Origin of the sequence: uncultured Algibacter sp. (assembly GCF_963976535.1) — a bacterium.
Taxonomy (GTDB): Bacteria; Bacteroidota; Bacteroidia; order Flavobacteriales; family Flavobacteriaceae; genus Algibacter_B.
Map to the genome: position 1 here is coordinate 1 of NZ_CAXBLF010000004.1, position 57671 is coordinate 57671.

Below are 57671 nucleotides of genomic sequence, written 5' to 3' on the forward strand. Positions count from 1 at the left end.
AATCCGATTTAAATTATTTAAATACAAGATCTGAAGCTGAAAATAGTAAGTTAGTGCATGCTACTAAAACACCTTATGACGCTTTAAAAGATGCGCATGCCGTAGCTATTATGACGGAATGGGATGAATTTAAAACGTATGATTGGAAAAAAATATATACAGAAATGAAAAAGCCTGCATTTATTTTTGATGGTAGAAACATACTTGATAAATCAGAAATGGAAAAAATAGGTTTTGAATATTCTTCAATTGGTCAATAAAATTTAGTTATGAATAAAGATAAAATAGCAATTATAGGATTGGGGTATGTAGGTTTACCACTAGCCCGCTTATTCGCTACAAAATATTCAGTTGTAGGTTTCGATATCAATGAAAAGCGAATTTCTGAACTGCAACAAGGAAAAGACGTTACTTTAGAAATTGAAGATGACGTTTTAAAAGCAGTACTTAAAGATAGTCCAGATTCTATTAACGGTTTATATTGTTCAACGAATATCGATGATATAAAAGATTGCAACTATTATGTGGTAACCGTTCCAACACCGATTGACAAAAACAACAGACCAGATTTAACCCCTTTATATAAATCTAGTGAAACGGTTGGAAAAGTACTTAAAAAAGGTGATATCGTCATTTATGAATCAACGGTATATCCAGGTGCAACTGAAGATGAGTGTGTGCCTGTTTTAGAAAAAATAAGTGGCCTTAAATTCAACAAAGACTTTTTTGCTGGATATTCACCAGAACGAATAAATCCAGGCGACAAAGAGCATACAGTAGATAAAATTTTAAAAGTTACTGCTGGCTCTACTCCAGCGATTGGCAAAAAAGTAAATGACTTATACGCTAGTGTTATCACTGCTGGAACTCATCTTGCTCCTTCTATTAAAGTTGCAGAAGCAGCCAAGGTTATTGAGAACTCGCAAAGAGACATTAACATCGCTTTTGTTAATGAGTTAGCAAAAATTTTCAATCTTTTGGACATCGATACGCATGCTGTTTTAGAAGCAGCAGGCACCAAATGGAATTTCCTTCCGTTTAAACCAGGATTGGTTGGTGGGCATTGCATTGGTGTTGACCCCTATTATTTAGCTCAAAAAGCGCAAGAAGTTGGGTATCATCCTGAAATCATACTAGCTGGAAGACGTGTTAATGATAGTATGGGACAATATGTTGCCAGTGAAGTGGTTAAAATGATGTTAAAAAATGATATTAAAGTTAATGGCGCAAAAATCCTGATGCTTGGGATCACATTTAAAGAAAACTGTCCAGATATAAGAAACACCAAAATAGTTGATGTTATAAAGCATTTAAAAGAATACGGATTGGATATTACTATTTATGATCCATGGGTAAATTCAGAAGAAGTTAAACATGAATATAATTTAGAAGCTACTAATTCTTTGCCTAAAGGTAATTTTGACACCATTGTACTTGGTGTTGCGCATTCAGAATTCCTTAATATGACCTTTGATAATTTATTAGTTAAAAATGGGCTGATTTACGATGTAAAAAGCATTATTAAAAAAAATGTGTCTGGCAGATTATAAGATAATTATTTAAATTAGAAAGATAAAAATATGCTTTTCAATTCCTTTGAGTTTGTAATTTTCTTCTCTATTGTATTTTTTATTTATTATAAATCTTATGATAATTTAAAGTTTCAAAATATACTCTTATTAGTTTCTAGTTATATTTTTTATGGCTGGTGGGATTGGAGGTTTCTTTCTTTAATCTTTATTAGTTCAATAAGTGACTATATTATAGGAAAAGCACTTGATGAAAACAAAAATAAAAAACAAAGAAAAAGACTTCTTATTTTAAGTTTAGTTGTGAATTTAGGCATACTCGGATTTTTTAAGTATTATAACTTCTTTACCGAGTCATTTACAGATTTTATGTCCTTATTTGGTTTTGAAGCCAATCCTTTTTTATTAAATATAGTTTTACCAGTAGGAATTAGTTTTTATACATTCCAAACCATGAGTTATACGATAGATATCTACAGGAATAAAATGAAAGCGAATAAAAACTTATTAGAGTTCATGACTTTTGTTTCTTTCTTTCCTCAATTAGTTGCTGGACCAATTGAAAGAGCATCTCACTTATTACCTCAGTTTAGCAAAAAAAGAAAATTTGATGCTTATGAATTTAAAGAAGGTATTAAGCAATCTTTTTGGGGACTATTTAAAAAAATAGTAATTGCAGATAATTGCGCGTTTTACGCGAATCAAATTTTCGAAAATTCTGACAGTTATCCTGGTAGTGTTTTAATTATTGGCGTCGTATTATTTGCATTTCAGATTTATGGGGATTTTTCAGGATATTCGGATATTGCAATTGGTCTTTCTAGAATGATGGGCATTGATCTAATGCAAAATTTTAAATCGCCTTATTTAGCTGAAAATATTCAAGATTTCTGGAGACGTTGGCACATATCATTATCTACTTGGTTTAGAGATTATTTATATATTCCTTTAGGAGGTAGTCAAGTCGATTCAAATTTTAGAAGATCATTGAATATCATAATTACTTTTACTGTTAGTGGTTTTTGGCATGGTGCAAACTGGACGTTTATTATTTGGGGTGCTCTACACGCGCTATTTTATTTTATTCAAACTTATTACAGTAAACATTTAAAGTCTGTTAAAATTTTACCAGCTAACATTGTTAAAATATTCAATATTGCAATTACATTTATAGCGGTTACATTTGCTTGGATATTTTTTAGAGCTGAATCTTTTTCTCATGCTATAAATTACATATCTGAAATTGGGTCTAGCAAGATACTGATTAACCCTATTAGTCATTTTAAAAGTATGGGGGCTGCTGTCCAGCCTTTCGTAATCATAATTAGTTTAATATATTTAAGTGTCTTTGAAATCTCAAATAGAAATGCGTCTTATTCATTTCAAGTTGGTAATTATAAAGCTCCAGCTAGAACTCTAATATATTGCTCTTTATTATTATTAATAATATTTTTTAGAGCCACGAATGGTTCTGTTGATTTTATTTATTTCCAATTTTAAAGCTTACTATTATGAGAAAGATTTTAATAAAATTAACCCCTTATTTAGTAGCTTTTATAGTGATTAACTTTATTTTTTATAAAACTAGCGGTTTTTATAAACAAGAAAGAAAATATATTGAAAGAATAGAATCTGCAATTAATGCAAAGTCTGAGGTGGTTTTTCTTGGAGATTCTCATGTTGAAACAATTAAACGTTTAGATTTATCTGAAAACATTGGTAATCTAGCATTTGGTGCTGATGGTATAAATGAAATGTATGTAAAAGCACTAACAATGCTTAAGTACAATGAAAATTTAAAATATGTTTTCATTGCCACTGAACCTCAAATTTTCAATAGCTCATTATCATCAAACAGCACTTTTTTAAATAAATATTTATTAAAAATTAATGATAGTTTAAATGTTTATAATAAATCAAAATTAAATTTAATTACTGAAAGAATTCCATTATCCAATGATAGTTATTTAAAGTTTGTGCTAAATAAAATTTACTTAAATTTCAAGTTGGATATGGGTAGTGACGATAGAGAATGGGCTAAACTTACAGATTCTGAAAGAATAGAAATTGCTTCTAAAACAGGGAAGTTAGATCACAGTGCCATAATGAAAAATAAAGATTACCTAGAAACTTTTAAAACATTAGTCCGCATTTGTAAATCTAATAATATTACTGTTATTGGAGTTAGATTTCCTGTAAGTAAAGATTATATAGAACAGTGTAAAAGGGAAGATATTATTAAAGTTGATAACTTTATTAAAGATTTAAACCTTGATATGCATTTAGATTATTCTAATAGAATAATTGATCCAGAATATTTTGATGATGAAGATCATTTAAATAAAGAAGGTATGGAAAAATTGTCAGACATAATTTTTAAGGAAACAAACATTAAAATCACTAATTAATCCTTGTTATTTGTTTTAATAGCTAAGGAATACGTATTATACAATGGCTAATTTAATATCAGTTATAGTACCAGTTTACAACGCAGAAAAATATTTAGTGCGCTGCATTAATAGTATATGTAATCAAACTTATAAAAAATTAGAAATTATTTTGGTTAACGATGGCTCTTCTGACAATAGTAAGTCTATTTGTGAAGCATTTCAAAAAAACGACCCTCGTTTAGTACTTATAAATCAAAAAAATGGCGGGTCTAGTATTGCAAGAAATACTGGTTTAGAAAATGCTACTGGTGATATTATTTCTTTCATAGATAGTGATGATTATATTGAAGAAGTAATGCTAGAAAAGATGTTTCAATTGATGACTAAAAACAATCTTGATGTTATTGAAATAGAAAGAAATGCAGTATATGATAAAAAAGTATTTGATAACAGTTTTACAATAGAAGATCCAATTACTTCAACTGAAAGAATATTAAGAACAACCGCTTTTCAGGTATGGAAAAGAATATATAAAAGACATGTTGTTGAGAATATGAGATTTATACCTAACATTATACATCAAGACGTGTTTTTCACCATTGATGTAATTAATAAAGTACCTAACATAGGTTATTTGAATAATCCATTATATATATATAACAGAGAAAGTATCGGAATTATAAGAAGCAAATATTCTGAAATGAAAAGAGACATTGCTATTAGAGCTACAGAATATATAGCTGCAAATATACCAAAGGATGTTAGGTTAGAAAAAGTGATGAATGAATACATTGTTAGTTATTATACTGATCATTACTTTCTATTAAGCAGAAATAATTCTTTTGATATTGAAAGAAAATATCGCAAGAAATTGAAAAAGGAAATAATCAAAGCCTACGACTTATCAAAAATCAGGCTTCGTTCATTTTTGGTTATAGCAATGCCAACTAAATTTATGGAATTTATTTCGACTTCATATCAATCAATTAAATCAAAGTAAATAATTAAGTGTCATACAAATGTCAAGATTAGCATTAACAATAAAGAACGCTTGGATTGCTTTAGTCTTCCACATTGTATATGTGATTATTCAATTTTATTCAAGAAATATTTTTTTGGATAATTTAGGGGATGAATTTATGGGAGTTGTAGGTACATTAAAAAGTATTTTGCAATTTTTAAATTTATCAGAACTCGGCATTGGTGCAGCTGTTGGGTTTTCGCTTTACAAACCAATTTTTGAAAAAAATCAAGAAAAAATTAATGAAATTATTGGCTACTTAGGTTTCCTTTATAAGAGAATAGGTTTATTTGTAATAGTAACCTCTTCCGTTTTAATGCTGTTTTTTCCCTATATATTTCAGAATACTGAAATTAATCTTGGAATAATATTATTCTTATTTGTTGCATTATTAACTAGTAATCTATTAAGTTATTTTTTTGCTTACCATGTATTTCTAATGGAAGCAGATCAAAAAGGTTATGTAAACATCTCAATTAACCAGTCTGTATTTGTTTTAAGACTCATTCTTCAATGTATAGTTTTAATCTATTTTGAAAGCATAATACTTTGGATTCTTCTTGAACTGATTACACCTTTAATCTATATTTATATTTTAAGAAAAAAAATAAAAAAAACTTATCCTTGGTTAATTTTTAAATTTAAAACAACGAAAGAAATTAGAAATAGAAATCAGGCATTACTCAAAAAAATTAAGCAGTTAAGTTTTCATAAAATTGGAGGTTTTGTATCAAATGGTACAGATAACATCTTGATATTTTCGTTAATAAGTCCTGCTACCGTTGCTTTTGTAGGCAACTATCAGTTAGTGATGAATAATATTAACACATTGGTTAGCCAAGTTTTTAAAGGCACTAACGCAAGTGTAGGTAATTTAGTAGCAGAAAATGATATTAACAATATGACTAAGGTTTTCTGGGAAATGATGGCTTTACGTTTTTTCTTTGCTGGTTGTGCTTCCTTGATGATTTATATAGGCTTTGATGATTTAATAACGATATGGTTAGGAGATAAATATTTGATGTCACATAATATTCTTTTAGCCTTAATAATTATCTTTTTCATACTTCAAGTAAGGCAGCCTGTAGATAGTTTTAAACAAGCCTATGGTTTATATGCAGATATATGGGCTCCTTTAGTACAGAGTGTTTTAAACCTTGGCTTATCAATAATTTTTATCATAAAACTTGGAGTAATTGGAGTTTTTATTGGTACCATTTTAAGTCAAATTACTGTTATTTTAATCTGGAGACCTTACTATTTGTTTTCTCAAGGATTTAAAATTAGCACATTCACTTATTGGAAAGGGTTTGTCTCTCATCTTTTTTATCTAGCAATATCATTTGGTATTTTTTATTATATATCTACCTTTTTAGAATTTGAAACAAGTACCAATTTGTTATCTTTGATGTTAAGACTTTTTGTTTTTGGGGGTATTTATTCCATAACTTATTTTTTAGTTTTAATAGCTTTTAGCAAAGGCTTTAAAAATCTCGTTTATAGATTTAAGTTTTATCTAATAAAATAATTTATTATTACTTATTAAAAGAAAAAAAACAGAATGAAATATTTTATTGGAGGACTTATAGTTTTATTTGCTTCTTACACTGATATCTTTTTGTTTAGATCTAATATAATACCAGTTCCACCTTCTTCTTTTTTAATCCCTCTTTTTATGGGATTATGCTTAATCAATTATTCTATAAAAGATTTAATTGATATTTTTAAATACCATAGTTTTAGAATACTATTTATAGTACTTTTGTTTTCTTTAATATATGCCGGTTTCTCTAAAGCGAAGAGCTCTATTATAACAGAGAAAATTGTACTAAATATCATTACTTTATTACTTTATACTTTTATTCTACATTTCTTTAGAACAGAAAGTAAAAAAACTGTTATAACTGTTTTAATATCATCTTTTGCTGTCCTTGTAGGGAGTTTTTTTTACGACTTTTTTATTGGCCTGCCTAATTACGGTCAAAAGTTTGCTGAAAGTGTTAGAAAAGGAGGATTTGGAGAGAACCCCAATCAAGCAGCATCAGGAATAAAATTTTTAGCTTTAGCAATATTAGTATTAATAAATAAAGATAAAAAACTAAGATATATTATAATAACCCTAATGGTTGCAGCTGTATTTCTTACTCTTTCCCGAAGTGGAATGGCTTCTGTAATTTTTATATTGATTTTTGGTACTATGAATAATTGGAGTGAAGACACAAATCTTAATCCAAAGATAGTCATAACAAGTGTTTTTAAACTTGTTATGATATTTGCTGTTTTATATATATCCCTTTTATCTTTTGCTGAAATAATTAAAGAAAATTTTCCTGCTTTCACAAGAGGTGCTGCAGGTCAACGAATGGATATGCTTCTCGGAAAAAGTGAGGTGAAAATTGATGAAGGAGGTGATAGCGGTGGACGATCCGATTTACTAGTTATGTTCTTTTACGACTTCTTAGATAATCCTTGGGGAAGAGGTACTGGCTATAGCTCTGATAAAAACTTCAACCGATTGAATTCTCATAATTATTTTTTATACTTAGGTATCAATTTTGGGATATTGGCATTATTATTTTATTTATTCTACACAGCTTATAGTTTAAATATAGCTATCAAATATGATCAATTTTATTATTTAATATTTACCGTTTTAATCATTTTCGAGTGCTTTGTCTCACATAACATTTGGTATACAAGAACTCTTATAGTATGTCTAGCATTTTTTGATAGCCGTGTTTACAAAAATATAAACCAAAAAAGAGTGAATTATTTAGCATGAATATAAATATTATTGTTATAAATGAATAAAAAAAAGAAAATTGTGTTCGTACTTCCAGAAATAACGGCAGGTGGCGCTGAAAGAGTTATGTCTTTTGTAGCACAAAATTTATCTAAAAAGGATTTTGATGTTTCTCTGTGGGCCGCAGGATTTGAAAAAAACACAAAATATGATGTTGACGGTCTTAATGTGGAATATTTTAATAAGCCAAGAGTTTTGACAGCTATTCCTGGCTTTTTCTTTGCTTTAATAAAAACAAGTCCTAATATTGTTATAAGTTCGATATCACATTTAAATATTGCAATGGGTTTGTTGTCTGTTTTCTTTCCTAAAACAAAATTTATTGGTAGAGAAGCTAATGTTTTAAGTATAAAAAAACAATTTGGTAAAAAAAAGAAAAGCATCATTGGTGAAATTTCATCTTCTAAAATAGGATATCGTTGTTTAGATATTATTCTTTGCCAATCGAAAGATATGTTTAACGACATGAAGTTAAATTATAATATCCCATCAGATAAGATGCGAATTATAAATAATCCCATTACTGATGCTTTTAGTTTTAAAGTAAAAGAAAACAAAAAAGATGATGTTGTAAAATTCATAACTGTTGCTAGGTTAAAGAAACAAAAAGGGCATGAACGTATTATTCGTGCAATAGCAACATTAAATTTCCCATATAAATATACAATAGTTGGAGATGGTCCCGAAAAGGAGAATCTGTTTAATTTAATTAATGAATTAGGAATAAGAGATAATATAGTTCATATCCCTTATACAAATGATGTATCTAAGTATCTTGCAATGAACGATTTTTTCCTTCAAGGCTCATTTGTTGAAGGCTTTCCCAATTGTTTAATAGAAAGCTGCTCTGTTGGAACTCCTATTATAGCTTATAGAGCTCCTGGAGGGTTAAATGAAATAATAGAAGAAGGTGTTAATGGATTTATAGCTGACAATGATGAAGAATTTGTTAAAAATATAATTAAGTCAACTTCAATGAGTCAATGGAATTCAAAACGTGTTAGTGATTCAGTAGTAAAAAAGTTTAATAAAGCATTAATAATTGAGAAATATGAGAAATTATTTCATGAACTATCTGCTAACTAATTTGAAAAGCTAATGAATCTTGGTATTTTAATTTATTCATTATCTGGTGGTGGAGCAGAAAGAGCTGTTTCTCACCTCCTAGCCTATTGTATTGATAATAAAATTAAAGTGCATCTTATTTTGATGAGCACAACTATTAAATATGAAATACCTAGTGAAATTGAAATACATTACATTGAGAAATCTAATCCTAATGAACATGGTATTATCAAAACATTAAAAATTCCTTTTTTAGCATGCAAATATTCTAGACTTTTAAAGCAATTAGAAATTACTCATAGTTTAAGCTTTTTAACTAGACCATCTTTTATAAATATTATTTCAAGTAAGCTAACAAGTTATCGTTTTAAAGTAATCACTAATGAACGAGCATTTCCCAGTCTTCAATATAGTTATCCAAGTTTTCAATCTTCTTTCAATAAAAGAATGATTCGTTTACTTTATAAAAAATCAGATCTTATTATATCGAATTCTCATGGAAACGCTAATGATTTGATAGAGAATTTTAGCGTGCCTAATGATAAAATGAGGGTGATTCATAATCCTATTGATTTAGAAAAAATAGATACAATAGAAGGATTAAATGATTTTTTTGATAACAAAAAACTCAATCTAGTAACCCTTGGTCGTTTGGATATTGGTAAAAACCATAGCATGCTTATAAATGCAATAAGCAAATTAAACAACCCAATATTAAGATTATATATATTTGGAGTTGGAAATATGAAAAAGGAGTTAGAATCTCAAATCAAAGAACTAAAGTTAGAAGAACAGGTTATATTAGCAGGATTTGATCCTAACCCTTACAAATATTTAAAAAAGGCTGACTTATTTATATTTGGCTCTAATCATGAAGGATTCCCTAATGTTTTACTTGAAGCTATGTCTTGCGGCTTACCCATTTTAACAACAAACTGTCAATCTGGTCCAAGCGAAATTATGAAATTAAAAACCGTTGTAAATGATATAATGATAACAGATTATGGAATATTAGTACCTATAAAGAATGCTGAATTAATGGCGAAAGGAATTAACTATTTCATTTCTAACAAGTCTTATCTAAATAGTTGTAAACCTCATGTTTTAAGGCGTGCAGAAGATTTTAGAAAAAATAAAATATTAAAAAAATATATAGATGTAATTAGTTCTACTAACTAATTATGTGAAATAAAAAGTAAACCCATGTGTGGAATTAACGGAATAATAAATAAAACCAGTTGTAGTAAAAATGAAATAACTACAGCGCTAACTAAAATGAATAATTTAATTATTCATAGAGGCCCTGATGAAGATGGTTTTATAGCTACCAAACAGGATGATTTTTCTTTAGGAATGGCTATGAGAAGGTTATCTATTATTGATTTATCTACAGGAAGACAACCTATATATTCTGATGACAAAAAAATAGTCATCGTATTTAATGGTGAAATTTATAATTATAGAGCCCTTAAATCAAAATTAGAAGCGTCCGGAACTACCTTTAAAACAAACAGTGATACTGAGGTTATTTTAAAATTATATGAAAAACATGGTACAGAGTCATTTAAATGGTTAGATGGTATGTACGGTTTCAGTATTTACGATCAACATAAAAATAAGGTATTTATAGCTAGAGATTTTTTTGGAGAAAAGCCACTTTACTATACTAATACAAACAAACAGTTTATTTGGGCTTCAGAATTAAAATCAATAGTTAATGTATTAGATTTTAAACCAGAAATATCAAAAAAGGGCTTAAATCTTTTTTTAAGACTAACTTATATTCCTGCGCCCTATTCGATATATGATAATGTTTTTAAATTGGAAGCAAATCATTTTATCGAATATGATTTAAAAACAAATTCATATGAAATAAACAAGATTAGCCAAGAAACACTACCAAAAACAGAAAAAATAAGTTTTGAAGACGCAAAAAAAAATGTTAGAGACTTAGTTTATGAAAGTGTAGAAAGTAGATCTATTGCAGATGTTCCATTAGGCACATTTTTATCTGGTGGTGTTGATTCGTCAATTGTTTCGCTGTGTCTATCGCAATCCGCAAACAAAAAAATTGAAACATTTTCAATAGGTTTTAAAGAGGCTAAATCTGATGAAACAGATAAATCACAACTTGTTGCAAAAATGATTGGTAGTAATCATCATGAATTTAAGATTGGTGAAGATGATTTAAAGGATAATATTCATGAAATATTATTAAACTTCGATGAACCTTTTTCTGATACTGCAGCACTCCCCACCTATTTCGTTTCTAAAAAAACTAAAGATTTTGTAAAAGTAGCATTAACTGGTGATGGTGGTGATGAAGTTTTTGGAGGTTACAATAAATACTATGTAGGTAAAATGAATACACGGTATACTAATATTGTTCCCAAACCTATTCATAACATATTATTAAATTCATCAAAGTATTTATTAGCAACAAAAAGTGATAATAGAGGAAAACGCTTTAAAATAAAAAAAATGCTGAAAGCGGTTAGTTATGAAGGTGATCAATATTGGGATATTATTTCATTGGCTAATAGTGAGTTAGAATTATCACAAATTTTAAACCCCTCCCATTATATAGATGATTTATTCGGTGAATATAAAGATAGGTTATATAGTGATAAGGCTGAATCACTTACTGAGTTTAGACACATAGATAAAATATTAAGTTTGGAGGGAGGCATGCTTGCCAAAGTAGATAGAACAAGTATGCAAAATTCTTTAGAATGTAGAGCGCCTTTTTTGAATAAAAAATTATGGGACTATACAAATACACTTCCCGAAAGCTATTTAATGAAAGGTTGGAATAAAAAACATATATTAAAAGAGGCTTTTAAAGATCAATTTCCTGATGAGTTTTTAGAAAAAAGTAAACAAGGCTTTGGTTCTCCAACAGGAAATTGGTTAAGGCAAAGTTTACGGAAAGAGCTTGAAAGCTATATTGAACCAAAAATGCTAGAACAACAAGGTATTTTTAACACAAATATTATTACAAAATTAGTTAAAGATCATTTAGAAAGTAAACGAGACAATACATTTAGAGTGTGGTCTTTTTTCTGTTTTCAAAAATGGTATAGTTTTAATTACTTAAACAATTAACATTTTTATTAAATGGAAAACAAAAGAATATTAATTGTTGGGTCTACTTCAGCATCATTAATAAATTTTAGAGGCGATTTTATTAAAAGTTTAGTAAAAAATGGGTTTGAAGTATTCGCAGCTGCTCCAGAATTTGATAAAAAAACATATGATCAGCTTATTGATTATGGGGCTACGCCTATTGAATTCAAACTTCAAAGGACAGGGATGAACCCTATTAAGGATGCAAAAACAATTTTAGAGTTAAAAAAAATCATAAGCAATAATAGCATCGATTTAGTATTTCCTTACACCGTAAAACCAGTTATCTATGGTTCCATTGCAGCAAAATTATGTAAAGTGTCTGTGATTTCATTAATTACAGGATTAGGTTTTGCTTTTACGGGTTTAACCTTAAAAGCAAGAGTATTACAACGACTTAATGAGTTTTTATATAAAATATCTATTCGTAAAAATAAAGTCATTGTATTTCAGAATTCTGATGATTATAACTTGTTTTTAAAAAGAAGGATAATAAAGAAAAAAAATAAAGTTGAATTTGTAAACGGATCTGGTGTTAATTTAGATAAATATAGATATCGTATTAATAATAATATGAGTGATAATATAAGCTTTCTTTTTATAGCTCGTTTAATTCAAGAAAAAGGAATAGGTCTTTACATTGATGCCGCAGAAGTTTTGAAAAAAAAATACCCAAATGCAATATTTCACGTTATTGGTTATGTTGATGAATCACCTTCAGCAATAAAATTAGAAAAATTGAATGCCTTACATACAGAGGGAATTATAATATACCACGGCCCTCAAAAAAACATAGCAGATCATCTTTATAAAAGAGATGTTTTTGTACTACCAACTTATTACAGAGAAGGTGTTCCAAGATCTATATTAGAAGCTTTATCAGTTGGTCTTCCTATTATCACAACTAATACCCCTGGTTGCAAAGAAACTGTAAAAAAAGACAAGAATGGTTTTTTAATTAAGCCACAAAACTTGGAAGAATTAATAACAGCTATGGAATATTTTATAACAAATAAAGCTAAGATAAAAGAAATGGGAATTCATAGTAGAAAATATGCTGAAGAAAAATTTGACGTAGATATAATAAATAATAAACTTATCAGTATTGTTAAATCGGCTTTAAGGCATTAACCTTCTATATACAAATAATTTGAGCTGCTTAAAATGAAAAATTTATATAAATATATCAATATAAGTGCAATATTACTGGTAATTACACTAATTGTTGGGGTTTTAAGTTCTTATATTAATCTTGGGGTTTTTAGCGTGTTTTTTAGTGTGTTTTTACCTCTTCTTTTTATTATAAATATTTTTTTTATCGTCTATGGAATACGTAAAAAAAAATATTTTTATTTTACCGGTATCTTTTTATTTATAATTTGTTTTGAGTTTTTTTTTCAATTTTCAATAAAAAAAGCAGTGCAACCTTCACCAGAAGCTATAAGTTTATTGTCTTATAATGTTAGAGAGTTTAATGCAGATAATGATATAAATGAAGAAGGAATTGCTAATAAAATTTTAAATTTTGTTGAGAGTGTAAACCCCGATATTCTTGTCTTACAAGAATCTGAAATTAAAGCAAGCCAAAAAATAAAAAACTATCCCCATAAGTTTATAGGTTATAGAAAAGGCAAAAGCAAAACGCTTCTTGCTATGTATTCCAAATATCCAATTATAAAAAGAGGTTATATAGATTTTCCTAACACATTAAATAATGCCATGTACGCTGATATTAAAATACTCCAAGATACTATTAGAGTCTTTAATATGCACTTACAATCTTTTGGAGTTGAATTGAATTCTGCAAAAGAAAATAATAACAGATTCTCAAGTTTTTTTAGCAAAATTAATGGCAGTATTTCTAAACAAATTCAACAAGCTAAGTTGGTTAAAGCAGAAATAAACCAATCCTCAAAAAAAGTTATTGTTTGTGGGGATTTTAATTCTACACAATTTTCATTACCATATAGGGTTTTAAAAAAAGGATTAGCGGACTCGTTTATCAGTAAAGGCAGTGGTTTAGGAGCTACTTTTTCTTTATCATATTATCCGCTTAGACTTGATTTTTTCTTACTAGACAAAAGATTAAAGATCGTTAATCACAATAATTTTAATTTAAATTTGTCAGATCATGAACCCATATTACTTAATTTTACTCTTTAAAACACTAAACACTAAACACTAAATAATGAAAAAAAATAAAAGGGTTAGAATATATGGTTCTGGCGGTCACTCTCAAGTTATAAAGGACGTCTTAGAATTAAACGATTATAATGTTACAGAAGTCTTTGATGATAAACCTGAAGGCGTGCATCATGCAAGTACCCACGTGGTGAACGGCGCTAGGAAAAACATTAACGAATTCCCTCATGAAGGCCCCTCGGTGATTATTGCTGTTGGTATTAATGCTGAAAGAGCTGAAATTTCCAATTTTCTTAATTGTACTTATGAACGAGCTATCCATCAGTCTGCTATTATTTCTGATAAGTCAACAATTGGAGAAGGAACTGTTGTTTTTGCAGGCGCGATAATTCAGCCAAATACTGCAATTGGCAAGCATGTAATAATAAATACTGGCGCAAGTGTGGACCACGATAATATAATTGGAGATTTTGCTCATATCTCTCCAAAAGCAGCCCTTTGTGGTCATGTAGAAGTTGGTGAAGGCACACATATTGGTGTTGGAGCAGTAGTTATTCCTAAAGTAAAAATTGGTAAATGGTGTACCATTGGAGCCGGAACCATTGTACTTAAGGATATCCCTGATTATTCTACAGTTGTTGGAAACCCTGGGAAAATTATTAAAACTAAATCGCTTTAATTAATAAACATACCATCTGAAGCAATTATTTTATATTTATAAAAGTTGACAAGTCATAAATCGATTTACTTATAACTAGTTGTCTAATTTAATTGTATCTAATCGTTTTTTTAATTTTTTAATCCATTGAAAAATTACCTTTGAATATGTATCAGGCTTTCGTTAAAAGATTTTTTGATTTTTCTTTATCATTAACTGGATTAATAATACTATCGCCTATTATTATTATAATTTTGTTAGTATTAGTATGCTACAATAATGGTAGTCCATTTTTTTTACAAACTAGACCAGGTAAAAAAGGAAGGCCATTTAAAATAATAAAGTTCAAGACTATGCGTGATTCAATAAAGGGCTTAAAGGATGAAGAACATAGTATAGCTAGAGTTACTAAGTTAGGAGCATTTCTTCGAAAATATTCTTTAGATGAAATCCTTCAATTAGTTAATGTTCTAAAAGGTAACATGAGTATTATTGGACCTAGACCCCTTTTGATGCAGTACATGCCTTTATATGATGAAAATCAAGCAAAAAGACATTTAGTGCGCCCTGGAATTACTGGTTGGGCTCAAGTTAATGGAAGAAATGCTATAAACTGGAACGAAAAATTTAATTATGATATCTGGTATGTGGACAATATGTCCTTTAAACTTGACTTGAAAATATTTATTTTAACAATATATAAAGTGATGAAAAAAGAGGGCGTTAATAAGAAGGAAGGGGCTATAATGCATGAATGGAATGGAAATAATTAGTATAAAATATATTCAACTAAGTTATATAATTAATAGCATAAATTTTAACTGTTTTATGAATAAAAAATTATAAGATTATGACAAAATCAAACAACAATAGTGTTGACATCACATTTATTGGAGCAGGAATTTCAACTGCCTACACGCTTATTAGCTTTATAGAGAAATTAAGTAACCTTAATAATAACTCTAAGATTGTAAAAATTAATGTTATTGATAAGTACCCCGAATTTTTTTACGGTATCCCTTATGGCGAAAGATCTGGTAATACAGTATTATTAATTAATTCTTTAAGAAATTTTTTACCCGAGAAAGAAAGAAAAATCTTTATTAATTGGTTAAAAAAAAACAAAGATATTTTAATCAATGAATTTTTGGCATTAGGAGGAAAACAATCAAATCGTTGGTATGAAAATAATCAAAAGGATATAAACCAAGGTCAATGGGAAGAACTTTTTATTCCTCGGTATTTTTTTGGAAAATATATAGTTGAAAAAGTAAAACAATCTATAGCAGATGCTATAAAAGAAGCTTTTATTGAAATTAATTTCATTACAGCTGAAGTAATAGACTTAACAAAAGAAGATGGTAAGTTTAACTTAAAGTTAGGGAATAATACTACTTTGTGTTCTAATAAAGTTGTCTTGAGTGTAGGATCCATGCCTACTAAAAAAGTTTTTACTGAAAAACTAAACTTTGAAGACACAAATTTTCTAATGATTAATGATATTTATAATAAAACATTGGATATCAACTTTAAAAAAATTGAAAACTTTATTAAAAAAAGAAAATCTCAAGTCACAAATGTTTTAATAATAGGGGCTAATGCAAGTGCATTAGAATCTATATATAAAATAAACAATCAAGAAGACTTAAATAATTCTGTTACTAAATACTATGTGCTTTCTACTCATGGGCTAATGCCGGATTCAGAAATTAATCATCAATTAAATAATACTTATATCCCAAAAAATCTTGAAAACCTTAAAAGTAGTAGCTCTTTAACGGCAAAACAAATTGCTGATGCTGTTTATTTAGATTTAGACATCGCTGAAGATCTCAATCTTGGAGCGGCTTCAACGGTTGATATAATTTCTAATGCTTTTGGGAACTTACTTAATAAGTTAAATGAAGAAGAATTAGAAATTTTTGCTTGTAAGTATGGAAATGAAATTGGTAGAAGACAGCGTTGTGCTGGAATACATTATACAAGTGTAGTAGATAATCTTCGAAATGAAAATAAAATTATTCATAAGGCTGGAAGGTTTTTAAATATTTCAAAAGAAAATGATTCTACCTACAAAGTTAGTTATACAGATACTAAAACCAAAGAGCTACGCTTCTTTACTAATATTCATTTAGTAATTAATTGTATTGGAAGTATTAATTTAGAAAGTGATAAAGTTCCAAAGGTTATTAAAAGTTTAATCGAAAATGGTATTTGTATTCCAAATGATTCGAAAATTGGTTTTAAAGTTAACAAACGCTTTGAAACTAAGGAGAATTTTCATGTTGCTGGCCCATTACTTGCTGGTAATGTTATTAACGAGAGACCTTTATGGCACTTAGAACATTGTGCGAGAATAATTTGGTCATCAAACCTTTTAGGTGAATGTTTAATTTAAGTAAAAAAAATTGAAAATAGAAATTCTTACAAAAAAAAATGAATGGGATGAATTTTTAAAAAGTGTTAATGACTATGATTTTTATCATACTTATGATTATCATCAAATTTCAAAGTCAGAATCAGATGATGCCGTATTAATTAAATATACAAATTCAAGATACGATAAAGATATATTCATTGGGTTGCCATTATTGATAAGAAAGATAGAAGGCACTGAATATTATGATGCCATATCGGTTTATGGTTACTCAGGACCAATAGGCAGTAAAACTCCATTAAATTTCAGTACCTCAAATTATGAAAAAACTTTGCTTGATTTTTTTAATAAAGAAAAAATTATCAGTGTTTTTATGAGGCTAAATCCCTATTTAAAATTTCAGAATATTTTTTTTTCAAATTTAGGAGAGTCATCCAATTTTGGGGAGCTATCCTATTTAGGAAAAATAGTTAATATCAATTTATCTTTACCATTAGAAGACCAAAGAAGAAATTATCAAAGGAGATTAAAAACCCATATTAATAAAGCTAATAGACTTTTAACATTAAAAGTTGCAGAAACTAAAGAAGATTTTCAACAATTTAAAGTTTTATATTACGAGAATATGAAGCGCATAAAAGCTAAAGACCATTATTTTTTTTGTGATGACTATTTTGAAAAGTTTAATATATCAAAGGATTTTAAAACAGAGGTCTTACTTGCTATTGATAATGAAACTGAAAAGGTAGTAGCAGGCTGTATGTTTATAAAAACAAACACTATGATACAATATCATTTATCTGGGTCTGACGAAAAATTTCTACATTTAAATGGAACAAAATTTCTTATAGATCAAATGAGATTAAAAGCAACCGAAGAAGGCTATAGAAACTTTAACCTTGGCGGTGGTTTAGGCGCAAATGAAAATGATTCTTTATTTCGATTCAAATCCTCTTTCTCAGATGAATACCATCCGTTTTTTGTATGGAAACTTATTACCAACCAAAAAATCTATAAAGAGATTTGTAAAAAAAATAATATTAATTACAAAAGTTCCACTTTTTTTCCTTTATATCGATTGAATGAAAACTTATAGTTTATTTTAATTTAGGTTAAATGATAATTGCAATTTAAAACTAATGTCAAAACAAAATAAAGATCTTTTTTCGAATCAATTGTTTCAGGAATGGTCGAAAAAAGAAGACCTATTGCCAATAGAAAAATATTTTTTAGAAAAATATCTAGCAAATAAAAAAGGAAAAGTAGTTGAAGCAGGGACTGGTGGAGGTAGAATAATTTTTGAAATAGAAAAACTTGGTTTTACAAATTTAGAAGCATTTGATTATGTTGAAAGTATGATAAGTTTTTGCAATGTGAAAAAGAGACATTTAAATTCTTCAATAAACTTCAAAAATGCAGATGCAACAAAACTTATTCCCGATTATAGTGAAAAGGAATTTGATTATTTAATTTATTTGCAACAAGTGCTATGTTTTCTTGATAAAGACTTACTTCCTAAAGCCTTAAATGAAGCTTATAGAGTTGGAAAACAAGACAGTATTTATATTTATTCATTTCTTAATTGGAACTCTAAATTTTATAATCCAATTTTGAGTATAATGGTAAACTTTTTTAGAATTTTAAGAGGTGAAAAAACAAATAAGTACGAATTGCCTTGGTTAATTTTAAATGAAAAAATTAATTGGAAATTTCTAAATAAAAATCAACCACAAAATATTTGGTTTAGAAAAAACCGTATACTAGATATTCTTAAAAAGAATGGGTTTTCCATAATTGAGGTTAAAAGTCAAGTAGATACTGCTGATAAAATGGGGCACTTACATATTGCCTGCAAAAAAACCAATTAAATACAAATACAATCATTTAAATGTTTAATGAAAACAAAAAACAGTCCTTTTTCTGCTAATATTTTTCAAATAATTTGGATAAAACACTTTATTTCAAACAAATCTGTAAATACATTTAAATTTATTGATGGTGTGAATTTTTATAAGAGTCGTTTTTCTCTTTTTGTGAATGTTGGGAAAAATTTGACCAAAGGAAATACTTATAAAATTAATAATTATAACGATTACAAAAACAACACCTTTATAATTTATGATGTTTTACCTCATTTACGAAAAGAGCCAAATAATCTGCCAGAAAACATTGGTGTTTTAAAATCAATACAATACCCAGGTTATTTAATACACTTAGATAAATTTAAAAATATTGATGATTACTTATTAAATACTTTTAGTAAGAATACCAGAATGAAAATGCGCAAGTTTACAAAGCGTTTAGATGAATGTTTTGAGATCTCTACAAAGATGTTTTTTGGAAATATAGATAAAACCGAATATGATAGAATATTTGAAAATTTCATGACTTTATTACAAAAAAGGTATTCTGAAAAGGCGATATCATATAATAATATGCATCCGTCAGAATGGAACTTTTATAAAGAAGTAGCCTACCCTTTAATATTAGAAAAAAAAGCTTCTCTATTTGTAGTCTACGATAAAAATAAACCTATTGCGATTACTTATAATTACCACACAGAAGATTCACTAATAGATGCGATTACTGTTTTTGATATAGATTATTCTAAGTTCAATATTGGTTACGTAAATAATTTAAAAATTTTGAATTGGTGCTTCGATAATCATTTAAAAATACTAGATTTTTCTAAAGGGTATTTTGATTATAAGAAAAGAATGTGCACCCTAGAATATGATTTTGAATATCACATCATTTTCGACAAAAAGTCAGTTATATCAAAACTGATAGCCCAAGCTTATTATAATTTTCTTGAATTTAAAACGCATTTAAGGAATAAGAATATAGATGTGAAATTTCATGAATTTACTTATCGTCTTAAAAATAAGATACAATCAACAACAAAAGAACAAATTGAAATAACAAAACTTGAGAAGTTACCAGATTCTAAAGATTTAATAAAAATAAATATCGAAAAAGACTTAAATTATTCATTTTTAAATAAATATGTATACGATTTTCTATATCTTGTTGTAAAATCTTATAATGAAATTGAATTGTGTAAGGTTAACAATGACAATGACGATGAAACATTTATAATGTCATGCGATTCTCTGATACAGCAAATAAAATTCATAAACTAACCCAATGAAAAAGTTATTTGTAAAAAGCACTTTATATCTATTTCTAATAATAATTGCATTAGAAGTTTTTGTTAGAGCTTTTCATTTATACACTGAAACTCCTGTAAGATATATTGATGAGTTTAATGTTGAAAAGAGTTTATCAAATCAAACAGGACATGCAGTAACGGGAAATAGAAAACAAAACTACTCTGAGTACAGAATCAATGGTTTTGGATTTAATTCTTTTAGAGAGTTTACCCCTACTGAAGAAAAAATTGAAGTTGCTTTAATTGGTGATTCTTTTATTGAAGGTTTTCATCAAGATTACTTTGATTCAACCGGTAGAAAAATTGAAAATATACTTCAAAATATCGAGATTTATGAATACGGTTATGGCGGCTATGATTTGGCAAATCAGCTATACTTAGTTCATACCTATAAAGAACATTTCGATAAAATTGATCATATTATTTTTTATTTGAAATATGAAAATGATTTAAAAAACAATACCTATGTACCTAATCATAGTAGAATTGCTTTACTGAAATCATTGCCATTCAGAATTAGAGATAATTTTAAACTACTTTCCTATGCATCATCAATAGGAATAGTTAATCCTATAAAAAAATTGGCTATTAGTATTATGAATGGTAAAAAAGAGCCAAGATTAAAACATGATTCTGATTTATTAAAAGAAGAATTAGAAAATCTAAAGAATTTCAAAACACTATTGGACACCTTAGGTTTTGATAAAAATAAAATGACATTTTTACTGAATTCAACTACAACAAACCATATTTTCTTAAATTATTGTAATGAAAAAGGATATCAAGTTATTGATTTTTCAGACGCATTTGAAAAATCAATAAATTCGCCTACTCTAATCTACGACATGCATTGGAATAATCATGGAAGAGATTTAATAGCTTTTGAAATTTCAAATTATTTAAAAACAAAGTTAAGCCTGTAATAGACTGAAGTTATATGGATAAAAAAATTATAATGATAGTTGGTGATTGGTACTACCCAAAAATGGTATACCAAAGTTTGAAGGATGAATTTAATATCGAGCATATTATTGTTGATAAGGGAGAAAGTATATCAAAACTATTGAAGCGTAGAATAAAAAGACTTGGTATAATTCATGTTGTTGGGCAGTTATTATTTAGAGTTATAGCTGTTTCATATATAAACGCAACTTCAAAAAAAAGATATCAGGAAATTCTTGATAGAAACAATATTAAAGAAGCTGATTTTGAATTAGAAAAAACAATAGAAGTAACCTCAATTAACTCAGAAGAAGGTCGAAAACTACTTAAAAAATTAAACCCTGACATTGTTGTAATTGTAACTACTAGAATTTTATCAAAAAAGACTTTAGAATCTATTAACGCTAAATTTATTAATATTCACTCTGGTATTACACCATATTATAGGGGCTTACATGGTGCATATTGGGCATTAATAAATAAAGACAAAGAAAACTGTGGTGTAACTGTTCATTTAGTAGATGAAGGTATTGATACTGGTGGCATTCTGTATCAGGATACTATAGTAGATGAGATAACCCCAAAAGACAATTTCATAAGTTATACATATTTACAATTATCAAAAGCACTACCACTCTTAAAAAAAGCAATTAATGATATAAAATCAGACAGTATAAAAATACAAAAACCCAAAGCTGATATTGGAAAAGAATTGTACTATCAACCTACTTTTTGGTTCTATCTTTATAAAAGATGGTTATATAAAATAAAATGACAATCTATATTTATTGAGTTGAAAATAAACTACTTCTCTAAAAGATAGTTACCAATTACTAATGCATCAAGCCCTGTTGAATAAAAGCATCTTAAGGCATCTTTAGGCGATTCTACAATTGGTTCACCTTGTATATTGAAACTAGTGTTTAGAACAACAGGAACTCCTGTTTTTGTAGCAAGTTTTTTTATTACATCATAATATAGCGGATGATGTTTTCCATCAACTGTTTGTAATCTTGCACTTCCATCTACATGTGTTATTGCAGGAATAACGGCTTGCTTATCTTTATGAACTTTACAGACTTTAAGCATAAAAGGCGCTTCCACTTCAAGATCAAAATAATCTTTATAAGATTCGACTAAGGCAGAAGGTGCAAAAGGTCTATAAGCTTCTCTATGCTTTACTTCTGCATTAATTTTATCCTTCATATCTGGAAAGGCAGGGTTTGCAAGAATGCTTCTGCTACCCAATGCTCTAGGCCCAATTTCCATGGCACCCTGAAACCAACCAATTATTTTGCCCTCAGATAATAATGATGCCGCTTTTTCACATATATCATCAAAATATTTAGGTTGAAGTTTGGCTGACTTAATAATCGTTTCAATTTCATCATTTGTATATTTAGTACCTAAATAGGGATTTGTATGCACAAAATTTCTAGGTTTTTTAAGTATTCCATTATATAAATAGTATGCAGCACCTATTGCCGTTCCATTATCGCCAGCTGCTGGCATTACATATACGTCTTTAAAGGATGTTTCTCTAACAATTCTTCCATTCATCACGCTATTTAATGAAACACCTCCAGAAATAACCAAATAGTCAGCTTTAGTTTTATAATAGAGTATTTTACACATCTCTAAAACTTTGTCTTCAAGCACACGTTGAAATGCAGCTGCTACATTTAGATGATTATCTTCAAACTCTCCCTTAGGGTCCCTTGGCTTTCCAAATATTTTTACAAATTTTTCGGAATACCTATTTTTTATAAGGAATTGATAGTTAAAATATGATAAATCTATCTTTAATTCTCCGTTGCTGTTAACACTTAACATTTTTTCAACCTCTTCTTTAAAAACACTAGGATCCCCCATAGGAGCAAGTCCCATGGTTTTTCCTTCATCATAATTAGGTGTAAACCCACAAAACTGTGTTGCAGTTTCATAAAAAGAACCTAGAGAATTTGGAAAAAAACTTTCTCCTAATAATTTTACTTCATTACCCTCTCCATGTCCTAACCAAGTTGTAGCCCATTCACCTGAGCCATCAATACCCAATAGTGCCGCTTTATCGTATGGAGATACATAAAATGTCCCTGCGACATGTGTTAAATGATGCTCTATAAAGTGCACTTCAGGAGAGTTTTTATCACCATTATATATTTTTTTATACCAAAGCTTAAAGCGCCTTTGTTTTGCATAAGCATTAACTAAATGATGGCCAAAGAAAGGCATAAAGTTTTTTAAATGTTTAATGATATAAACCAATTTTTTAAACCAATGTGTTTGTGGTTTAATTGAGACCGCTATATGATGGATATCTGAGTATTTAAGTCCTGCAATATCCAAACACTTTTTAATAGACAATTCAGGAAATGCTTGGGTATGTTTATCCCTGTTTAACCTTTCTTCTTCAATGGCACAAATAAGTTTTCCATCTTTTACAATACATGCTGTTGAGTCATGAAAGTAATAATTTAATCCTAATATTATCATACTTAAGGTTTTGCTAGATAAAGAAATTAATATTTATAAATTAATTATTCAATTTACAGAATAGAAAATCACTAACATCAAAAAATGCTTTCTATTATCTAATACAAAGGAGAATTTTAATTATTTATGTTTAATACTTTCTTATTAGTTTATCCTGAAGGATTTATATATTTACAAAGAGAGTATTACAAATAATAATTACCAAATGCTATCCCAGACAAATATTAAGATGCTAAAAATATCAAACTTTCAAAAAAATTAGTAATAGATTAAAAAAGTTGATGCTATAAAATTAGTTGATTTAAGTTAAAAAAAGAATGACTTATGTCATAAATAATAAGTGCTTATGCGAATTGTTAAAATCGATAAAGTGCAATAATTAATGATTCTTTTATTCAAGGTTTTCATCTTGATAAATATAACTCTGATAGCAAGAAAATTTGCATTTGAATTTCATTTATTATGTAGGTATGGATACTTGCAATATACTAAACCAGAATATTTTAATCGATAGTATTACACCTACAGATAGTTTTATGATATATTCTTATTTCTAATTGGTTAAAGAATTGCTATAATAAAAAAACTATGAAGGATAAACAGTTTAATAATTTCAAATGCCAAGTTAACGCCAAACCTCAAATCGACAATAAGCTTTTTTATCACCCAACACTATGGTTTTACTTGTATAATAGATGGTTTAAAGGGGTTAAGTAGATATCCATTTAAACTTCAATTTCTTTCTTTACCGTATTTACTAAATCACCAACATTCTCCATAGACATTAAATCCATCAATTTAAATTTAATATTAAAAGCTTTCTCAACATCATTCATAATAAGCAAATGTGTGATAGATTCCCATCCGTCAACATCTTTTGCTGTAGTTGTTTCATTTAACTCAAAATTATCATGTTCAAGCACTCTAACAAATGATTTTCTTAAAGTGGTTAAAATTTCTTCTTTATTCATTATTTATCAAATTTCTTAATTGCATTCTATCTATTTTTCCATTTTTATTATGAGGAAAATTATCTATAAAAAATACTTTTTTTGGAACCATATAATCTGCAAGTTTTAAACTTAGATGTTCAACTAAATCTTTAGTATCAAAATTAGAACTTTCTATAGCAAGTACAAGTTCATCGTTATTACTAGAGTTTTTAACATCTATTACAAGACTGTTTTTTGACCTTATAGATTTATGATTTCTAGCATGATACTCAATCTCTCCTAATTCAACCCTATAACCGCCTATTTTTACTTGAAAATCTTTTCTTCCAACATACATGTAATACCCATCTTCATCTCTAAAGCATAAATCTCCAGTTTTATAAAATCGTTTTATCTCACCTGAATCTGTTTTATGCATAAAAAAAGATGATGCATTTAATTCATCATTTTTCCAATAGCCAGAAGTTAGCTGATTACCTGATAAACACAACTCCCCTTCTATATTATTCGCAACTACATTATCATTGTTATCTAATATAATACAATCAACATTTTTAAAAGGCTTCCCTATAGATAATACGCCGTTATAAGCTTTATTCTCTTTATCAAAAGTGTATTGATAATAATTACTACATACAGTAAATTCTGTTGGTCCATAATGGTTTAAAACCTTGGCGTTTGGTATGCATTTAACCCATTCACTAACAACATCCTCATATAACTTCTCGCCTCCAAATATTGAATAGCGAACTGATGGCGCGTTGATTTCAGAAAAATATGGTCTTAAATAATAAATTATTGATGGAACCATTTTTAATACCGTTAGTTTGTACTTTTCTAAAAGTTTATATACATATAAATACTTTATGGTATTTGGAGGTACTGTATAGAGACAAGCTCCAACTAAAAGTGCTGGCAAAAGCGCTGTTAATGAAGCGTCAAATGTTAAATCATACATTTGCAAACACTTATCGGATGAATTTAATTTATAGTCTTCATCAATATCTAATTCTGTAACTAGTGCATTTAAGTTTTTAAAACTAATAGGAATTCCCTTTGGTATGCCTGTACTTCCACTTGTAAACAAAACATAAGCTACATTAGATTCATCAAATTTTATAGCGTCAATTATTGCATTATCATCAGATTCAATTTGATTAGCATTAATTATTTTGTAAGAAGAAAAATCTGATATGCTAGATGAATCAAAAACACATTTTACATTAATTAAATTTAAAATCTCTACGTTTCTACTTTTTGGAGCTGTTGGATTTATTGGTATATAGGCTTTTCCTTCCATCCATAAAGCAAATATTGTAGCATAAGTTTCTAAATCATTATTAGTAACTAATCCAATATAATTTTCAGTTGAATCAATATTTACAGCAATAACATTTCGAATTTTAATGATGCAGTTTAATAAGTCTTGATAAGTAAAAAAAGAATCATTTATACAAAATGCATTCCTATTTTTATTTTTATTAAATGAATTATGTAGGCTATAAATTAAATTCATAAAGCTATGGTTTATGCGAAATTACCATCTCTGTCTTTTATAATAACATCATGAAAATTCATATCTATTTCATTATGAACTAGAGATACCAGATTTTTTGAATCTGCATAAATATTTAAATAGTTTTTTTTTATACGCTCTGCTAAGACAGCGTTTTCAGTTTGAAGCAAGGTACATTCCGATTTTAAAAAATTAACCATTAAAGCATCAATACAATGGTCAAAATTATCTTGATTTGTAATAAAGAAGCGTAATAGAAATCTATTTCCTTTTACTAAACCTGATATAAAACCAATGTTTTCGCCCTCTTTTTCTACCATGAAATTTAAATTATGAATCTTATTTGATATACTCTCTAGCAAGCATTTATACCTTGGCTTTGCTTCTCCATCTTTTATAACATGATACTGATTATTACTTATTTGCCAATTTACATATTCTTGTGTTTTAGGCACAATATCATGAGCACAATAGTCTTCAATAAAATCCCAATTTTCATCATCTATAGTTGATAAATATCTATAGGATAACATTTTAGTTCTGTTTTTGCTTTTCTTATTATTTATTAGATACGTTGCTTTTTCTGATATTTTGTCCAAGAATCTTAAAAGACCCGTTACTTTTTTGAGTCCACTTTTTTTACTGATTAAAATTTTGTGATCCAAATTAAAAACTATTATATATCTCGGTCTTTTTGAAAATTTTATAAAAGGCTGTTTGTCATAATACGCCTTAGTATAATCTCCTAAAAACCTTACAATAACCTGATTGTTTACTTCTGTTAAAGAATTACTTTTTACAAAAGTTGGAAGCACTGTATTTTTATACTTGTCAGCAACCCACCATTTTTGGCTCCAAAATATTTTTTTTAAATCGCCATCTTCTTTTTTTATAAAATCGGGCATTAACGAAACAAAAGCTATAATAGTATGATTTTCATAACCTAGGATTGCAAATACATCTTCATCATCTATCCTATTGTTTTCTAGCATCCACGTTGCCTTATTCATAGAAAAAGGAGGTTCGTACGAATCACCCCAAAATTTATTTTCAATCACTGCTTCTTTAAGACTACGCTTGGTTAAAGTAATTACCTCTAGGTTATTCATTAAATTACAACTAATATTTTTGAGTTAAATAACTGATGTAAATTTAGATTAATAATAAAATATTTTCAACTTAAAATTGGAAATAGATGAAAGATCTATCAAATTCACTATCGTAAAATAATAACATACACAATATAACTATGGCATAAGCTATAAACCTAACGTATTTTGATTTAAACTTAAAAGGCGATCGTTCATCTTTTCTAATTCTATATTCATATAACAAAAACACTGCCACTAGAATATAATAATCAATCATTCGATACCCCATGGGATGCATATATTCAGTATATGAAAAATTTTCAATAATTCGGTTTATAAAGCTAAAAGCATCAGTAATTGAATCAGATCTGAAGAAAATTCTAGAAAAAGTAACAATACTAAAAGTTAAAAGCACCTGCCCTACTTCAACAAATGAAGGAAAAATTGAATTTTGGCCAACAACAGAATGCTTATAAATAGTATTTCGTCCCAATAAAAATATTGGTATAAATGCTAAGGCATGAAAAGCTCCCCAGAAAATAAAAGTCCAATTGGCGCCATGCCAAAATCCGCTTATTAAAAACACAATTATAATATTTCTAACAGATTTTAATTTACTAACCCTAGAACCTCCTAATGGGATGTATACATAATGCCTAAACCAAGTAGATAGAGATATATGCCAACGTTGCCAATACTCTGCTACATTCCTTGAAAAATTAGGGAATTTAAAGTTAGATTTCAATTCTATACCAAAAAGTTTAGCGGTTCCTATTGCAATATCAGAGTATCCACTAAAATCACTATATATTTGAAAGCTAAAAAGAGTGACTCCCAAAATTAGTGTAGAAGCGGGATATGAATCATAATTTGCAAAAACATCATCAACTATAGGTCCTAAAGAATCGGCTATAACAATTTTTTTAAATAAGCCCCACAAAATGAGTTTTAGCCCACCAACACATTGATTATAGTTAAATGTTCTTTTATTGAGGATTTGATGTAAAAGATTTGATGCTCTTTCAATAGGGCCTGCAACCAATTGCGGAAAGAAGCTTACAAATGCTGCAAAAGATAAAAAATCTTTAGTCGGCTTAAGTTTTTTATAATAAATATCAAAAGCATAAGACATGGTTTGAAACGTATAAAATGAAATTCCAACTGGTAGAATAACATTTAATGTCCATGTGCTTTTCATATTGTACCCTATTGTAGTAAACATATCTACCCAAGAATCAACAAAGAAATTATAGTATTTAAAAAACCCTAAAAGGCCAACGTTAAAAAAAACGCTAACCCATAGCCAACGTTTTCTAACAGATTGCTTTTTACTAGAATCTATACTAATCCCAACAAAATAATCCACGGTTGTACTCAATAGTATTAATGAAAGAAATCTCCAATCCCACCAGCCATAAAAAATATAACTTGATACTAATAGAAAAATGTTTTGTGCTTTAAGGCTTTTTTTTAAAACTAGCCAATACAGAACAAATACTATGAAGAGAAATATAAAAAACTCTAATGAATTAAATATCATAAATTTTTTTTGACTAAGTCATCTAAAATTAATTGAACTTATTTAAACTTTTTAGATTAAAGCGAAAATTAGTCATTTTGTGACTATTTGAAGGCTTTTTCAATTTGCATAGCATCGCTACGGAACGAAAAAAAGACAAAAAAGGGGTGCAAAACGGCAATTTTCTAGCTAATTGAAAAAGTTTAAATGAGTTCATTATGTAAATATGAAAGAACTCGTTTCCAAAAACAAAAAATTTCTTTAAATACTTAAATAATTATATAACTAGCACTTTTTAAAAATTCTGCTAAAAAAAAGCCCCAAACAAGGGCTTTTACTAATAATATTATTGAGAAATCATTTTACATTTCATTAAATATAGAATGCATCAAACGTTTTTTATCATTGATGCTTTCTTCAAGAGAAATCATTGTTTCTGTTCTGTAAACACCATCTATGTCATCCAATAAAAAGATAACTTCTTTGGCGTGTTCTGTACTTCTAGCTCTAATTTTACAGAAAATATTAAACTTCCCGGTGGTTATATGTGCTACAGTAACAAAAGGAATTTCATTAATACGTTCTAGAACAAATTTTGTTTGAGAGGTATTATTTAAATAAACGCCTACATAAGCAATAAAAGAATATCCTAGTTTTTTATAATCTAGCATCAATGAAGAGCCTTTAATAATACCTGCTTCTTCCATTTTCTTAACACGCACGTGAACCGTACCTGCGGATATTAATAACTTCTTTGCAATATCAGTAAATGGAATTCTTGTGTTATCAATTAACATGTCAAGAATTTGATGATCGATTTCGTCTAATTTAATTTTTCCCATAATTAACTATTCTTAAATATGAGGCAAAATTAATACATTTTTATTAAAAATAAGGCAAAATTAGTATGTTTTATTTCGATAAAAGCATTATTTCTTCACTATTCAATATTACGCAAACGTTTTCGTAACCTAGTTTTAACAACTTTCCACGAGCATCTAACACTTCAAAGCCATTAGCTTCAATCTCTCTATGTCCATAAAATCCATCTAAATTTTCAATTTTTTCAACTTTGGGTATAAATTCTATCTTATTATCAATCAAACGTTCTTGAAATTGAATCCCTATATCCACCAATTCATTATTTACTTTAGCATTTCTAATAATGACATCAAAAAAGCATTTGTTATTTTCTGGGATATTAAAGTATGATTTATAACCACTTCCATTAACCTCTTTTCCTGAAATGTAATTTAATGAAGTTACATAAGAAGTATAAATCAATTCGCGTGTTTTTTCACGTCCGTAGTCATTCATAAAGTGTCCCGCTTCAAAAAGGATAGTAGCTACATTTTCGCTTTGAAATGTATCACCAACACAATTTAAATTAAACGCATCATCATAAACACCAACTTGATTTGGAATAATGCTTTGCAAAGCTTCATTCATAACACCTATTACTTCCATAGCTACCTTTCTATTTGAAGTTATAGTACATGCATCGTCTTGTGCTGGTGCTAAAAATGAAACTGTTGCGGATTTATTTGTTGTTCCAGCACTAAAAATAGTACGCTGCCCGTGCAAATTATAACAAAAATGCGGATTGAATGATTCAAAAACTTTACGCAACGCCATACTTTCAGGCTGTGTTAAATTTTGTGCATCTCTATTTAAATCTACTTCATTAGCATTTATACGTGTATAAGCTAATGCGCCGTCAGGATTCAAAATTGGAATAATATAAAATGTGCAAGCTTCTAAAATATGACTAAGCTCAGAATTGGTATCTAAAAACGTATTAAAAAGATCAAATAAGGCCTTGGTAGTTGTTGATTCATTTCCATGCATTTGAGACCACATTAAAATTCTTTTCTTTCCGTAACCAATTTTTAAACCATAAATAGGATTATTTAAAACAGATTCCCCAATGGTATCTACATGAAATAAATCAGACATTTTTTCTAGTAAAGGTTCAATGTGTTTATTGGTAATATATCGATGCGATAAACTATTTTCTTTATGTTTTAAAAACAACCTTTTTATGTCTTCTACTTGCATTGCTATTTATTTACTCAACAAATGTAAACATTTACTAATTTACATTTGTAAACATTGTTTTTTGCTAAATTGTTTACATCAACGAACAAGTTAAGTGTACAATTTAAATAAAATCATTGAAATTTTATTCAATGATTAATTTAGATATATAAATTACATAATATCAATAGTTTAATATATATAATATAAAGTTTTAGTTTCAATTACAAAGCTAAATACGCACAATATAATCTCTTATTGACAGTTATATTGTTACATTTGTATCATAAATTAATCTCAAATCATTTTTACATTGATAAACACAGTAGATTTCATAAAAAGGCTACAAAAAATCATGGATTACCAGGGTGAATCAGCCTCCTCTTTTGCTGAAAAGATTGGTGTACAACGCTCAAGTATTTCTCATATTTTATCAGGTAGAAACAAACCGAGTTTAGACTTTATTTTAAAGATTCTCTCTGCCTACCCTGAAGTTGATTTGTATTGGTTATTTAATGGTAAAGGAGAATTTCCTTCTGAAGAAAAAACTAAAGACGTAAAACAAGAAAGCATCACGCCTACCAAAAACCATAACGAATTACCACCTGATATTGATAAAAACAAAACCATAGAACGAATCGTTATTTTTTATTCTGATGGAAGTTTTAAAAACTTTAAGAACTAGAGCTATTCTTTAGTAAATTTGTGCTTAAATTTATTATATGAAATTTTTATTCTTTGTACTGATTATTTTAAGCGTTACTAGTTGTTATGAAACCACTCGAAACTGTAAAGATTATGAAACTGGGGCATTTTACGGTGAAGTCACTATAAATGGTGAATTATTCAAATCATCTTTTAAAAGAAATAAAAACCTACAAGTTGAAGTTTATAATAAGAAGACAGATTCATCACAACTACGTTGGATAAACGATTGCGAAGTCATTTTTAAAACTATAAACCCTAAAAATATGGCTGAACAAAAGGATATTCATTTAAAAATTCTAACTACAACAGACTCTTCATACACTTACGAATACTCGTATGTAGGAGAAACAATAAAACAAAAAGGCATCGCTTATAAAATCAAATAATTTTTAATCAAAAGGATACAGAAAAGACTCAACAAGCCTAAATTTTAAGTTTCTATCTTCTGTAAGCTCATAAGTTATCAGTAGTTCTCCCCAAAATTCACCATCCGAAAAATCAGCAATTATCCACTTGTGGTTCAATAATTTTACAGTATTAATCAACATCTTCCTGCCTTCACTGGAAGCATAGGGAATTATAGGATGCTCACCTTTAACCTCATTCAACTTATAAAGTTCATCTTTAATAAAAGGAATCAATTCATGTATTTTATAACCATCATCCTCAAAATAACTAATAGCATCTTCATTTCTGTCTAGATTAAAATGTGATACTGCCAAAATATCATTTTGCAGTACTCCGACAGAATCTTTATATTTTTCTGATAGGGTTTTGTAATTCTCAAGTTTGTTATTCATATCCTCAAACACACGTTTAGCATTGACGTATTGAAACAATACAAGTAATATTGAAAACACAAACAGGTACATAAAAATTTTTTGCTTCATCTTTAAATTTTATAAATTAATTTCTAAACCATCATAAGCCAAAAACACATTTTTAGGTAGTTTTTTTTGAACCTCTTCATGAAATCCGAGTAAATGACTAATATGCGTTAAATATGCTGTTTCTGGATTCACTTGCTCTATAAACTGCAAAGCTTCTTCTAAATTAAAATGAGAAGGATGTGGCTCAATGCGCAGTGCATTAACAACTAGTACTTTTACGTTCTTGATTTTCTCTACCTCTTCCTCTTTAACTTTTTTCATATCAGTTAAATATGCAAAATCGTTAAACCTGAATCCGAAAACTTGTAATTTATCATGTTTTCCATTCACAGGAATTACGTCCAAATTATTTAATGAGAATGGTTCGTTTTTAATTCTATTTTCAATAACTGTTGGAGCTCCTGGGTATTTGTTTTTAGTTTTAAACACATAGTCGAATCGCTTTTTTAAAGCTTTTAAAACACGCTTATGTGCATAAATAGGAATATCTCCTTGTCTAAAATAAAATGGCCTAATGTCGTCAAAACCTAAAACATGGTCAGAATGTTCGTGAGTAAAAATAATACCATCAATTCTATTGCAACCTGCACGTAACATCTGCTGTCTAAAATCTGGTCCGCAATCAATAACGTATGAATAATTATCCCATTGAATAAGCACCGAAACACGCAATCGTTTATCTTTAAATTCAGAACTTAGACAAACGGGATGCGTACTCCCTATAATAGGTATTCCTTGAGAAGTTCCTGTGCCTAAAAAGGTTATTGTCATTTAAATAAATCTAATAAAAGTTTAAATGTAGCACATATTATGGAAAGCATATATCTCGAATTCACTTTTTTGAAATATTCTTTTAAAGCCGAACTAAAATTAATGAACTCATTTAAACTTTTTGGATTAAAGCGAAAATTAGTCATTTTGTGACTATTTGAAGGTTTTTTCAAGTTGCATAGCATCGCTACGGAACGAAAAAAAGACAAAAAAGGGGCGCAAAAGGCCAATTTTATAGCTAATTGAAAAAGTTTAAATGAGTTCAATTAATCATTTCAATAAAAACATGACAAATATCACCAATATCACTCTTGAAATAAAGTAATTTTATTACATTAAAAATTAAAATATTTTCAAATGATAATAGGCGTTTTAAAAGAAACCCAAAAAGGTGATAATAGAGTAGCTATTACACCTAAAATTGCTAAACAACTTATTGAAAAAGGATTTGAAATTAGAGTTGAAGAAGATGCAGGAGCAAATTCTTCTTATAAAAATTCTGATTACAGTAAATCTGGCGCAAGTATTAGATCTAAGAAAGATTTATTTAAAAATGCTGATATCTTAATAAAGATTAACCCCTTTGATAATAAAGACTTAAAACTTTTAAAAAAGGGGCAAATTATTATTACTCAATTATTTCATAAGTCACACCCTAATGATATGAAAATTATTTCAGAGCAGGGTGCTACGGCTTTTTCGATGGATGCTATGCCCAGAATCTCGAGAGCTCAAGATATGGATGTGTTAAGTTCTCAGAATAATTTGGCGGGCTACAAAGCAGTTATTAAAGGCGCATATGAAATGACAAAAATTTTCCCGTTAATGATGACTGCAGCAGGCACCATTTCTCCTGCAAGAGTATTAGTTTATGGTGTTGGTGTTGCTGGCTTGCAAGCTATAGCAACTGCCAAACGCTTAGGTGCTATTGTTGAAGCGACAGATATTAGAAGCGAAACTAAAGAGCAAACCGAATCATTAGGCGCCAAGTTTATTTTAGTCGATAATAACGGAGAAGAATCAAAAGACGGTTATGCAAAAGAGGCATCTACTGATTATGCACAACGTCAAAAAGAAGCTGTTGACAAATCGCTATTTAAAGCAGATTTAGTTATTACTACTGCTATGATTCCAGGGCGTCAATCTCCAGTTTTGATTACTGAAGAACAAGTTGAACAAATGCAAAATGGAGCTGTAATTATTGATTTAGCTGCAGCTCAAGGAGGTAATTGCGAACTAAGTAAAATGAATAAAACGGTTATTAAGCATGGTGTGAAAATTATAGGTACTACTATTGCCCCAGAAAGTGTCTCTACAAATGCGAGTGATTTATACGCCAAAAACACTTTTAATTATATCGTTCATTTAACAGATGGTAATAAATTTAAGTGGGATTTAAAAGAAAAAATTACTGATGAAACGCTTATTGTATTAAACGGCGAAATAAGACAAAACGGAAAATTATAATAAAATGACAGAACTAATAGAATTTATAAGCAGTAACCTCCAAATAATTTATATTGTTATACTAATGATATTTGTTGGGGTGGAAATTATTGGGCATGTACCAGCAGTTCTTCATACGCCCTTAATGTCTGGCGCTAATGCCATTCACGGCGTTGTAATTATTGGAGCCATTTTAGTTTTACTTGGAGTTAACCCTGAAAATTACTTAGGACAGGCACTTGGGTTTGTAGCCGTTTTACTTGGTACCCTAAACGTAGTTGGTGGTTTTGTAGTTACAGACCGCATGTTAGAAATGTTTAAAAAGAAAAAATAATGGAATATATTTTTAGTCTTGAGTTTATTTATTTAATAGCATCTATGACCTACATACTTGGCTTAAAAATGCTTGGTAAACCAGAAACAGCAAGAAGAGGAAACTTAATAGCTGCGGCTGGTATGACCATAGCTATTATTGGAACTATTTTCTTACATAAAAAAGGCGTGCCAAATTATATTTATGGATTAATAGGAACGGCCATTTTAATAGGTACCATAATTGGTTGGATGATAGCAAAAAAAGTAGCTATGACCAAAATGCCCGAGTTAGTCTCTTTATTTAATGGTATGGGTGGCGCGAGTGCTGCTTTAATTGGTCTTATTGAATTTGAACATTACACTGGAGACACGCTCTCTACAACAACCATTGTTGCAGGAATCATTATTGGTAGTATTTCTTTTTCAGGAAGTATGATTGCTTGGGCAAAATTAAACGGAACGTTAAATAAACCCTTACGATTACCAAAATATAACTTATTAAATAATCTAATTATTATAGGCGTAATAGTCTTTGCATCCTATATAGCTTGGTCTGGAAGTGAAAGTCAATTATTCATATATATTCTATTTTTCGCAGCTTTGGGCTATGGAATACTCTTTGTTTTGCCAATTGGCGGAGCAGATATGCCAGTTGTTATTTCTTTATTGAATTCATTTACAGGATTAGCAGCGGCCCTCGGTGGTTTTTTATACGGAAATATGGTTATGTTAACCGGAGGTATTTTGGTTGGTTCTGCTGGTACTATTCTAACTTTTGCCATGTGCGATGCCATGAATAGATCACTTGTAAATGTTATTTTTGGAAGTTTTGGTGGAGGTGGTGATTCTCAAGTTGATGAAAGTGTCTCTGATACAATTAAAGGTTCTATTAAAAAAACAACGACCAGTGATACGGCAATTTTAATGAATTATTCTCAACGCATTATAATTGTTCCAGGTTATGGGTTGGCTGTCGCTCAAGCTCAACATGCTATACATGAATTAGAGCAATTATTAATAAGTAAAGGTATCGAAGTTAAATATGCCATTCATCCCGTAGCAGGAAGAATGCCAGGACACATGAATGTTTTATTGGCAGAAACCAATGTAGATTATGACAAACTTGTAGAAATGGAAGATGTAAATCCGGAATTTCAAAATACAGATGTTGTTTTCGTTGTTGGAGCCAATGATGTTGTAAACCCTGCCGCACACAACAACCCATCAAGTCCAATTTATGGTATGCCCATTTTGGATGTTGAAAAGGCAAAAAGTATTATTATAAATAAACGTACTATGAATCCGGGATATGCCGGTATTGAAAATGAACTATTTTATAACCAGAAAACATCTATGTTATTTGGAGATGCAAAAAATGTTATACAAGCTTTAATTTCTGAATTAAAAAGCATGTAACAACAAAATATACCATAGCAATAAAGCCATTTCAAAAAATGAAATGGCTTTATTTATTTGTGTCATAACACTATTTTTTTTTCTACTTTTGTGGTAACACTAAAATTATGGCTTTAACATTAAAAGGAGATAAAGAAATCAGTAAGATACTGACTATTAAACAGAAATCTTTACAGATTAATTTAAACGAACATATTTACGGAACTTTTGCAGAAATAGGTGCTGGTCAAGAAACCGTGCGTAATTTTTTCAGAGCTGGAGGTAGTTCTGGTACGATTGCAAAAGCAATGTCTGCTTATGACAAAGATTTTAGTGATGCCATCTATGGCGTTGAAAAAGATAATCGCTACGTAACAGAACCCCGTTTACGTAGAATGCTTAACCATGAAGTAGAACTTATTGAAGACAGAATTTTAAGAGAAAAACATCCTGACAAGTTGTTTTTCGCCTTTGCAAATACAGTAGCGACTATAGACTTTTCTAAAAAGTTTAAAGGCCATGGTTGGGTTGGTATTAAATTTCAGTTAGACCCGTTAGAGGACTATAACGAAATAATTATACATTTAAGATTCAAGCAAACAAATGCTCAGTTGCAGCAAGAAACTTTAGGAACACTTGGTGTTAACCTTATTTTTGGTGGTTTCTACATGCACGACGACCCAAAAGAAATAGTAAGATCCTTATATGATAATATCGAGAAAGATCAAATCGAAATAGATATGATCAATTTTTCTGGTTGCAGATTCACATATGTTGATAACAGATTGATGAGTTTACAATTAGTAAAAAACGGCATGACAGACGCTGTTATGTTTGGACCTGATGGAATGAACTTGCTTCCTGCACAAGTACTTTATAAGAAAAATATTTTGACATTGCGAGGTAGCTTTAGACCTGTAACAAAGGTAAATATGGATATTTTTGAAAAGTCAAAAAAATTATTTTTTGCTGAAAAGACCGTGAAAAAAGACAATGTTAAAATTATTTTTGAAATTACACTTGCCAATTTGCGTGCAGAAGGAAAAATAAATGAGCGAGACTTTCTAGACAGGGCTGAATTATTATGTTCTCTTGGGCAGAATGTAATGATTACAAACTTTCAAGAATATTATCGTTTAGTTGAATATTTTGCGCAATTCACTAAAGAAAGAATGGCCTTAGCCATGGGCGTTTACAACCTCATTCAAATTTTTGATGAGAAATATTACCGCCAATTAAGTGGTGGTATTTTAGAAGCATTTGGTAAATTATTCTATAGAGACTTAAAGGTTTATCTCTATCCGTATAAAAATCATGAAACAGGAGAATTATATACAAGTGAGAACTTAAAAGTACATCCACGTATGAAAGAATTATATAAATTCTTTAAATACAATGGAAAAATGCTTGATATAAAAGATTTCAATCCAGATATTATGGATATTTTATCAAGAGAGGTTCTAAAAATGATTACTAATGGTGAAAAAGGATGGGAAGACATGCTTCCAGAAGGTATTGCCGACATAATAAAGGATCAGCGATTATTTGGATATTCTAGAAGAAATAAATTAAAATAAATTTAATTTATTTTAATTTATTTCTTCTAGAATTTGAGCGGCGTGCTCTTTCGTTTTTACCTTTGATATAACACGTTCAACAAAACCATTTTCATCTATTAAGAATGTCATTCTGTGAATTCCATCATATTCTCTACCCATAAACTTTTTTGGCCCCCAAACCCCAAAAGCATTAATTACAGTTTTGTCTTCATCTGCTAAAAGCGGAAATGGAAATTCGTATTTATTTTTAAAATTAGCTTGTCGCTTTGCAGAATCAGCACTAACACCTAGCAGTTCATAGCCTTGATCTTGCAACGTTTTATAATTATCTCTTAAATTACAAGCTTCCACAGTACAACCTGGTGTACTAGCCTTTGGATAAAAAAACACAACTAGCTTTTTTCCTTTGTAGTCACTTAATGAAATTGTATTTCCTAGTTCGTCTTTAGCCGTAAAATTAGGAACGGCATCACCTTGTTTTAGTGTGTTCATAGTCTTAACTTTGAATTTTTAACAAAAATACGTTTTATGACTAAGAAAGAGAAGGTTAACTTTGTTATTAATACACTATACAAACTTTATCCTGAAATCCCCATTCCTTTAGATCATAAAGACCCATATACCTTATTAATTGCTGTGTTAATGTCTGCTCAAAGCACTGACGTAAGAGTCAATAAAATAACACCTCTATTATTTGAAAGAGCAGATAACCCTTATGATATGATAAAGCTTACTGTTGGCGACATTCGTGAGATTATAAAACCTGTTGGCTTATCACCAATGAAAAGCAAAGGTATTCATGGCTTATCAAAAATCCTTATTGACAAACATAAAGGAGAAGTTCCACAGAGTTTTGAAGCTTTAGAAGAATTACCTGCCGTTGGGCATAAAACGGCAAGTGTAGTGATGTCTCAAGCTTTTGGTGTTCCTGCATTTCCTGTTGACACACACATTCATAGATTAATGTACCGGTGGAATTTAACCAATGGTAAAAATGTGGTTCAAACTGAAAAAGATGCTAAACGCTTGTTCCCAAAGGAATTATGGAATGAGTTACACCTTCAAATAATTTGGTATGGACGCCAATACTCACCTGCAAGAGGCTGGGATTTAGATAAAGATATTATTACTAAAACGATTGGAAGGCAATCTGTACTTCAACACTATTATAAAAATAAAAAGTCCTAATAAATTTTTGGTTTATTAGGACTTTTAAGAAACTTAATTTAGAAGTGCTTCAAACTTCAATTTATTATAACTTATAACACTTAAAGCCTTAGAATAATTTAGAAGAAAATTAACCGTTTCTTCTCTCGGTTCAAGATTTTCTATGTTTTTAATAGAATTTTCAGAGTAAATTTTTGCCATTTTTTCAAGTTAAGGGTTTATTTATACCGATAACGCAGCAAAATATACTTTATTGCATTAATTTGTTAAAACAATATTATGCTTATCAATAATCTTGCGTAAATTAATTAATGCATAACGCATTCTCCCCAGTGCTGTATTGATACTAACACCCGTTCTGTTTGATATTTCTTTAAAACTCATATCATTATAAATACGCATCATTAATACCTCTTTTTGATCAGCTGGAAGTTCATCTACTAAACGTCTTACGTCATTTTCAACCTGTTCTTTGATAATGGTTTTTTCAGCATTCAGACTGCTATCACTTAAAACCGAAAAAATATTAAAATCACCAGCATTGTCAAATTTTGGCATTCTGTTATTTTTTCTAAAGAAATCAATCACCAAGTTATGAGAAATACGCATTACCCATGGTAAAAATTTCCCTTCTTCGTTATAAGCGCCACGTCTTAGCGTACGAATCACTTTAATAAAAGTATCCTGAAAAATATCTTCAGCAACATCTCTATCATACACTTTTGAATAAATAAAACTGTAAATTCTTTGTTTGTGCCTTTTAATTAGAATTTCTAAAGCACGTTCGTCTCCTTTAATATAATCACTAACTAAGGTCGCATCTGTAATGAGTTCTTTTTGCATAATATTTACTTTTAATGCACGAATTAGGTATTCGTTGCTTGGGGTTATTAAGTTTAAAAGTAATTTTTTATGCTATAGACGTTTGTGTTTGAAGTTATTATAAGTTCAAATATAACAACAATCATTCCTAAAAAACAATAAATCTCATATTTTTTGGCAATATATTCGATAAACGGTAATTTTTTATGCTCGTTGACTTGTCTTATCTTTGCGAAATTATCCGCTGAAAAAACCTATGAACACTGCTATTTCCGAAGTAAACCCAAAAGAAAACATCATAATAAAAGGTGCAAGGTTGCATAACCTAAAGAATATTGATGTTGTTATTCCTAGAAATAAATTAGTGGTTATCACTGGTTTATCAGGTTCTGGAAAATCTAGTTTAGCGTTTGATACGCTTTATGCTGAAGGGCAAAGACGCTATGTAGAAAGCTTATCGAGTTATGCGCGTCAGTTCTTAGGCCGCTTAAATAAACCCAAAGTAGATTATATAAAAGGTATTGCACCTGCTATTGCCATTGAGCAAAAAGTAAATTCTACTAATCCGCGTTCAACGGTTGGTACCACTACAGAAATTTATGATTATTTAAAACTATTATTTGCACGAATTGGGAAAACCTATTCACCTATTTCTGGCTTAGAAGTAAAAAAGGATACCGTTTCAGATGTTATAAGTTACTTAAAAACATTTCCTGAAGGTGAAAAACTCCTCCTCCTTGCTCCTATTTATTTGGAAGAAGGACGCAGTATAGAAGACAAACTTAAAACATTACAACAACAAGGTTATGCCAGAATTAAAGTAAATGATTCAGTTTTAAGAATTGATGAGGCAAATTCGATCACTAAAAAAGACACTATTTTATTGGTAGTAGATAGAGTCATCACCAAAAATGATGAAGATTTTTTAAACCGACTAGCCGATGCCATACAAACTGCTTTTTTTGAAGGAAAAGGCCAATGCATCATAGAAACTTTAAGCGATAGCAAACAACGCCCATTTAGTAATAAGTTTGAATTAGATGGTATTAACTTCTTAGAGCCTAATGTTCATTTATTTAGTTTCAATAATCCTTATGGCGCCTGTCCTAAATGTGAAGGTTATGGCGATATTATTGGTATAGACGACGATTTAGTAATTCCAAATACAGGGCTTTCTGTTATTGAAAGTGCTATTTTTCCATGGCGCGGAGAAAGTATGAGTTGGTATAAGGACCAATTGGTAAACAATTCTCATAAGTTCGATTTCCCTGTTCATAAACCTTATTTTGAATTGACAGATGCTCAAAAACAATTAATTTGGACTGGCAATCAATATTTTGAAGGTTTAAATTCGTTTTTTGCCGAATTAGAATCTAAAGCCTATAAAATTCAAAACCGGGTGATGCTATCCCGTTACCGCGGAAAAACAAAATGTAAAACTTGTAATGGCAAGCGTTTACGAGTAGAAGCTAATTATGTAAAAATTACTGGAGCTACGATTACCGATTTGGTTGAAATGCCTTTAGATAAACTCACCAGCTTCTTTAAACAATTAGAATTAAATGATTATGACACAAAAATTGCCAATAGATTATTAAAGGAGATTAATAACCGCTTATCATTTCTTGCGAATGTTGGTTTAGATTATCTAACCTTAAACAGAAAATCAAACACCCTTTCAGGTGGTGAAAGTCAACGTATAAATCTAGCCACGTCCTTAGGAAGTAGTTTGGTGGGTTCCATGTATATTTTAGACGAACCCAGCATTGGTCTGCATCCAAAAGACACAGAACGTTTAATTTCGGTTTTAAAATCGTTACGCGATTTAGGGAATACGGTTATTGTGGTTGAGCATGATGAAGATATTATGAAAGCTGCAGACTTCATTATAGATATTGGTCCTGAAGCTGGAACCTTAGGAGGTCATGTCGTTGCTGAAGGGACTTATGCTGATATTTTAGCTTCAGATTCGTTAACAGCGAAATATCTAAATGAAGAGCTAAAAATTGAGGTACCAGAAACCAGAAGAACCTCAAAATATCATGTAGATATTATTGGATCTCGAGAAAACAACCTGAAAAACATAGACGTTAGCTTTCCATTAGGTATGCTTACCGTTGTTACTGGTGTTTCAGGTAGTGGAAAAAGTACTTTAGTTAAAAAAATATTATACCCTGCACTACAAAAAAAATTAACTGATTTTGGTGAAAAACCTGGTCAATTTACCGCTTTAGAAGGTGATTTTAGCAACATAAATCATATTGAATTTGTTGACCAAAATCCAATAGGAAGATCATCTAGATCAAATCCTGTAACTTACATAAAGGCCTATGATGATATTCGTGCTTTGTATTCAAAACAAAAATTAAGCACTATTAGAAATTATCAAGCAAAACATTTTTCTTTTAATGTAGATGGCGGACGTTGTGAGACTTGCAAAGGTGAAGGTGAAGTAACCATTGAAATGCAATTTATGGCCGATGTGCATTTAGAATGTGAAACATGTAAAGGAAAACGCTTTAAAAAAGAAGTTCTTGAAGTCACTTTTGCTGACAAAAATATTGACGATATTCTAAATTTAACTATCGATGATGCCATAGCCTTTTTTAAAGCTACTGAGCAAACCAAAATAAAAACCAAACTACAACCACTACAAGATGTTGGTTTAGGCTATGTTACTTTAGGACAAAGCTCTTCTACCCTTTCAGGTGGCGAAGCGCAGCGTATTAAATTAGCGTCATTTTTAGGAAAAGGCAACAATAAAGACAAAGCCCTTTTTATTTTCGATGAACCGACTACGGGATTACATTTTCATGATATTCAAAAACTTTTAAAATCGTTTAATGCTTTAATTGCAAAAGGACATTCTATTATCGTTGTTGAACATAACATCGATTTAATAAAATGTGCAGATCATATTATTGACCTTGGACCTACTGGAGGTATGTACGGCGGAAACCTAGTGGCTTCAGGAACTCCAGAAGAAATTGTAAAGGTAAAAGCTTCAGAAACGGGAAAGTATTTAAAAGAAAAGATTCAATAGAAGTATAATTTTTTGGGCGTTACCCCGAAAAGGGGTCGGGCTTTCCACTATATCTTTCTTGTGCTGAACTTGTTTCAGTATCTTATCAAGTATTTTTCACATATCTTAATTTAGTTTCAAACCAAACTTATAGTTAAGCACAAAAAAGGATGCCGTTTCAATCCCTAACGCGGATCAACATATACAATATACATTGAACTTAGTTTTAAACATTAATAATACAAAAAACTAACAAGTCCTACTATAATAATAGCTATAGGAATTACAAAAATAAAATATACAAAGGTTGCGATACATGTTTTAAAGAAACTTAAAAACCAGCCATTTTCATAAAAACGCTTTATGGCAAATAAAAGATAAAAGAAGGTTGAAAAAACAAGCAACGTATCAACCCAATCTGGAACATCCCAAATATAGTTTGCAACAAGTATTAAGCTAAATACGGTAAACAAAAACGAAAAATAATAAAAGCTAAATACCAAATGGTGTGCATAACGTCCTCGTCTATATAATAACAACTTTAGTATAAAAGCAAATATAGGTAGTAATATAAAAAGTGAAATAGGTATGGTATCATAAACGGCTTGCAAAACTTGTCCGCCATTACGCTGTCGGTAAAACTTAAGCACTTGCGTATAAAACTTTCTTACTATTGAGTTAGCATCATCAGACATCCCCATAGCCACATATATTTCGGCATCAGGTGCGTCAATAGCGATTAAAGAATCTACTTTCTTTTGATAAAAATCAAAATCTAGATTATTATTACTTTCCTTTTTAGCCGATGCTTTTATTATGGAATCCAATCCTTTAATATTGGCTTTATCCAATCCAGCAATTCCCTTTTCTTGTAATGGTTTTAAAATACTATCAAAATTAATAGAATCTAAAACTCTTTCCGCTCGCACTTTAGTTGAATCGGAAACAATAGGTTTATTTAAAGTTTTCTTTAAATTGGTATCTAAATCCTGAACTTGTTTTCTAACCACCGTAACAGATAATATAAAGAAAAAAAGCACAGAAATAAAAAGATATAACTGAGCCGGATGCAAGTATAGCAAACGTTTACCCTCTACAAATTTTTTGGCTAAATATCCTGGTTTAAATAATAAAGGAAAGAAACTTTTTAAAAAACGTGCATCAAAAGAAAAATAGTTGCTAATCGTGTTGTAAAAAAGTACTTTAACTGTTAACTCGTCTTTTGATTGTTGCCCGCAATTTGGACAAAACTTAAAGTCTTCGTTAAATTGTTGTTCGCAATTTTTACAAGTTTCTAATTGTTCAGACATAAAAATGATTGGTTTCTATAAAAGTAAAAAAAAGAATTTAGAAATACAGAATATTAGAAAACTGATAAACAAACACTTACATCTTTGGCACGCAAATTGAAAACCATATAACATTTATGTATTGAATTAACTACTAGAGAAAATGATGATTTTTTTCTTTATGCGAAATAGAAAAATTAAGCATAGCTACGGTTTATTTTTATATGAAAGTAGAAAGGGAAAAAGGGCGTTTTATCAGAAGTAAATTCAGTAGATGAATGTTAAAAATAGCGAAAGCCTAAAAGCTAAAGATCCCGATAGCTATCGGGAGGCAAAAAAATTCGAAATTTAATAATTAAATCCTAAGATTATGAAAAGAGTATTACTAGTATTTGCAAGTGTGTTGATAGGATTAACAACTGCATCTGGAACAGAACTAAACAGCCAAAAAACAAAAATAGATTTTGATAAAACTAAAAAATACCGCTACGCCCAACCAATTATGTTTGTGGAACGTGGCATAGAGTTTTTAATTTTCCCAGACGGCAGTTTTGATTTTAACCCCAATATTAATGATGGGTTTTATGACGACACCTTTTCCAGACGTAATTCAAGAAGAAGCACGATAAATGCGACTCACAGAGGACCTAATTCAAGTATTAAGTATAATTCAAATCGCTACTCAAACAGAGGCGTTTCAATTTCTCGTGATAGAAATGGAAAAGTAAGACGCATTGGGAATGTATCTGTAAATTATGATAGATACGGCAGAATTACCCGTACAGGATCTATATTTATGAACTACAACAAAGGAAAACACTCAAACTTATCTAGAGTTGGAGGCTTGCGAGTTGATTATAACAAACATGGTGAAATTGTTAACACCCGCGGACAAGTAAACCGTTTTGACAGCAACAATAACTACTACTATTTTAAACAAAAAGGTAAAGTGAAGAAAAACAAAAAGAATAAAAAGAATAAAAGATAATTTTCTGTTTTTTTATAATAAACCCCGTAATACTCGCTTGAGTCTTTCGGGGTCTTTTTTATTAACTCGTTAATAGTAAATTGAATGAGTAATTTTAGGTTGTTCGATAACTTCCTATGAAACCATGATGAAGTCTGAAAGGGCTTTAAGGCATAAAATTAAGCAATCCCCTGCTATTACTCATACAAAATGTTAGCGTGTGGTTATTCTTTTTAATAATTCATGTGCTATTGCCTGACTTAGTAATTTATTACCTCTTTCGTTTAAATGAATTCCATCATTTTTATAAATTTCTTTACATTCTTCATAGCTAGAGCAAACTTTATCAAAGTCAATAAATATGATTTTATCATTTAAGCCTTGTCCTATCAATAAATTATTTAAATTACTTCGATAGGTTTCAATATTATCTATTTCGCCCTTATTGTTAAAACTTGAAAATATTTTAAAGCGCGTTTTATTAATCCAATTCATATCATTGGTTGCTTTAATAATGCCAAATTTAGGAAGTTCTACAATTACAGGTATTATATTATTACGCAATAAAATATTAATAATCAAACTAAGGTGATGAGAATAAAATTTTGCACCTACCTGAACTAGAGCATCATTTACTCCTGCAATAACAATACAATAGTCTGGATGACTTGTTATTACAAATTTAGATGAATACGAATCAGTACTATCCTTGAATATATTTTGATAAATCAATTTACTTTTAGCTCCAACATGTCCAGACGATGTTATCATACTGTTTACACCTTTCACTTTAAATTCATCAAGTAGGAATGCATCCAACTTTTTTCCAGCAACCCAACTATCTCCAATAATACCGACTCTTAATACCGTATCATTATCTATACCTATTGGATATAATTGCATCTCCTTTGCGTAAGAAAACCTATCAATCAGATAATATGAAAGCGTTATGCTAAAGATAGTAGCTAGGGTTATTACTGTAATTTTAATTTTTTCTATCATTCTAATATATTTTACTCAGAATCATTTTTTTGCATGCTAATACAAAACAAAGTTCCGTATCACTAAACTTTATCGATAGTTAAACGAATTTAACTTATTTTTTTCATAAAATCAAGTTTATTATTTCAACTTAAAAAAAGCTACAAACTATTTTATCTAGTATATATAGGGCTTTAAGCCCTACTCTCATTTTTTGGCACGCTGTTTGTAATTACATAATCGTAACCCCTTAAAATTTACAATTATGAAAAAGTTTATATTCTTATTAGCAGGTTTAGTCCTTACAGGATTCACTGTTAACGCAACCACAACCAACAACGAAGCAAACGCTACAGCAACTTATTATGGAGGTTATGGAAATTCTTTCATATTTGTTGAAGATGGTATTGAATTTTCTGTTTTTAGAGATGGACAGTTCGATTTTAATATTATAAGAAACAATTCGCGCTTAAGCGTAAATATTGGATCGCGACACTCAAATATTAGTTTTAACTCTGGTTATGATTATAACGGCTACGTGCAATACGATGAGTTTGGAGCTATTATTCAAATTGAAAACATTCCAATCTATTATGATTATTACGGACGTATTAGTCAAGCTGGAAACATAAACATTCATTATAACAACTTTGGCTACATAAACCGTGTTGGTGGACTAAATGTTTATTATAACAGACATAATAATTTTTCACACTATACAGGATATATAAATGTGTTTAACAGAGGTTATGTTTACAGACCATGGCACCGTTATTATAGCATTCCTGCTCACGATTACCGTGTAGTTTATAACAGACCTTACAGACAGTTTTATAACCCTATTCGTTATTCTTATAACAGACCGTTTTATAACAATTCAAGACCTAGAACTGCTATTGCTAGTAGAAGAGGTAACACCATATCTAGAAACAGAAGTTATGCTACGGTAAACAGGAGCAAAAGAAATGTAACACAGATTAACAGAAATGCAAACTCTAGGACACGTGTTGCTCAAAATAACACGTCTACAAGACGAGGTTATAGTACTACAAATACTAGAACTAATAATGAAGTTAGAGAAAGACAATCAGGCAGACGAGATAATGGTACAATAAATAGTAATACTAGAAAAACCACATCACCTAATGTAATCAGAGACGTGACAAGAAGAGAAAATACAACCACAAGAAGAACATCTTCTGGAAATAATTCTCATATAAATAATACTAGAAAAACGCGTGAGAACGCTAACAGTAGTAACAATAGAACGAGTACAAGAAACAATACGGTTAAACGTGAACAAAAAACTAGAACGGTTCAAAAACCAAGAAGCACAAATACTCGTACATATAAAAGAAGTGACAATAATACTAGAAATGCGCAAGTTGCTCAGCGTACTGTAAGTAAACCAAGAACAACGCAACAACGCACTGTGAAAAGGTCTACACAAAGCAGAACACCTAAAGCAACAAAAAGTAGAAGTAGTTCTAGCAAAAATACAAGATCGACTGCAACAAGAAGACGATCATAAAAATTTTGGTTGGTTAGTTTGGAAAGCCCTGCGACATGTATGCCTCAAAGCAACATCGTAGGGTTTTTCGTTTATAAAGCTTTTTTTCATTCCCACGAAGGTGGGAATCTCTTTTAAAATAACTTCAACTCCATTAATAAGATTTCCGCCTAAGCGGAAATGAAAAAACTATTTCAGTTTTAAATACTTTTTTATAAGAAGTGAAATATCTTCAGAAAAATTAAAGCGATATACTACAAAAATATACAGCACAGTAATTAAAAGCGATTTCAGTCCTATATTAATAATCGGATGAAATGGAAACTCCCAGAAATAAAACAGTAATACACTCGCTAATAAAAGCATCCCAATTCTTAAAGTAGAAGTTGTAAAAGGAAACATTTTAAATTTCTTATAAACAAAGAATAATTTTATAGAATTATATGAAAAAACCGCTATAAAAGTAGCAATACCAGCACCATTGATTCCTAACATAGGAATAAAAATAATGTTTAGTATTATCATCGCGATAACTAGAAAAACACCCAAAACTAAAACCACTCGGTAATAGTCACTATTAAACAATATGGCATTATTACTACCTAAAGCATTGTCATAAAGCTTAGTAAAGCTTATCATAAAAACAACAAAAAGACCACCGGTAAATTCTTCCGGAATAATATAATACAGCTGATTTATATTTAACACAATCAATAAAAAAATAAAGCCACCAACTATAAATAAATTTAGTGAGCTTCGTTTGTATAAATCTTCTAATGATTCAAAATCTTTTTCATTTAAATATTTGGCAGATAATGGAAGTAATATTTGATGCATCGAACGTTGAGGCACAGCTATAACTGAGGCAATATAAATAGCCACGCTATAGTAAGCAATCTCCTTAATTTCAACAAACTGCCCAATCATCACTTTATCAACATCTAAAAGTATGGTAGCTATTGAGCCCGCGATGATTATTAAAAATGAATACTTTAAAATATTGCTCAAATTCGGCACGCGTTTAAAGATTATCACTGGGAGTTTTACACTAAATGCAAATACATTCATAACTAGCATTCTTAATACATAAACCACTACAAGCCCTCCCATAAATTGTTCAAGATTTATAGCTTCAAAATGTAATAAGAATAACAGGATCATAGCGCCTACTCTATGAAAAACCTCTTTCATGAAATTTCCAAAAACCGTTTGCATTTGCACTTTTGCCCAAGCGAAAAACACCTCAAAATAAGCTAAGGCAACAGCTATGATTACCGTATGCCACAAATAGCCTTTAATAATCTCGTTTTTATTCGATAGAAAGCCAACAATACTATCATAACTCACATAAATTATTAATATTAAAGGAATTATAACACATAATGGTAACACTAACATGAGTGTTAAAAAACTATTTAAAGAGATTCTAGTTTTAAAAGTGGAATAGAATTTAACCAAGGTATTATGCATTCCAAAAGCCATTATTGGCATAATAACATAGGCTAAAGATAGCATATACCCTACCATACCATAATAATCGTCGCTCAGAAATTCGGTATAAAGAAATAAAGTATTAATGGCACCTATAAAAAACCCTAAATAGGTAGAAATGATGTTTTTAAAGGATTGAGATGCAACGATGCCCATTATAATAAATTAGCTAACGATTTTGTAAGTGCCTTTCTGTGATACTTTTGCAAACCAATAGGATGCGATTGTAATGTTTTATTCTGAAAAGCCTTATAATGCTCTAAGATAATTCTTTTTAGTGATTCGTAATCGGAGTAATTAAAGTAGTGTCCTGTATTAGTTTCTTTGATAATTTTCTCAACATCTGAATCTTTTGGACCAATGGCAACAATGGGTCTGTTTGAAACCATATATTCAAATAATTTACCAGGAATGATGCATTTAGTATCTTCTGAATCTATCTCAATTAGCAAGAGTAATTGAGATTTTTTTTGATTTATAATCGCCTCTTTATGTGATAAATAACCAACCTCATTAATATAATTACTTAAATTAAAATTCTTGATCGATTCTAACACTTTTTTACTGATAGATCCAATAAAATTAAGTTGAAAATCTTTTGAAAAATCATCATTTTCACTAATTAATTCATTTAAAACGCGCCAAAGTATTTCTGGATTTCGTTTAGATAATAAAGATCCAATATGTGATAATGTAAATTTGGTATCCATTATAAAATCTACAGCAGCGTCGTCATCATAACCATTTGTGATTACTTCAATAGGCTTATTTGTCATGTTTTGAAACTCTTGCTTAGTAACAAAACTCGTTACAATAATTTGATTAGAGGAATTTAAAACCTGTTTTTCAAACGATTTATGCTTTGCTTTAGAAGCCGATGTTAGCTTTAATTGTTTATGATATCCAATGGTTGTCCAAGGGTCTCTAAAATCTGCAAGCCATTTTATGTCTAATTTTTGTTTTAATTGAAGACCTATAAGATGGACGCTATGTGGTGGTCCAGTTGTAATAATCGTTTCTATACCTTCTTTTTTAATATAATCTAGAAGAAACGATACTGAAGGCTTTACCCAACCTATTCTGGCATCTGGAATAAAAAAATTACCTCTCACGTAAAGCATGACTTTCTCTATAAAAGATTGCTCCTGTTCTTCAGAAATAATGCCTTTACTAATTGTTTTTGAAGATTTATTTGAAAAGAATCCTGCCCACTTATAAGGCTCATTGATTGGATGATTAATAATGGTAATATCCTTTGAAACTTCAGAAGCAAAACTTTCATCAATAATGGGATAATTTGGATTTTTAGGAATAAAAACAACTGGGTCAATATTAAATTCCGGTAAATACTTGACGAATTTTAACCAACGCTGTACTCCTGGACCTCCTGCTGGTGGCCAATAGTATGTGATGATAAGTGCTTTTTTTTTTGTCATTTTTGTCATTCCCTTGAAGAAGGGAATCCATTTTTAGTTTAGTTTCGATTTTAAAGATTCCTGCCTTCGCAGGAATGACAAACTACGCTTTTGAGGGTTTATTATCTCGCTTAAACTCATAAAATAACCCTCCAAGTAATAATAAGCCAAGTAAAATAGAACTTGCTAAAGTTATTTTACTTCCTGTTTCAACCACATCTGGATCAAATTTAAATTCTATAGTATGATTTCCTACTGGAATATTCATACCACGTAAAATATAATTCACACGCATGTGATTAGCTTCTTTTCCATCAATAAATGTTTTCCACCCATCAGGATAGTAAATCTCTGAAAACACAGCAAATCCTTCATTTTGATTATTTGATTGATACTTTAAATAATTAGGTTTGGCTTCTGTAAGTTTGATAGTTGCTAAAGAATCAACTGCAAAATTAGTTTTAATGTTTTGAATAGACTCAAGTGCCTTATGTGATGAATAAATAGCTTTATTTTTATTATCTAAACTATCTAAAATCTTTATTTCTTCATTTGCTGAATTCACTTTTTTTAAATTCTTAATAAACCAAGCATTACCATTTGCCTCTTCATTTTCATAAGGAAATGCTTTACCCTTTTCATCTTGCGCAACAATATATTTTGTATTCAACATACTCAGCACATTAATATTGTTTTGTGCTATATAAAAATCAAAAACTTCTCTGTAACGTCTTAATTCTGCTGCATTATAACCATTTAAAGAGTTATGGAAATATGAAGGCTTTGAAGCTCCTGAAACCAAATCAAAAACTCTATAATGCGATTTATCTTTTAAAATAAATGCATCTACTTCGGTAGCTTGAAATGGTTTTGACATTTTCACACCAGAAACAAAATCATCATTATTCACATAACGTCTGTCAACTCCAATTAAATCAAAAAGTATTAACCCACAAAAAGCTACAATCACCCACTTTTCTTTTAATTTCTCCTTTAGAAATAAATAAATAGCTCCAGCAGATAACAATACAAAAATCAAGGTTCTAATAGCATCTTGAGTAAACATTGCTTTTCTGTCGGTTTTTAAAGCCTCAACAAAATCTTGTCCGTAGCTCTGACGATAAAACCCATCATTAATACCTACAAAATCAAATAACGACGATTTAAACAACAAAAACACCAATGCTATTCCACCAGTAATGATTGCTGAATATTTCAATGCTTTTAGCTTTTCTTCTTTCTTTTCAAAATCATTAAATAATCTGACTAAACCAAAAATAGCTAAAGCAGGAATACACAACTCTAAAATAACTTGAATGGAACTTACCGCCCTAAACTTATTATAAAGCGGTACGTAGTCAATAAAAAAATCCGTTAAAAATCCTAAATTTTTTCCATACGATAATAATAAGGAAAATAGAGTTCCTCCAACAAGCCACCATTTCAATCGTCCCTTCACCAAAAACAAAGCAAAAACAAATAGAAATAATACGACGGCCCCAACATAAGCAGGCGCTTCAACAATAGGCTGATCTCCCCAATATGTTGGCGCACGTTTCGCTTCTTGAGCGGCTTGAGTTGTTGTTGCTCCTAATTTTCTAAATGCTTCATAAGTAGCAGAGTCTTTTCCAACATCTTCTGCATTGCCACCACCCGTGAATCGAGGAATAAACAAATTAAATGTTTCAATTATTCCGTAACTAAATTGGGTTATATAGTCACGGTCTAATCCAGAGGTTGCTTCTTTTGGAGAACCATCTGGGTTTATCGTAAGCTCGCTTGTGCTGCGTTTACTTTCTTTAACGTATTCATTTGTCGCTAAAAAATTGGTTGCATTCAACGCTATTGATAATACTACTGCTGCAAGCAAAATACCAACAGATTTAAAATAATGTGGAAGCATCTGTTTTCTATAGGCATCAACTAAATAAGCAATACCTAGAACAATTACTAAAAACATAAGATAATAGGTCATTTGGAAATGGTTTGCTACCAATTCTAAGCCCATAGCAATTGTGGTTAGCAAAAACCCAGTAACATATCTTTTTTGAAAAACCAACAAAATACCGCTTAAAACCAAAGGCATATAAGCAATGGCATGCGCTTTACTGTTATGACCAACACCAAGAATAATAATTAAATACGTTGAAAACCCAAAAGCTAGTGCCCCGAGCGCCGCCAATTTAAAATCGACTTTTAACACTAATAAAAACACGTAAAAACTAAACAAATACAGAAATAAATAATCTGCTGGCCTTGGCAGAAAACGCAAAGCTAAATCAAGTTTCTTAATATAGTTATGCGGGTACCTTGCTCCTAGTTGGTAAGTTGGCATCCCGCCGAATGCACTATTTGTCCAGTAAGTATCTTCTCCTGTTTCAGCCTTAAAATCCTTTTGCTGCTTACTCATCCCTATATACTGCACAATATCATTTTGATATATAGCCTTTCCTTTTAAAACTGGACTAAAATAAGCTAGAGAAATTATTATAAAACCTAGTAAAACTAATACATGTGGTAATAATTTTTTCATTGTAAATGTCATGAAACGATTTTAAGAAAATAATTCTGAAAAATAGTTATAATTTTTCAGAAGTAACAATACTGAATCTAATAAACTTTTACAATAAGTTTTTACATTAATGGGAATGAAAAAACTATGTTTATTCTACTTCTTCATAATCCACATACTCACCAACATCATTGTTAGATGTTTTAGTTTTAGGGATTTTTTCAATAGTTATTTCACCTTCCTTTTTTATAGGATCTTGCTTTTGCCCTTTTTGAAATTGACCAAACTGATCTCCAAATTTTTGCTCCGCTTTTTTGGCTGCATATTTAAGAAGAAAAGGTGCAAAAATCCTTGAAAGGATTTTAATTCCGTAATATACTAAGGCAATTATGATTATGGTTCTTAATAAACCCATTTTTAAAATTTTATTATAATATATAACAAAAATACAATTCTATCTGTTTAAAAAACGTTCAAGAATGATAAAAAAAGTATAAAATATCTATATACTCACTACAAATAGCTTTTCAGTTTTTATAGATGCTCTTTTTTCCTGTCTCAGCATTAAAATTTTAAATCGTAACGAAGTCTATGCTTGAAAATTTTGCTTTAATACAGAAAAAAATAACTATCTCTAAAATTCCCAAAACCTACTTCTATTGAGTATATTTGAAAAAGCCTTTAATACATTTTATTAAAGTGATAATGAAACTATATGATTATGAGCCCATTTAAATCTACACTGTTTTTCCTGTTTAGTTTAACTGCTACCCAAGCGTTTTGTCAATATACCGACGTTATTAACTCTAACAGACCAGGGGTTTCTAGAAGCGCCTTTTCCGTTGGAACTAATGTCGCACAACTAGAAATTGGCCCTTATAGCATTAAAGAAAAAAGAACGCCAGCAGCAGCTTATGAAGTTTCTGGATTTGGAATTGATTTTGCCGCGCGTTACGGGTTATTATTGGAGGAATTAGAGTTGAATATTGAAGGAACTTATCAGAATGATACTAAAACATTTGCTTCAAATTTTTCATCTGAAGATAAACGCGCTAATTTTAAGTTTTTGGCGATAGGTGCTAAATATTTAGTGTTTGATCCTTATAAAAATGCTGAAGAAGACAAACCTAATCTTTATAGCTGGAAAGCAAACCGACAGTTTAAATGGAAATCCTTAATCCCTGCTGTGTCAGTTTATTTGGGAGCAAATTATGACACCAAGCCAAACCCCTATACATTTTCAGGAATTGAGGGTTTTAGCCCTAAAGTAATGATTGCTACACAAAATAATTTTTCTGGAGGCTGGGTCTTTGTAATGAACTTAATTAAGGACAGAATAGGAACTGATCAATCTGATTTTCAATACATATTAACTTTAACACACTCTTTCAATCCAAAATGGGTTATTTTTGGCGAAACTCAAGGTATTAAAAGTGATTTTTATGCCGATAATCTTTTTAGATTTGGTGGCGCATATTTAATGGGGAAGGACTTACAGTTAGATACTGCAGTTACTTTTAACACAAAAGACACTCCATCTGTATTTAGTTTGAATTTTGGAGCGTCATACCGTTTAGATTTCCATAGAGATAAAGAATCTGATAATGGTACTTCTGCTGAAAATGAAGGAAAAAGAAGAGCTAATCGAAAAGGAAAAAATAAAAAGAGAAGTAATAAAGAAGATTCAGGTGAAAAAATTAGCAAACAAAAAAAGAAAGATATAGATTTTGATGAATAACCCATACCAGATGAATTTCAAAATGATTGGTAATAAATTAAAATTATATTTTCTTTAGATAAGATAGAAAATATAAGCATAGCCTTAGTTAAGGTTCTATTTTATATTGAAATATAAAGGAAATAGAAACTAATTTAATCAATTATTTTGAGGTTTATTTGGTATAAGCATCAACTCGCATCATTAAACTATGATAATACTCAAAGAAGTACAAACTAAAAAAGACTTAAAGGCTTTTGTAAAGTTTCCTTTTAAGCTATATGAAGATTCCAAATATTGGGTACCTCCTATTATAAGTCAAGAAATAAAGACTTTTAGTAAAAAACAAAATCCTGTTTTTAATGATGCTGATGCCAGATTATTTTTAGCTTATAAGAATGGTGATATCGTGGGAAGGATTGCGGCAATTGTGAATTGGCTCGAAGTAAAAGAGCAAAATCAAAAAAAGATGCGCTTTGGCTGGTTTGATTTTATTGATGATTTAGAAGTGTCGAAAACACTTTTAAACGAAGTTGAAAGCATTGGAAAAGCACACAATCTGGAATACACAGAAGGCCCTGTAGGATTTTCAAACTTAGACAAGGTTGGTGTTATGACAGAAGGTTTCGAGTCTATAGCACCTATGATAACGTGGTATAATCACGCTTACTATGTTAAACATTATGAAGCAGCTAATTACAAAGTAGAGAAATCGTATTCTGAAAGTAAGTTTCCTTTTGAAAATGTTAAGCCTGAATTCTTTCATAAAGCTCAAGAGCTCATCAAAAGGCGCTATCAATTAACACCATTAAAGCTCACTAAAACTGAGGAAGTTTTGCCTTATGCAGACAAGATGTTCGACTTGTTTAATGAAAGTTACGCGTCTTTATCTTCATTTGTAGCTATTAATGACGTTCAAAAAGAATACTTTAAAAAGAAGTTCATAAGTTTTGTAAACCCCGAGTACATTAAATTTGTAGTAGATAAAGATGACAACATGGTTGGGTTCGCCATTGTAATGCCCGCATTTGCTAAAGCTTTACAAAAAATGAATGGCAAACTATTTCCTTTTGGGTTCAAGCATATTATAAAAGCAAAAAAGCACAGTAAAGATGTTATCTTTTATTTGATAGGTATTCACCCCGATTACCAAAATAAAGGCGTTCACGCAGTTATATTTAACGAATACTACGAGACCTTTAAAGAAAAAGGAATTGAAACCTGCTTTAGAACACCAGAACTAGAAGATAACGAAGCCATTCATAAAATATGGAAACACTTTTTTCCTGAGGTTTATAAACGCAGAAAAACGTTTAGAAAAGATATTCGTTAAAAAGAAGATAGAACGCTTTCTCTAAAAGATTAAAATATCTATAAGCACATCTCAGTTTTCCGCTTTTTAAGGATGGATTACGGGAGGTGTTAAACCGTATCATTTCAAAATCATATTCCACCTAGTACGACACACCCCTTAATCCCCTCTTTTTAGAGGGGAAACTCATGCTCAATATTTTATGTTAAGTATTCGTTGTATTTATTTTTTTAAAAGCAACTGTTTCCCTCCTAATAAGGAGGTCCCGATAACTATCGGGATAAGGGAGGTGTAAAAAACTATACTTTCAATTTACAATGCTCTTATCTAATTGAGTCTTTGTTTAATCAAATATTTCTAAGAACTACGCTATAACTTACTCATGCCAAAAAAAAAACCCGATTCAAAATTGAATCGGGTTTTCTTTTTAATTATTTTTAGTCCATGATAAAAATTTAGAATAGAACTATAAACTACACGCACATAGCATATTATGGCTTTTCGCTACAAAGACCTCACAGGTTTTAAAAACCTGTGAGGTCTTTGTTGTCCTGACAATTTCGAGTAGTTTATTTCTCTAAATTAAATTTTGTTAAGTACTTATTTATTATATGCTTTATTCGCCCATTGCCGCTATTAAAGCTGCAGATAAGCGTTTATAAGTCCCGTTTACTAAACGATCTCTAATCGCATCAAAAGCATCTAAAGTTTCTGATACATCCTGTAAAGTATGTGTAGCTGTTGGAATTAATCTTAACAAAATTAACCCTTTAGGTATCACAGGGTAAACTACTATAGAACAGAAGATTCCGTAATTTTCACGTAAATCCCTTACTAATGCCATAGCTTCAGGAATACTTCCTTTTAAATAGACTGGTGTTACACAACTTTGTGTTGTACCAATATCAAATCCACGGGCTTTTAAACCGGATTGAAGTGCATTAACATTCTCCCATAATTTGTTTTTCAGTTCAGGCATTGTTTTAAGCATTTCTAAACGCTTACGTGCACCTACAACCAATTGCATTTGCAAAGATTTTGCAAACATCTGAGAACGTAAGTTATATTTTAAATAGTCAATTATCTCTTGATCCGCAGCAATAAAAGCTCCTGTGCTCGCTAAAGACTTAGCAAATGTTGCAAAATAGACATCAATATCATCTTGAACACCTTGTTCTTCTCCTGCTCCTGCTCCGGTAGCTCCTAAAGTTCCAAAACCATGAGCATCATCAACAAATAACCTGAAATTAAATTTCTTTTTAAGCGCTACAATTTCTTTTAAACGCCCTTGCTCTCCTCGCATTCCAAAAACACCTTCAGAAATCACTAAAATCCCTCCGCCTGTTTGTTCAGCCATTTTAGTAGCACGCTCTAAGTTTTTTTCTAAACTTTCAACATTATTGTGTTTATAAGTAAAACGTTTGCCCATGTGCAATCGAACACCATCAATAATACAAGCATGCGCATCAACATCATAAACAATTATATCGTTTTTAGAAACCAAAGCATCAATAGTAGAAACCATACCTTGATAACCGAAATTTAGAA

General features: G+C 29.8%; 51 protein-coding genes (1 of these 51 running past the window's edge). 32 read left to right on the plus strand and 19 right to left on the minus strand.

Annotated elements, in window-relative coordinates; genetic code table 11:
- From AAC024_RS02165 to AAC024_RS02260, 20 genes are all read left to right on the plus strand, one after another.
- Window positions 1-260 (plus strand): UDP binding domain-containing protein (locus tag AAC024_RS02165; protein ID WP_339893536.1); only part of this gene is annotated, 260 nt, incomplete at its 5' end.
- A gap of 9 nt (window positions 261-269) precedes the next feature.
- On the plus strand, window positions 270-1550 hold the full coding sequence (locus AAC024_RS02170; RefSeq protein ID WP_339893537.1) for a nucleotide sugar dehydrogenase: 1281 nt from the start codon (window positions 270-272) through the stop codon (window positions 1548-1550).
- A 30-nt stretch (window positions 1551-1580) separates the two neighbouring features.
- A complete protein-coding gene (locus AAC024_RS02175) occupies window positions 1581-3029 on the plus strand; it encodes an MBOAT family O-acyltransferase (protein ID WP_339893538.1) in 1449 nt (482 codons plus the stop codon).
- An 11-nt stretch (window positions 3030-3040) separates the two neighbouring features.
- Window positions 3041-3937 carry a hypothetical protein gene (locus AAC024_RS02180; protein ID WP_339893539.1) on the plus strand — a complete coding sequence of 299 codons (897 nt, stop codon included), beginning with the start codon at window positions 3041-3043 and terminating at the stop codon, window positions 3935-3937.
- Between the two features lie 43 nt (window positions 3938-3980).
- Window positions 3981-4919: a glycosyltransferase gene (locus tag AAC024_RS02185; protein ID WP_339893540.1), complete on the plus strand. Its 939-nt coding sequence runs from the start codon at window positions 3981-3983 to the stop codon at window positions 4917-4919.
- 19 nt (window positions 4920-4938) lie between these two features.
- Window positions 4939-6468, plus strand: coding sequence for a hypothetical protein (locus AAC024_RS02190; protein WP_339893541.1), 1530 nt, complete (start codon window positions 4939-4941; stop codon window positions 6466-6468).
- Window positions 6469-6501: 33 nt separating this feature from the next.
- The gene (locus AAC024_RS02195; protein WP_339893542.1) at window positions 6502-7722 is read left to right on the plus strand and encodes an O-antigen ligase family protein; all 1221 of its coding nucleotides are present in this window, start codon (window positions 6502-6504) and stop codon (window positions 7720-7722) included.
- A 21-nt stretch (window positions 7723-7743) separates the two neighbouring features.
- Entirely contained in the window at window positions 7744-8829 is a 1086-nt protein-coding gene (locus AAC024_RS02200) for a glycosyltransferase (RefSeq protein WP_339893543.1), read from the plus strand.
- 12 nt (window positions 8830-8841) lie between these two features.
- Window positions 8842-9987: a glycosyltransferase gene (locus AAC024_RS02205; RefSeq protein WP_339893544.1), complete on the plus strand. Its 1146-nt coding sequence runs from the start codon at window positions 8842-8844 to the stop codon at window positions 9985-9987.
- 24 nt (window positions 9988-10011) lie between these two features.
- A complete protein-coding gene (asnB, locus tag AAC024_RS02210) occupies window positions 10012-11913 on the plus strand; it encodes an asparagine synthase (glutamine-hydrolyzing) (protein ID WP_339893545.1) in 1902 nt (633 codons plus the stop codon).
- A gap of 12 nt (window positions 11914-11925) precedes the next feature.
- Window positions 11926-13065, plus strand: coding sequence for a glycosyltransferase family 4 protein (locus tag AAC024_RS02215; protein ID WP_339893546.1), 1140 nt, complete (start codon window positions 11926-11928; stop codon window positions 13063-13065).
- A gap of 33 nt (window positions 13066-13098) precedes the next feature.
- Complete coding sequence (locus AAC024_RS02220; RefSeq protein ID WP_339893547.1) at window positions 13099-14097, plus strand: endonuclease/exonuclease/phosphatase family protein; 999 nt, start codon at window positions 13099-13101, stop codon at window positions 14095-14097.
- 25 nt (window positions 14098-14122) lie between these two features.
- Window positions 14123-14755 (plus strand): acetyltransferase, encoded by a 633-nt coding sequence (locus AAC024_RS02225; protein ID WP_339893548.1) that lies wholly within the window; start codon window positions 14123-14125, stop codon window positions 14753-14755.
- Window positions 14756-14901: 146 nt separating this feature from the next.
- On the plus strand, window positions 14902-15507 hold the full coding sequence (locus tag AAC024_RS02230; RefSeq protein ID WP_339893549.1) for a sugar transferase: 606 nt from the start codon (window positions 14902-14904) through the stop codon (window positions 15505-15507).
- A 77-nt stretch (window positions 15508-15584) separates the two neighbouring features.
- Window positions 15585-17132 (plus strand): FAD/NAD(P)-binding protein, encoded by a 1548-nt coding sequence (locus AAC024_RS02235; protein WP_339893550.1) that lies wholly within the window; start codon window positions 15585-15587, stop codon window positions 17130-17132.
- A gap of 10 nt (window positions 17133-17142) precedes the next feature.
- A complete protein-coding gene (locus tag AAC024_RS02240) occupies window positions 17143-18207 on the plus strand; it encodes a peptidoglycan bridge formation glycyltransferase FemA/FemB family protein (RefSeq protein ID WP_339893551.1) in 1065 nt (354 codons plus the stop codon).
- Between the two features lie 43 nt (window positions 18208-18250).
- Entirely contained in the window at window positions 18251-18979 is a 729-nt protein-coding gene (locus AAC024_RS02245; RefSeq protein WP_339893552.1) for a class I SAM-dependent methyltransferase, read from the plus strand.
- Window positions 18980-19006: 27 nt separating this feature from the next.
- Window positions 19007-20254 (plus strand): GNAT family N-acetyltransferase, encoded by a 1248-nt coding sequence (locus AAC024_RS02250; protein WP_339893553.1) that lies wholly within the window; start codon window positions 19007-19009, stop codon window positions 20252-20254.
- Window positions 20255-20258: 4 nt separating this feature from the next.
- Window positions 20259-21206 (plus strand): hypothetical protein, encoded by a 948-nt coding sequence (locus AAC024_RS02255; protein ID WP_339893554.1) that lies wholly within the window; start codon window positions 20259-20261, stop codon window positions 21204-21206.
- Window positions 21207-21220: 14 nt separating this feature from the next.
- Window positions 21221-22000 carry a formyl transferase gene (locus AAC024_RS02260; protein ID WP_339893555.1) on the plus strand — a complete coding sequence of 260 codons (780 nt, stop codon included), beginning with the start codon at window positions 21221-21223 and terminating at the stop codon, window positions 21998-22000.
- A gap of 29 nt (window positions 22001-22029) precedes the next feature.
- Here AAC024_RS02260 and AAC024_RS02265 read toward each other — a convergent pair whose 3' ends face one another.
- The 7 genes from AAC024_RS02265 to AAC024_RS02295 all read right to left on the minus strand — a co-directional run bounded on the left by AAC024_RS02265 (window position 22030) and on the right by AAC024_RS02295 (window position 30855).
- Window positions 22030-23718 (minus strand): carbamoyltransferase C-terminal domain-containing protein, encoded by a 1689-nt coding sequence (locus tag AAC024_RS02265; protein WP_339893556.1) that lies wholly within the window; start codon window positions 23716-23718, stop codon window positions 22030-22032.
- A 725-nt stretch (window positions 23719-24443) separates the two neighbouring features.
- Window positions 24444-24689, minus strand: a complete 246-nt coding sequence (locus AAC024_RS02270) for an acyl carrier protein (protein WP_339893557.1) — start codon at window positions 24687-24689, stop codon at window positions 24444-24446.
- Window positions 24682-26187: an AMP-binding protein gene (locus AAC024_RS02275; RefSeq protein ID WP_339893558.1), complete on the minus strand. Its 1506-nt coding sequence runs from the start codon at window positions 26185-26187 to the stop codon at window positions 24682-24684. Before AAC024_RS02275 ends, AAC024_RS02270 begins: the two co-directional genes overlap by 8 nt.
- Before the next feature lie 11 nt (window positions 26188-26198).
- Entirely contained in the window at window positions 26199-27296 is a 1098-nt protein-coding gene (locus AAC024_RS02280; protein ID WP_339893559.1) for a hypothetical protein, read from the minus strand.
- Window positions 27297-27366: 70 nt separating this feature from the next.
- Entirely contained in the window at window positions 27367-28818 is a 1452-nt protein-coding gene (locus tag AAC024_RS02285; RefSeq protein ID WP_339893560.1) for an MBOAT family O-acyltransferase, read from the minus strand.
- Between the two features lie 341 nt (window positions 28819-29159).
- Window positions 29160-29639 carry a winged helix-turn-helix transcriptional regulator gene (locus AAC024_RS02290; RefSeq protein WP_339893561.1) on the minus strand — a complete coding sequence of 160 codons (480 nt, stop codon included), beginning with the start codon at window positions 29637-29639 and terminating at the stop codon, window positions 29160-29162.
- Window positions 29640-29709: 70 nt separating this feature from the next.
- Window positions 29710-30855, minus strand: coding sequence for a M14 family zinc carboxypeptidase (locus AAC024_RS02295; protein WP_339893562.1), 1146 nt, complete (start codon window positions 30853-30855; stop codon window positions 29710-29712).
- A 292-nt stretch (window positions 30856-31147) separates the two neighbouring features.
- Between AAC024_RS02295 and AAC024_RS02300 the strand changes: the two genes are divergently transcribed.
- Both AAC024_RS02300 and AAC024_RS02305 read left to right on the plus strand, forming a co-directional pair.
- On the plus strand, window positions 31148-31519 hold the full coding sequence (locus tag AAC024_RS02300) for a helix-turn-helix transcriptional regulator (RefSeq protein WP_339893563.1): 372 nt from the start codon (window positions 31148-31150) through the stop codon (window positions 31517-31519).
- A gap of 37 nt (window positions 31520-31556) precedes the next feature.
- Window positions 31557-31928: a DNA topoisomerase IV gene (locus tag AAC024_RS02305; RefSeq protein WP_339893564.1), complete on the plus strand. Its 372-nt coding sequence runs from the start codon at window positions 31557-31559 to the stop codon at window positions 31926-31928.
- A 3-nt stretch (window positions 31929-31931) separates the two neighbouring features.
- On the opposite strand, the gene AAC024_RS02310 is transcribed toward AAC024_RS02305, so the two are convergent.
- Together AAC024_RS02310 and AAC024_RS02315 are read right to left on the minus strand one after the other, a co-directional pair.
- Complete coding sequence (locus AAC024_RS02310) at window positions 31932-32432, minus strand: hydrolase (protein WP_339893565.1); 501 nt, start codon at window positions 32430-32432, stop codon at window positions 31932-31934.
- A gap of 9 nt (window positions 32433-32441) precedes the next feature.
- Window positions 32442-33203: an MBL fold metallo-hydrolase gene (locus tag AAC024_RS02315; RefSeq protein WP_339893566.1), complete on the minus strand. Its 762-nt coding sequence runs from the start codon at window positions 33201-33203 to the stop codon at window positions 32442-32444.
- 357 nt (window positions 33204-33560) lie between these two features.
- Between AAC024_RS02315 and AAC024_RS02320 the strand changes: the two genes are divergently transcribed.
- From AAC024_RS02320 to AAC024_RS02335, 4 genes are all read left to right on the plus strand, one after another.
- A complete protein-coding gene (locus AAC024_RS02320; RefSeq protein WP_339893567.1) occupies window positions 33561-34670 on the plus strand; it encodes a Re/Si-specific NAD(P)(+) transhydrogenase subunit alpha in 1110 nt (369 codons plus the stop codon).
- A gap of 4 nt (window positions 34671-34674) precedes the next feature.
- The gene (locus AAC024_RS02325; protein WP_339893568.1) at window positions 34675-34983 is read left to right on the plus strand and encodes an NAD(P) transhydrogenase subunit alpha; all 309 of its coding nucleotides are present in this window, start codon (window positions 34675-34677) and stop codon (window positions 34981-34983) included.
- A complete protein-coding gene (locus AAC024_RS02330) occupies window positions 34983-36380 on the plus strand; it encodes an NAD(P)(+) transhydrogenase (Re/Si-specific) subunit beta (protein ID WP_339893569.1) in 1398 nt (465 codons plus the stop codon). The genes AAC024_RS02325 and AAC024_RS02330 overlap by 1 nt, the downstream gene beginning before the upstream one ends.
- Window positions 36381-36487: 107 nt before the next feature.
- Entirely contained in the window at window positions 36488-37936 is a 1449-nt protein-coding gene (locus AAC024_RS02335; protein ID WP_339893570.1) for a TonB-dependent receptor, read from the plus strand.
- Between the two features lie 12 nt (window positions 37937-37948).
- Here the strand turns inward: AAC024_RS02335 and bcp are convergent, their stop codons facing one another.
- On the minus strand, window positions 37949-38410 hold the full coding sequence (gene bcp / locus AAC024_RS02340; RefSeq protein ID WP_339893571.1) for a thioredoxin-dependent thiol peroxidase: 462 nt from the start codon (window positions 38408-38410) through the stop codon (window positions 37949-37951).
- Between the two features lie 36 nt (window positions 38411-38446).
- On the opposite strand from bcp, the gene nth reads away from it, so the two are divergent.
- Window positions 38447-39106 (plus strand): endonuclease III, encoded by a 660-nt coding sequence (nth, locus tag AAC024_RS02345; RefSeq protein WP_339893572.1) that lies wholly within the window; start codon window positions 38447-38449, stop codon window positions 39104-39106.
- Window positions 39107-39139: 33 nt separating this feature from the next.
- Here the strand turns inward: nth and AAC024_RS02350 are convergent, their stop codons facing one another.
- Together AAC024_RS02350 and AAC024_RS02355 are read right to left on the minus strand one after the other, a co-directional pair.
- Window positions 39140-39286 (minus strand): hypothetical protein, encoded by a 147-nt coding sequence (locus AAC024_RS02350; protein WP_339893573.1) that lies wholly within the window; start codon window positions 39284-39286, stop codon window positions 39140-39142.
- Between the two features lie 57 nt (window positions 39287-39343).
- Window positions 39344-39928 (minus strand): sigma-70 family RNA polymerase sigma factor, encoded by a 585-nt coding sequence (locus AAC024_RS02355; protein WP_339893574.1) that lies wholly within the window; start codon window positions 39926-39928, stop codon window positions 39344-39346.
- A 235-nt stretch (window positions 39929-40163) separates the two neighbouring features.
- On the opposite strand from AAC024_RS02355, the gene uvrA reads away from it, so the two are divergent.
- Entirely contained in the window at window positions 40164-42950 is a 2787-nt protein-coding gene (gene uvrA, locus AAC024_RS02360; protein WP_339893575.1) for an excinuclease ABC subunit UvrA, read from the plus strand.
- 212 nt (window positions 42951-43162) lie between these two features.
- Here uvrA and AAC024_RS02365 read toward each other — a convergent pair whose 3' ends face one another.
- Window positions 43163-44239 carry a DUF3667 domain-containing protein gene (locus tag AAC024_RS02365; RefSeq protein WP_339893576.1) on the minus strand — a complete coding sequence of 359 codons (1077 nt, stop codon included), beginning with the start codon at window positions 44237-44239 and terminating at the stop codon, window positions 43163-43165.
- Window positions 44240-44588: 349 nt separating this feature from the next.
- On the opposite strand from AAC024_RS02365, the gene AAC024_RS02370 reads away from it, so the two are divergent.
- Window positions 44589-45206, plus strand: a complete 618-nt coding sequence (locus AAC024_RS02370) for a hypothetical protein (protein WP_339893577.1) — start codon at window positions 44589-44591, stop codon at window positions 45204-45206.
- Window positions 45207-45398: 192 nt separating this feature from the next.
- Here the strand turns inward: AAC024_RS02370 and AAC024_RS02375 are convergent, their stop codons facing one another.
- Window positions 45399-46187 (minus strand): SGNH/GDSL hydrolase family protein, encoded by a 789-nt coding sequence (locus AAC024_RS02375; protein ID WP_339893578.1) that lies wholly within the window; start codon window positions 46185-46187, stop codon window positions 45399-45401.
- A 244-nt stretch (window positions 46188-46431) separates the two neighbouring features.
- Between AAC024_RS02375 and AAC024_RS02380 the strand changes: the two genes are divergently transcribed.
- Complete coding sequence (locus AAC024_RS02380; protein WP_339893579.1) at window positions 46432-47697, plus strand: hypothetical protein; 1266 nt, start codon at window positions 46432-46434, stop codon at window positions 47695-47697.
- A 168-nt stretch (window positions 47698-47865) separates the two neighbouring features.
- Here AAC024_RS02380 and AAC024_RS02385 read toward each other — a convergent pair whose 3' ends face one another.
- The 4 genes from AAC024_RS02385 to AAC024_RS02400 form a co-directional block, all read right to left on the minus strand.
- Window positions 47866-49323 carry a polysaccharide biosynthesis C-terminal domain-containing protein gene (locus AAC024_RS02385; protein ID WP_339893580.1) on the minus strand — a complete coding sequence of 486 codons (1458 nt, stop codon included), beginning with the start codon at window positions 49321-49323 and terminating at the stop codon, window positions 47866-47868.
- A complete protein-coding gene (locus AAC024_RS02390; RefSeq protein WP_339893581.1) occupies window positions 49323-50603 on the minus strand; it encodes a glycosyltransferase family 4 protein in 1281 nt (426 codons plus the stop codon). Before AAC024_RS02390 ends, AAC024_RS02385 begins: the two co-directional genes overlap by 1 nt.
- Window positions 50604-50685: 82 nt before the next feature.
- Window positions 50686-53127, minus strand: a complete 2442-nt coding sequence (locus AAC024_RS02395) for a YfhO family protein (RefSeq protein WP_339893582.1) — start codon at window positions 53125-53127, stop codon at window positions 50686-50688.
- A 118-nt stretch (window positions 53128-53245) separates the two neighbouring features.
- Window positions 53246-53509 (minus strand): DUF4834 family protein, encoded by a 264-nt coding sequence (locus tag AAC024_RS02400; protein WP_339893583.1) that lies wholly within the window; start codon window positions 53507-53509, stop codon window positions 53246-53248.
- A gap of 306 nt (window positions 53510-53815) precedes the next feature.
- Between AAC024_RS02400 and AAC024_RS02405 the strand changes: the two genes are divergently transcribed.
- Both AAC024_RS02405 and AAC024_RS02410 read left to right on the plus strand, forming a co-directional pair.
- Window positions 53816-54832 carry a transporter gene (locus AAC024_RS02405; RefSeq protein WP_339893584.1) on the plus strand — a complete coding sequence of 339 codons (1017 nt, stop codon included), beginning with the start codon at window positions 53816-53818 and terminating at the stop codon, window positions 54830-54832.
- Between the two features lie 190 nt (window positions 54833-55022).
- On the plus strand, window positions 55023-56144 hold the full coding sequence (locus AAC024_RS02410; protein WP_339893585.1) for a GTP cyclohydrolase: 1122 nt from the start codon (window positions 55023-55025) through the stop codon (window positions 56142-56144).
- A 595-nt stretch (window positions 56145-56739) separates the two neighbouring features.
- Here the strand turns inward: AAC024_RS02410 and AAC024_RS02415 are convergent.
- On the minus strand, window positions 56740-57671 hold the 3' portion of the coding sequence (locus tag AAC024_RS02415; RefSeq protein ID WP_339893586.1) for an aminotransferase class I/II-fold pyridoxal phosphate-dependent enzyme. It continues 328 nt past the right edge of the window; 932 of the gene's 1260 nt are visible here — the last part of the coding sequence; its start codon lies beyond the right edge, outside the window; it ends in the stop codon at window positions 56740-56742.

Bases quoted from the DNA above. Each gene is read 5' to 3' on its own strand.
- AAC024_RS02355 (WP_339893574.1), bottom strand. From the start codon at position 39,928: ATGCAAAAAGAACTCATTACAGATGCGACCTTAGTTAGTGATTATATT.
- AAC024_RS02290 (WP_339893561.1), bottom strand. From the start codon at position 29,639: ATGGGAAAAATTAAATTAGACGAAATCGATCATCAAATTCTTGACATG.
- AAC024_RS02190 (WP_339893541.1), top strand. From the start codon at position 4,939: ATGTCAAGATTAGCATTAACAATAAAGAACGCTTGGATTGCTTTAGTC.
- AAC024_RS02295 (WP_339893562.1), bottom strand. From the start codon at position 30,855: ATGCAAGTAGAAGACATAAAAAGGTTGTTTTTAAAACATAAAGAAAAT.
- AAC024_RS02265 (WP_339893556.1), bottom strand. From the start codon at position 23,718: ATGATAATATTAGGATTAAATTATTACTTTCATGACTCAACAGCATGT.
- bcp (WP_339893571.1), bottom strand. From the start codon at position 38,410: ATGAACACACTAAAACAAGGTGATGCCGTTCCTAATTTTACGGCTAAA.
- AAC024_RS02170 (WP_339893537.1), top strand. From the start codon at position 270: ATGAATAAAGATAAAATAGCAATTATAGGATTGGGGTATGTAGGTTTA.
- AAC024_RS02205 (WP_339893544.1), top strand. From the start codon at position 8,842: ATGAATCTTGGTATTTTAATTTATTCATTATCTGGTGGTGGAGCAGAA.
- AAC024_RS02180 (WP_339893539.1), top strand. From the start codon at position 3,041: ATGAGAAAGATTTTAATAAAATTAACCCCTTATTTAGTAGCTTTTATA.
- AAC024_RS02350 (WP_339893573.1), bottom strand. From the start codon at position 39,286: ATGGCAAAAATTTACTCTGAAAATTCTATTAAAAACATAGAAAATCTT.
- AAC024_RS02320 (WP_339893567.1), top strand. From the start codon at position 33,561: ATGATAATAGGCGTTTTAAAAGAAACCCAAAAAGGTGATAATAGAGTA.
- AAC024_RS02225 (WP_339893548.1), top strand. From the start codon at position 14,123: ATGAAAAAAAATAAAAGGGTTAGAATATATGGTTCTGGCGGTCACTCT.
- AAC024_RS02275 (WP_339893558.1), bottom strand. From the start codon at position 26,187: ATGAATTTAATTTATAGCCTACATAATTCATTTAATAAAAATAAAAAT.
- AAC024_RS02200 (WP_339893543.1), top strand. From the start codon at position 7,744: ATGAATAAAAAAAAGAAAATTGTGTTCGTACTTCCAGAAATAACGGCA.
- AAC024_RS02390 (WP_339893581.1), bottom strand. From the start codon at position 50,603: ATGACAAAAAAAAAAGCACTTATCATCACATACTATTGGCCACCAGCA.
- AAC024_RS02310 (WP_339893565.1), bottom strand. From the start codon at position 32,432: ATGAAGCAAAAAATTTTTATGTACCTGTTTGTGTTTTCAATATTACTT.
- AAC024_RS02400 (WP_339893583.1), bottom strand. From the start codon at position 53,509: ATGGGTTTATTAAGAACCATAATCATAATTGCCTTAGTATATTACGGA.
- AAC024_RS02270 (WP_339893557.1), bottom strand. From the start codon at position 24,689: ATGAATAAAGAAGAAATTTTAACCACTTTAAGAAAATCATTTGTTAGA.
- AAC024_RS02405 (WP_339893584.1), top strand. From the start codon at position 53,816: ATGAGCCCATTTAAATCTACACTGTTTTTCCTGTTTAGTTTAACTGCT.
- AAC024_RS02410 (WP_339893585.1), top strand. From the start codon at position 55,023: ATGATAATACTCAAAGAAGTACAAACTAAAAAAGACTTAAAGGCTTTT.
- AAC024_RS02230 (WP_339893549.1), top strand. From the start codon at position 14,902: ATGTATCAGGCTTTCGTTAAAAGATTTTTTGATTTTTCTTTATCATTA.
- AAC024_RS02385 (WP_339893580.1), bottom strand. From the start codon at position 49,323: ATGGGCATCGTTGCATCTCAATCCTTTAAAAACATCATTTCTACCTAT.
- AAC024_RS02260 (WP_339893555.1), top strand. From the start codon at position 21,221: ATGGATAAAAAAATTATAATGATAGTTGGTGATTGGTACTACCCAAAA.
- AAC024_RS02395 (WP_339893582.1), bottom strand. From the start codon at position 53,127: ATGACATTTACAATGAAAAAATTATTACCACATGTATTAGTTTTACTA.
- AAC024_RS02380 (WP_339893579.1), top strand. From the start codon at position 46,432: ATGAAAAAGTTTATATTCTTATTAGCAGGTTTAGTCCTTACAGGATTC.
- AAC024_RS02330 (WP_339893569.1), top strand. From the start codon at position 34,983: ATGGAATATATTTTTAGTCTTGAGTTTATTTATTTAATAGCATCTATG.
- AAC024_RS02245 (WP_339893552.1), top strand. From the start codon at position 18,251: ATGTCAAAACAAAATAAAGATCTTTTTTCGAATCAATTGTTTCAGGAA.
- AAC024_RS02185 (WP_339893540.1), top strand. From the start codon at position 3,981: ATGGCTAATTTAATATCAGTTATAGTACCAGTTTACAACGCAGAAAAA.
- AAC024_RS02220 (WP_339893547.1), top strand. From the start codon at position 13,099: ATGAAAAATTTATATAAATATATCAATATAAGTGCAATATTACTGGTA.
- AAC024_RS02305 (WP_339893564.1), top strand. From the start codon at position 31,557: ATGAAATTTTTATTCTTTGTACTGATTATTTTAAGCGTTACTAGTTGT.
- AAC024_RS02280 (WP_339893559.1), bottom strand. From the start codon at position 27,296: ATGAATAACCTAGAGGTAATTACTTTAACCAAGCGTAGTCTTAAAGAA.
- AAC024_RS02315 (WP_339893566.1), bottom strand. From the start codon at position 33,203: ATGACAATAACCTTTTTAGGCACAGGAACTTCTCAAGGAATACCTATT.
- AAC024_RS02195 (WP_339893542.1), top strand. From the start codon at position 6,502: ATGAAATATTTTATTGGAGGACTTATAGTTTTATTTGCTTCTTACACT.
- AAC024_RS02175 (WP_339893538.1), top strand. From the start codon at position 1,581: ATGCTTTTCAATTCCTTTGAGTTTGTAATTTTCTTCTCTATTGTATTT.
- AAC024_RS02250 (WP_339893553.1), top strand. From the start codon at position 19,007: ATGAAAACAAAAAACAGTCCTTTTTCTGCTAATATTTTTCAAATAATT.
- uvrA (WP_339893575.1), top strand. From the start codon at position 40,164: ATGAACACTGCTATTTCCGAAGTAAACCCAAAAGAAAACATCATAATA.
- asnB (WP_339893545.1), top strand. From the start codon at position 10,012: ATGTGTGGAATTAACGGAATAATAAATAAAACCAGTTGTAGTAAAAAT.
- AAC024_RS02375 (WP_339893578.1), bottom strand. From the start codon at position 46,187: ATGATAGAAAAAATTAAAATTACAGTAATAACCCTAGCTACTATCTTT.
- AAC024_RS02335 (WP_339893570.1), top strand. From the start codon at position 36,488: ATGGCTTTAACATTAAAAGGAGATAAAGAAATCAGTAAGATACTGACT.
- AAC024_RS02215 (WP_339893546.1), top strand. From the start codon at position 11,926: ATGGAAAACAAAAGAATATTAATTGTTGGGTCTACTTCAGCATCATTA.
- AAC024_RS02255 (WP_339893554.1), top strand. From the start codon at position 20,259: ATGAAAAAGTTATTTGTAAAAAGCACTTTATATCTATTTCTAATAATA.
- AAC024_RS02285 (WP_339893560.1), bottom strand. From the start codon at position 28,818: ATGATATTTAATTCATTAGAGTTTTTTATATTTCTCTTCATAGTATTT.
- nth (WP_339893572.1), top strand. From the start codon at position 38,447: ATGACTAAGAAAGAGAAGGTTAACTTTGTTATTAATACACTATACAAA.
- AAC024_RS02235 (WP_339893550.1), top strand. From the start codon at position 15,585: ATGACAAAATCAAACAACAATAGTGTTGACATCACATTTATTGGAGCA.
- AAC024_RS02325 (WP_339893568.1), top strand. From the start codon at position 34,675: ATGACAGAACTAATAGAATTTATAAGCAGTAACCTCCAAATAATTTAT.
- AAC024_RS02365 (WP_339893576.1), bottom strand. From the start codon at position 44,239: ATGTCTGAACAATTAGAAACTTGTAAAAATTGCGAACAACAATTTAAC.
- AAC024_RS02370 (WP_339893577.1), top strand. From the start codon at position 44,589: ATGAAAAGAGTATTACTAGTATTTGCAAGTGTGTTGATAGGATTAACA.